At 67.7% G+C, this 57,671-nt stretch carries 42 protein-coding genes and 2 pseudogenes (1 of these 44 running past the window's edge); 23 read left to right on the top strand and 21 right to left on the bottom strand.

All coding sequences use genetic code 11. From position 1 onward, the window contains the following. The 4 genes in view from X946_RS33235 to X946_RS05525 are tightly spaced (at most 55 nt apart) and all read left to right on the top strand, a layout consistent with a single transcriptional unit that may run on beyond the window. Positions 1-219, top strand: partial view of a hypothetical protein gene (locus X946_RS33235; protein WP_152611633.1) — the 3' portion only. The gene continues 117 nt to the left of window position 1, outside the view; 219 of the gene's 336 nt are visible here — the last part of the coding sequence; its start codon lies off the left edge, out of view; it ends in the stop codon at positions 217-219. 55 nt (positions 220-274) lie between these two features. Further along, on the top strand, positions 275-2,551 hold the full coding sequence (locus X946_RS05530; protein ID WP_038744781.1) for an FUSC family protein: 2,277 nt from the start codon (positions 275-277) through the stop codon (positions 2,549-2,551). Continuing rightward, positions 2,548-2,739 carry a rod shape-determining protein MreB gene (locus tag X946_RS30280; RefSeq protein ID WP_081989369.1) on the top strand — a complete coding sequence of 64 codons (192 nt, stop codon included), beginning with the start codon at positions 2,548-2,550 and terminating at the stop codon, positions 2,737-2,739. The genes X946_RS05530 and X946_RS30280 overlap by 4 nt, the downstream gene beginning before the upstream one ends. After that, entirely contained in the window at positions 2,736-4,100 is a 1,365-nt protein-coding gene (locus X946_RS05525) for an amino acid permease (protein ID WP_038744780.1), read from the top strand. Before X946_RS30280 ends, X946_RS05525 begins: the two co-directional genes overlap by 4 nt. Before the next feature lie 130 nt (positions 4,101-4,230). Here X946_RS05525 and X946_RS35615 read toward each other — a convergent pair whose 3' ends face one another. Further along, positions 4,231-4,407: a hypothetical protein gene (locus X946_RS35615; protein ID WP_038744779.1), complete on the bottom strand. Its 177-nt coding sequence runs from the start codon at positions 4,405-4,407 to the stop codon at positions 4,231-4,233. A 240-nt stretch (positions 4,408-4,647) separates the two neighbouring features. Here X946_RS35615 and X946_RS05515 point away from each other — a divergent pair, with 240 nt between their 5' ends. From X946_RS05515 to X946_RS05505, 3 genes are read left to right on the top strand one after another with little or no spacing between them, the layout of a single operon-like run. After that, positions 4,648-5,688, top strand: a complete 1,041-nt coding sequence (locus X946_RS05515) for a Fe(3+) ABC transporter substrate-binding protein (protein ID WP_038744778.1) — start codon at positions 4,648-4,650, stop codon at positions 5,686-5,688. Next, on the top strand, positions 5,678-7,390 hold the full coding sequence (locus tag X946_RS05510; protein ID WP_038744777.1) for an ABC transporter permease: 1,713 nt from the start codon (positions 5,678-5,680) through the stop codon (positions 7,388-7,390). Before X946_RS05515 ends, X946_RS05510 begins: the two co-directional genes overlap by 11 nt. A 10-nt stretch (positions 7,391-7,400) precedes the next feature. After that, positions 7,401-8,171 carry an ABC transporter ATP-binding protein gene (locus X946_RS05505; protein ID WP_038744776.1) on the top strand — a complete coding sequence of 257 codons (771 nt, stop codon included), beginning with the start codon at positions 7,401-7,403 and terminating at the stop codon, positions 8,169-8,171. 208 nt (positions 8,172-8,379) lie between these two features. Here the strand turns inward: X946_RS05505 and X946_RS05500 are convergent, their stop codons facing one another. Beyond that, positions 8,380-8,847: an Lrp/AsnC family transcriptional regulator gene (locus tag X946_RS05500; RefSeq protein WP_038744775.1), complete on the bottom strand. Its 468-nt coding sequence runs from the start codon at positions 8,845-8,847 to the stop codon at positions 8,380-8,382. 146 nt (positions 8,848-8,993) lie between these two features. Between X946_RS05500 and X946_RS05495 the strand changes: the two genes are divergently transcribed. Then, positions 8,994-9,614 (top strand): cysteine dioxygenase family protein, encoded by a 621-nt coding sequence (locus X946_RS05495; protein WP_038744774.1) that lies wholly within the window; start codon positions 8,994-8,996, stop codon positions 9,612-9,614. Positions 9,615-10,031: 417 nt separating this feature from the next. Here the strand turns inward: X946_RS05495 and X946_RS05490 are convergent, their stop codons facing one another. The 4 genes from X946_RS05490 to X946_RS05475 form a co-directional block, all read right to left on the bottom strand. After that, a complete protein-coding gene (locus tag X946_RS05490) occupies positions 10,032-12,596 on the bottom strand; it encodes a mechanosensitive ion channel family protein (RefSeq protein WP_060821949.1) in 2,565 nt (854 codons plus the stop codon). 435 nt (positions 12,597-13,031) lie between these two features. Next, positions 13,032-13,673: an NAD(P)-dependent oxidoreductase gene (locus X946_RS05485; protein ID WP_038744773.1), complete on the bottom strand. Its 642-nt coding sequence runs from the start codon at positions 13,671-13,673 to the stop codon at positions 13,032-13,034. Positions 13,674-13,995: 322 nt separating this feature from the next. Beyond that, on the bottom strand, positions 13,996-14,457 hold the full coding sequence (locus X946_RS05480; RefSeq protein ID WP_038744772.1) for an Rrf2 family transcriptional regulator: 462 nt from the start codon (positions 14,455-14,457) through the stop codon (positions 13,996-13,998). Positions 14,458-14,547: 90 nt separating this feature from the next. Beyond that, positions 14,548-15,021, bottom strand: a complete 474-nt coding sequence (locus X946_RS05475; RefSeq protein WP_038744771.1) for a hypothetical protein — start codon at positions 15,019-15,021, stop codon at positions 14,548-14,550. Positions 15,022-15,327: 306 nt separating this feature from the next. On the opposite strand from X946_RS05475, the gene X946_RS05470 reads away from it, so the two are divergent. The 6 genes from X946_RS05470 to X946_RS05440 all read left to right on the top strand — a co-directional run bounded on the left by X946_RS05470 (position 15,328) and on the right by X946_RS05440 (position 28,187). After that, positions 15,328-17,289, top strand: coding sequence for a PhoX family protein (locus X946_RS05470; RefSeq protein WP_038744770.1), 1,962 nt, complete (start codon positions 15,328-15,330; stop codon positions 17,287-17,289). Positions 17,290-17,841: 552 nt separating this feature from the next. After that, the gene (locus tag X946_RS05465; RefSeq protein WP_038744769.1) at positions 17,842-18,669 is read left to right on the top strand and encodes an IclR family transcriptional regulator; all 828 of its coding nucleotides are present in this window, start codon (positions 17,842-17,844) and stop codon (positions 18,667-18,669) included. Between the two features lie 520 nt (positions 18,670-19,189). Continuing rightward, complete coding sequence (locus tag X946_RS05455) at positions 19,190-20,518, top strand: MdtA/MuxA family multidrug efflux RND transporter periplasmic adaptor subunit (RefSeq protein ID WP_038744767.1); 1,329 nt, start codon at positions 19,190-19,192, stop codon at positions 20,516-20,518. A 13-nt stretch (positions 20,519-20,531) separates the two neighbouring features. After that, positions 20,532-23,642: an MdtB/MuxB family multidrug efflux RND transporter permease subunit gene (locus X946_RS05450; protein ID WP_038744766.1), complete on the top strand. Its 3,111-nt coding sequence runs from the start codon at positions 20,532-20,534 to the stop codon at positions 23,640-23,642. Continuing rightward, entirely contained in the window at positions 23,643-26,945 is a 3,303-nt protein-coding gene (locus X946_RS05445; protein WP_038744765.1) for an efflux RND transporter permease subunit, read from the top strand. 612 nt (positions 26,946-27,557) lie between these two features. Further along, positions 27,558-28,187, top strand: coding sequence for an SDR family oxidoreductase (locus X946_RS05440; protein ID WP_038744764.1), 630 nt, complete (start codon positions 27,558-27,560; stop codon positions 28,185-28,187). Positions 28,188-28,396: 209 nt separating this feature from the next. Here X946_RS05440 and X946_RS05435 read toward each other — a convergent pair whose 3' ends face one another. Continuing rightward, on the bottom strand, positions 28,397-28,945 hold the full coding sequence (locus tag X946_RS05435; RefSeq protein ID WP_038744762.1) for a peroxiredoxin: 549 nt from the start codon (positions 28,943-28,945) through the stop codon (positions 28,397-28,399). Between the two features lie 290 nt (positions 28,946-29,235). On the opposite strand from X946_RS05435, the gene cdpA reads away from it, so the two are divergent. Then, positions 29,236-30,978, top strand: a complete 1,743-nt coding sequence (gene cdpA / locus X946_RS05430) for a cyclic di-GMP phosphodiesterase CdpA (RefSeq protein WP_081989375.1) — start codon at positions 29,236-29,238, stop codon at positions 30,976-30,978. A gap of 34 nt (positions 30,979-31,012) precedes the next feature. Continuing rightward, positions 31,013-32,470, top strand: coding sequence for an HDOD domain-containing protein (locus X946_RS05425; RefSeq protein WP_038744760.1), 1,458 nt, complete (start codon positions 31,013-31,015; stop codon positions 32,468-32,470). A gap of 471 nt (positions 32,471-32,941) precedes the next feature. Here X946_RS05425 and X946_RS05420 read toward each other — a convergent pair whose 3' ends face one another. The 7 genes from X946_RS05420 to X946_RS05390 all read right to left on the bottom strand — a co-directional run bounded on the left by X946_RS05420 (position 32,942) and on the right by X946_RS05390 (position 39,756). Further along, the gene (locus X946_RS05420; RefSeq protein WP_038744758.1) at positions 32,942-33,730 is read right to left on the bottom strand and encodes a c-type cytochrome; all 789 of its coding nucleotides are present in this window, start codon (positions 33,728-33,730) and stop codon (positions 32,942-32,944) included. Then, complete coding sequence (locus X946_RS05415; protein WP_038744757.1) at positions 33,727-35,352, bottom strand: b(o/a)3-type cytochrome-c oxidase subunit 1; 1,626 nt, start codon at positions 35,350-35,352, stop codon at positions 33,727-33,729. The genes X946_RS05420 and X946_RS05415 overlap by 4 nt, the downstream gene beginning before the upstream one ends. Continuing rightward, on the bottom strand, positions 35,339-35,896 hold the full coding sequence (locus tag X946_RS05410; RefSeq protein ID WP_038744756.1) for a cytochrome c oxidase subunit II: 558 nt from the start codon (positions 35,894-35,896) through the stop codon (positions 35,339-35,341). Before X946_RS05410 ends, X946_RS05415 begins: the two co-directional genes overlap by 14 nt. A 25-nt stretch (positions 35,897-35,921) precedes the next feature. Continuing rightward, entirely contained in the window at positions 35,922-36,104 is a 183-nt protein-coding gene (locus tag X946_RS05405) for a hypothetical protein (RefSeq protein ID WP_004534842.1), read from the bottom strand. Positions 36,105-36,111: 7 nt separating this feature from the next. Beyond that, a complete protein-coding gene (locus X946_RS05400; RefSeq protein WP_038744755.1) occupies positions 36,112-37,404 on the bottom strand; it encodes a c-type cytochrome in 1,293 nt (430 codons plus the stop codon). Then, positions 37,404-38,120, bottom strand: coding sequence for a c-type cytochrome (locus X946_RS05395; RefSeq protein WP_052145011.1), 717 nt, complete (start codon positions 38,118-38,120; stop codon positions 37,404-37,406). The genes X946_RS05400 and X946_RS05395 overlap by 1 nt, the downstream gene beginning before the upstream one ends. Before the next feature lie 394 nt (positions 38,121-38,514). Further along, on the bottom strand, positions 38,515-39,756 hold the full coding sequence (locus X946_RS05390) for an aspartyl protease family protein (protein WP_038744754.1): 1,242 nt from the start codon (positions 39,754-39,756) through the stop codon (positions 38,515-38,517). 443 nt (positions 39,757-40,199) lie between these two features. On the opposite strand from X946_RS05390, the gene X946_RS05385 reads away from it, so the two are divergent. From X946_RS05385 to arsC, 3 genes are read left to right on the top strand one after another with little or no spacing between them, the layout of a single operon-like run. Next, positions 40,200-40,532, top strand: a complete 333-nt coding sequence (locus tag X946_RS05385) for an ArsR/SmtB family transcription factor (protein WP_038744752.1) — start codon at positions 40,200-40,202, stop codon at positions 40,530-40,532. After that, positions 40,529-41,605: an ACR3 family arsenite efflux transporter gene (gene arsB, locus X946_RS05380; RefSeq protein WP_038744751.1), complete on the top strand. Its 1,077-nt coding sequence runs from the start codon at positions 40,529-40,531 to the stop codon at positions 41,603-41,605. The genes X946_RS05385 and arsB overlap by 4 nt, the downstream gene beginning before the upstream one ends. Positions 41,606-41,627: 22 nt before the next feature. After that, a complete protein-coding gene (arsC, locus tag X946_RS05375) occupies positions 41,628-42,053 on the top strand; it encodes an arsenate reductase (glutaredoxin) (RefSeq protein ID WP_038744834.1) in 426 nt (141 codons plus the stop codon). Positions 42,054-42,123: 70 nt separating this feature from the next. Here the strand turns inward: arsC and X946_RS05370 are convergent, their stop codons facing one another. Continuing rightward, on the bottom strand, positions 42,124-43,851 hold the full coding sequence (locus tag X946_RS05370; RefSeq protein WP_038744749.1) for a sensor histidine kinase: 1,728 nt from the start codon (positions 43,849-43,851) through the stop codon (positions 42,124-42,126). 781 nt (positions 43,852-44,632) lie between these two features. Between X946_RS05370 and X946_RS05365 the strand changes: the two genes are divergently transcribed. Next, positions 44,633-45,661 (top strand): sulfonate ABC transporter substrate-binding protein, encoded by a 1,029-nt coding sequence (locus tag X946_RS05365; protein ID WP_038744747.1) that lies wholly within the window; start codon positions 44,633-44,635, stop codon positions 45,659-45,661. A 368-nt stretch (positions 45,662-46,029) separates the two neighbouring features. Here the strand turns inward: X946_RS05365 and X946_RS05360 are convergent, their stop codons facing one another. From X946_RS05360 to X946_RS05350, 3 genes are all read right to left on the bottom strand, one after another. After that, entirely contained in the window at positions 46,030-46,488 is a 459-nt protein-coding gene (locus tag X946_RS05360) for a transposase (RefSeq protein ID WP_038744746.1), read from the bottom strand. Between the two features lie 557 nt (positions 46,489-47,045). Further along, positions 47,046-48,251, bottom strand: coding sequence for a phosphoglycerate dehydrogenase (serA, locus tag X946_RS05355; protein WP_231752875.1), 1,206 nt, complete (start codon positions 48,249-48,251; stop codon positions 47,046-47,048). A gap of 366 nt (positions 48,252-48,617) precedes the next feature. After that, positions 48,618-49,655 carry an AraC family transcriptional regulator gene (locus X946_RS05350; RefSeq protein ID WP_038744742.1) on the bottom strand — a complete coding sequence of 346 codons (1,038 nt, stop codon included), beginning with the start codon at positions 49,653-49,655 and terminating at the stop codon, positions 48,618-48,620. A gap of 186 nt (positions 49,656-49,841) precedes the next feature. On the opposite strand from X946_RS05350, the gene X946_RS05345 reads away from it, so the two are divergent. After that, positions 49,842-50,921 (top strand): fatty acid desaturase, encoded by a 1,080-nt coding sequence (locus X946_RS05345; RefSeq protein WP_038744741.1) that lies wholly within the window; start codon positions 49,842-49,844, stop codon positions 50,919-50,921. A gap of 147 nt (positions 50,922-51,068) precedes the next feature. On the opposite strand, the gene X946_RS05340 is transcribed toward X946_RS05345, so the two are convergent. From X946_RS05340 to X946_RS05335, 3 genes are all read right to left on the bottom strand, one after another. Next, positions 51,069-52,919 carry a M24 family metallopeptidase gene (locus X946_RS05340; protein ID WP_038744740.1) on the bottom strand — a complete coding sequence of 617 codons (1,851 nt, stop codon included), beginning with the start codon at positions 52,917-52,919 and terminating at the stop codon, positions 51,069-51,071. Positions 52,920-53,252: 333 nt separating this feature from the next. Continuing rightward, on the bottom strand, positions 53,253-53,750 hold the full coding sequence (locus X946_RS33225) for a hypothetical protein (RefSeq protein WP_161788639.1): 498 nt from the start codon (positions 53,748-53,750) through the stop codon (positions 53,253-53,255). Between the two features lie 335 nt (positions 53,751-54,085). After that, the gene (locus X946_RS05335; RefSeq protein ID WP_326929473.1) at positions 54,086-55,372 is read right to left on the bottom strand and encodes a M24 family metallopeptidase; all 1,287 of its coding nucleotides are present in this window, start codon (positions 55,370-55,372) and stop codon (positions 54,086-54,088) included. A 679-nt stretch (positions 55,373-56,051) separates the two neighbouring features. Between X946_RS05335 and X946_RS35860 the strand changes: the two are divergent. Together X946_RS35860 and X946_RS35855 are read left to right on the top strand one after the other, a co-directional pair. Beyond that, a pseudogene (locus X946_RS35860) lies at positions 56,052-56,765 on the top strand (IS3 family transposase); the annotation flags it as partial. Continuing rightward, positions 56,766-57,488: pseudogene (locus X946_RS35855) on the top strand (IS3 family transposase); the annotation flags it as partial. Positions 57,489-57,671 lie beyond the last annotated feature (183 nt).

Genomic DNA, 57,671 nt, shown 5'->3' with positions numbered 1-57,671 from the left:
ATCCGCGCCTCGATCCCGCGCCGTTGCCGCATCGGCAAGCGCGACGCGCGCGGCCCGGCCGAATCCCGGCCCGTGTCCGCGCGCCGTCGCGGCCCGACGCGCCGGCGACGCGCCGGCGACGCGCCGAACCTGCGGCCCGCCCGGCGGTCTGAGCCCGAACGCGCGAACATCAGGCGCCCGGCCCCGAAACGCGGCTTTCGCGACGCGGAAATACGATAGACTCGTCGCCAACCAGAACACCCCGACGCCCCGTCGCCAGCTCACTCGCCCATCGATGCGCTATTCGGTCGAAATCAGAAAGTTTTTCTACAGCCAGTATTTCTTCGGCGGCCTACGGATCGCGCTCGGCGTCTCGCTGCCCGCGGTGCTGAGCCTCATCGTGCTGCACGACCGCGAGCTCGGCTTCACGATCGCGACGGGCGCGCTCGGCGCATGCGTCGTCGACATGCCGGGCCCGCTCAAGTACAAGCACAACGAAATGCTCGCGTGCAGCGTGATCGGCTTCTTCTCCGCGCTCGCCACGGGGCTCGCGACGCCGAACATCTTCGCGCTGTGGCTCACGATCGTGCCGCTCACGTTCATGCTGTCGCTCATCGTCGTCTACGGCAACCGCTGGCCGCAGATCAGCTTCGCGACGCTGTTCATGATGGTGATGACGCTGGAGGAAAAGTTCACGCCGCTGCAGGCGCTCGTCAACGCGTCGTGGATTCTCGCGGGCGGGCTCTGGTACACGTACTGGGCGACGCTCGTGTCGCGCTGGCAGGCGCGCCGCATCGAGCAGCAGGCGCTCGCCGAGAGCCTCTTCGCATGCGCGTCGTACCTGCTCGCGCGCGCGGATTTCTACGATCTCGACGCCGACCTGGACGAGTGCTACCGCAATCTCGTCGCCAAGCAGATCACCGCGGTCGAGACGCAGGAAACCGCGCGCGACATCGTGCTGCGCAACCTGCCGAAGCTGCGCCGCGGCAAGCTCGATCCGGGCCGCACGATGATGTTCAACCTGTTCATCAACAGCGTCGACCTGCACGAGATGTTCGTCGGCGCGCACACCGATTACCCGCTCGTGCGCAGCACCTTCGGCGGCTCGGATCTGATGATCTTCTACCGCGACCTGATCCGCAAGGCGGCCGCCGATCTGGAAGAGATCGGCTTCGCGGTGCTCGAGAACCGGCTGCCGCATTCGCGGATCAGCGTGAAGGCCGAGCTGCGCGCGATCGAATACGAGATCGAGCTGATGCGCAAGAAGCAGTTCGCGGCGACCAACCCGGAAGCGTACGCGGCCGTGCTCGCGACCTTCCGCCGAATCTGGAGCGCGACGCGCCTGATCGACAAGATGCGCCGCAACCTGTCGGGCAGCGCCGACGCGCAGCGCACCGAGCTGAAGATCGACAAGGCGCTCACGCGCTTCCTGCAGAAGCGCCGGATGTCGCCGCTGCTCATCTTCTCGAACCTGAACATGGGCTCGCCGAGCTTCCGGCATGCGCTGCGCGTGACGATCGCGGTCGCGGTCGGCTTCTGGCTCGGGCGGCTCCTGCCGCTCACGAACGCGTACTGGATCGTGATGACGAGCATCATCATCCTGAAGCCGGGCTACTCGCTGACGAAGCAGCGCAACGTGCAGCGTATCGTCGGCACGCTGATCGGCTGCACGGCGAGTCTCGCGCTCATCTACACGGTCCACGAGCCGCACGTGCTGATCGCGTTCATGTTCGCGTCGATGGTGATGAGCTACAGCCTGCTGCTCTTCAACTACGCGGCGAGCGTCGTGTTCACGTCGTCGTACGTGCTGCTCCTCTTCCACCTGCTCGCGCCCGGCAACATGCGGATCATCGGCGAGCGCGCGATCGACACCGTCGTCGGCTGCATGATCGCGATCGCCGCGAGCCGGCTGTTCCCGTACTGGGAATACCGCGCGATCGGCAAGCTCGTCGCCGACACGCTCACGACCACCCGCAAGTACTTCGAAGCGACGTGGCGCGCGGGCCGCGGCAAGACGGCGGCCGCCGTGCCCGCGGCCGACGGCGCGGCGGCCGTGCCAGCGGTCGCGGCCGTCGTCGATGCCGCGGCGCCCGGCCTCGACGGCGACTACCCGTACCGGCTCGCGCGCAAGAACGTGCACATCGCGTTCGCGAACCTCGGCCAGGCGTTCCAGCGGATGATGCTCGAGCCGAAGGCGCACCAGAGGTTCGTGCCGGAGCTGAACGACCTGCTCGTGCAGACCCACGTGCTCGGCGCGCAGATCACCGCGGCCGCGCCGCTGCTGCGCCACGCGTGCGAGCAAGGCAACCCGCCCGCGCTCGAGCGCGGGATGGCCGCCGTGCGCGAGCATCTCGAGCAGGCGGAGGCCGGCGCGCCGCCGCCGTCGAACCAGGCCGAGACGAGCAAGCAGTTGGCGCGCGAGCTCGATTCGATGGTCGTCGACGCCGAGCGCTCGGACGCGAGCGCCGATCTCGCGCACGACCTGAAGGTGCTCGCGCATCAGTGCAAGCAGATGCTCGCGTCGTCGCTGCTGATCCGCAAGGACGCGAGCGTGATCCGCCTGCCCGAGTGAGTCGCCCGCGTCCCCCTTTCCCCTGCACCGTTTCGCGCCGCGCACGCACTCAGGGATTCCCTGACTACTGCGCACGCGCGCCGATTGGTATGATCTTTCCCGCGCCAAGTTGTCTATACAACTTCACGGGCGCGAGCGCCGGGCCGCTTCGTCCGGCCGACGACACCAATCATTCGGAGACACGATGAAGAACTTGCAGCGCCATCTGAGCGCGCGGCACATCCGCTTTCTCGCGCTCGGCTCGGCGATCGGCACGGGCCTCTTCTACGGCTCGGCGTCCGCGATCCAGCTGGCGGGCCCCGCCGTCATCCTCGCGTACATCCTCGGCGGCGCGGCCGTCTACATGGTGATGCGCGCGCTCGGCGAAATGGCCGTGCGCGAGCCCGTGCCCGGCTCGTTCGGCCACTACGCGACCGAGAACCTCGGGCCGTTCGCGGGCTTCGTCACCGGCTGGACCTACACGCTCGAGATGGTGATCGTCGCGATCGCCGACATCACCGCGTTCGGCATCTACATGGGCTTCTGGTTTCCGGACGTCCCGCAGTGGATCTGGGTGCTCGCGATCGTCGCGATCATCTGCGGGCTCAATCTGTGCCACGTGAAGGTGTTCGGCGAGCTGGAATTCTGGCTGTCGATCATCAAGGTGGGCGCGATCGTCGCGATGATCGGCGGCGGCGCCGCCATCCTCTTCACCGGGATGAAGCTCGGCAGCGGCGGCGCGCCGTCGGTCGCGAACCTGTGGTCGCACGGCGGCTTCCTGCCCAACGGCGTGGGCGGGCTCGTCGCGTCGCTGTCGGTGGTGATCTTCGCGTACGGCGGCATCGAGGTGATCGGGATGAGCGCCGGCGAGGCGAAGGAGCCCGAGCGCGTGATTCCGCGCGCGATCAACGCCGTGCCGGTGCGCATCCTGCTCTTCTACGTGCTGACGATGGTCGTGCTGATGTCTATCTTCCCGTGGACGGGCGTCGGCTCGAGCGGCAGCCCGTTCGTGCAGATCTTCTCGGCGCTCGGCGTGCGCTCCGCGGCCGAGATCCTGAACCTCGTCGTGATCAGCGCGGCGATTTCCGCGATCAACAGCGACATCTTCGGCGCGGGCCGGATGATGTTCGGGATGGCGCTGCAGGGCCAGGCGCCGCGCGCGCTCGCCGCGACGTCCGCGCGCGGCGTGCCGTGGGTCACGGTGCTCGTGATGGCGGGCGCCCTCCTCGTCGGCGTCGTGCTCAATTACCTGATGCCGAAGGACGTGTTCCTGATGGTCGCCGCGATCGCGACGTTCGCGACGGTCTGGGTCTGGCTGATGATCCTGCTGTCGCAGGTCGCGATGCGCCGCCGGCTCAGCGCGGCCGAGACCGCCGCGCTCAAGTTCAAGGTGCCGTTCTGGCCGCTCGGCCCGGCGCTCACGATCGCGTTCATGGCGTTCGTGATCGCGATGCTCGGCTATTTCGACGACACGCGCGTCGCGCTCTTCGTCGGCGGCGCGTGGCTCGCGATCCTCGCGCTCGTGTTCTACACGCGCATCCGGCCGCGGCTCGCGGCCGTCGCGCGCTGACGCGACATCCGAACGCCCGCGCGCGGCCGAACGCCGGCGCACGGCGTGCGCCCGCCGGCGCTCAGACGCTCAGACGCTCAAGCGCTCGGGCGCACGCAGGCGCGGGCGCGCCGCCTCCGCCCGCCGGCGCTCAGCCGTGCGCGGACGCCGCGCTCGGCGCCGACGACGTTTGCGGATGCGCTTCGTCGTATTCGCGTTTCTGCGAAATCGCGTTGTACAGGACCGTGCCGATCACGAGCCCGATGACCACGACGATCAGGATCGCCACGCCGAAAACCGGATTCTTCTTGCTGCGCGGGTCGTTCATCGCCTGCTGCGCTCCGTCAAAAAATCGTCAAGCCGGCATTCTACGCGCAACCGCGTGCGCATCGCGGCCGGCCGCGCGCCGCCCGATTCGTCAGTTTTTTGCAAACGGCTCGCATTTGTGAATCATTCCCGTTTCGCATTACAATCAAAATCTTTCAATTTGTAATGTTTGCTCCGCGAAGGCCGCATGCCCCGCCTGCCGGAGCGTTCGTCCATCGCACGTCTTTCGCCGGAGCCCTCCATGTTCCTGAAGCCAGTCCGTCCGCCGCTGCGCGCGCTCGCACTCGCGTTTGCGCTCGCCGCCGCGCCCGCCGCGCACGCCGCGAACGAAGTCAACCTGTACACGACCCGCGAGCCGAAGCTGATCCAGCCGCTCGTCGACGCGTTCGCGAAGCAGAGCGGCATCGCCGTCAACACGGTGTTCGTCAAGGACGGCCTGCTCGAGCGTGTGAAGGCGGAAGGCGCGCGCTCGCCGGCCGACGTGCTGATGACGGTCGACATCGGCAACCTGCTCGACCTCGTCGACGGCGGGCTCACTCAAGCGGTGCGCTCGCGCTCGCTCGACGACGCGATTCCCGCGAACCTGCGCGGCGCGGGCGGCGACTGGTACGCGCTGTCGCTGCGCGACCGCGTGCTGTACGTCGACAAGAACATGAAGCTCGACGCGATCACGTACGAATCGCTCGCCGATCCGACCTGGAAAGGCAAGGTCTGCATCCGCTCGGGCCAGCATCCGTACAACACCGCGCTCGTCGCCGCGATGATCGCGCACGACGGCGAGGCCGCGACCGAAAAGTGGCTGCGCGGCGTGAAGGCGAATCTCGCGCGCAAGGCGACCGGGGGCGACCGCGACGTCGCGCGCGACATCCTCGGCGGCATCTGCGACGTCGGGCTCGCGAACGCGTACTACGTCGGCCACATGAAGCACGCGGAGCCCGGCACCGACGCGCGCAAGTGGGGCGACGCGATCAAGGTCGTGCGCCCGACGTTCGCGAACGCGAAGAGCGGCGGCACGCACGTCAACGTGAGCGGCGCGGCCGTCGCGAAGCACGCGCCGAACAGGGACAACGCGGTGAAGCTGCTCGAATACCTCGCGTCGCCGCCCGCGCAGGCGCTGTACGCGCAGGCGAATTACGAATACCCGGTGCGCGCGGGCGTCGCGCTCGATCCGGTGATCGCCGGCTTCGGGCCGCTCAAGGTCGATCCGCTGCCGCTCGTCGAGATCGCGAAGTACCGCAAGCGCGCGAGCCAGCTCGTCGACAAGGTCGGCTTTGACAACTGACGTCGACGCCTTCGCCGCGCGCCGCTCGCGTTCGCGTTCGCGCGTGGACGCGCGCATTCGCGCGTTCGTCCGCGGTATCGCTGCGCGCGGCTGGCTCGCCGCCGCGGCAGCGATCGCGGCGCTCGTCGCGACGCCGCTCGTCGCGCTCGCGTGCGCGGCGCTCGGCGCCGATCTGTCGCACTGGCGGCACCTCGCCGAATTCGTGCTGCCGCAAGCCGCGGCGAACACGCTCGCGCTGCTCGCGGGCGTGGGCGCGATCGTCACGTGCGTCGGCACGGGCGCCGCGTGGCTCGTCACCGCGTACGACTTCCCCGGGCGTCGCACGCTCGCGTGGGCGCTGCTGTTGCCGCTCGCGGTGCCGTCGTACATCGTCGCGTTCGCGTATCTCGACCTGCTCCACCCGATCGGCCCCGTGCAGAGCGCGCTGCGCTGGGCGCTCGGCTTCGACGGCCCGCGCGAGTTCCGCCTGCCCGACCTGCGTTCGCTGCCGGGCGCGATCGGCGTGCTCGGCTTCGTGCTGTATCCGTATGTCTATCTGTGCACGCGCGCGATGTTCGTCACGCAATCGGCGAGCCTCGTCGAAGCCGCGCGCACGCTCGGCGCGGGCCGCATCGAAACCTTCTTTCGCGTCGTGCTGCCGCTCGCGCGGCCGGCGATCGCGGTCGGCGCGAGCCTCGCGCTCCTCGAGACGCTGAACGACGTCGGCGCCTCCGAATTCCTCGGCGTGCAGACGCTCACGGTTTCCGTCTACACGACGTGGGTCACGCGCTCCGATCTCGCGAGCGCCGCGCAGATCGCGCTCGCGATGCTCGCGATCGTGCTCGGCGCGCTCGCGCTCGAACGCTACGGCCGCCGCCGCGAGCGCTACGCGCACGGCAGGCGGATGCGCGCGATCGAGCCGCAGCGGCTGCGCGGCGCGGCCGCCGTCGGCGCGGCCGCGGCGGGCTGGCTGCCCGTCGTCGTCGGCTTCGGCGCGCCCGCCGCGTATCTGGTTCACGAAACCGCGAAGCGCCTGCATCTCGTCGGCGGCGTGTCGAGCCAGCTGCTCGCGAGCCTCGCGAACACGCTCGCCGTCGCGCTCGCCGCGACCGTCGTCACGCTCGCGGGCGGGATCGTCGTCGCGTGGGCGACGCGACGCGCGCGCGACAGCGCCCGCTTCCAGCCGGGCCGCATCTGCGCGCGGCTCGCGAGCGTCGGCTACGCGGTGCCGGGCACGGTGCTCGCGATCGGCCTCCTCGCACCGCTCGCGCTCGCCGATCGCGCGATCGCCGCCGCGTTCGGCCGCGACGCGCTCGTGCTGATGGGCTCGGCCGCCGCGCTCGTGATCGCGTACGCGATCCGCTTCCTCGCGATTCCGGCGGGCGGCATCGAGGCCGGCCTCGCGCGGATTCCGGCGTCGCTCGAGCAAGCATCGCGCACGCTCGGCGAATCGGCGGGCATGACGCTCTGGCGCGTGCATCTGCCGCTGCTGCGCCCGGCGCTCGGCGCGAGCGCGCTCCTCGTGTTCGTCGACGCGATGAAGGAGCTGCCCGCGACGCTGCTCCTGCGCCCGCTGAACTTCGACACGCTCGCGACCTGGCTCTACGCGGAAGCCGCGCGCGGCACCTACGAGGAAGGCGCGGTCGCGGCGCTCGCGATCGTCGCGGCGGGCCTCGCGCCCGTGATCGTGCTCGCGCGCACCCAACTGAAATCCGGACCCTGAAAGGCACACCATGCTGCTCGAACTGAACGCCGTCACGCTCGCCTACGACACGCCGCGCGGCTGGCGCACGGTCGTCGACCGCCTGAATCTCGCGCTCGAGCGCGGCGCGATCGGCTGCCTGCTCGGCGCGTCCGGCTGCGGCAAGACGACGGTGCTGCGCGCGATCGCCGGCTTCGAGCCGGTGCGCGCGGGCGAAATCGTGCTCGCGGGCGCCCCGCTCGCGAGCCGCGACGCAGACGTGCCGCCCGAAAAGCGCCGCGTCGGCATGATGTTCCAGGATTACGCGCTGTTCCCGCACCTGTGCGCGCAGCAGAACGTCGAGTTCGGGCTGCGCCGCACGCCGAAGGCGCAGCGCCGCGCGCGCGCCGCGCAGATGCTCGAGCTCGTCGGCTTGGCCGATGCGGCGAACGCGTATCCGCACGAGCTGTCGGGCGGCCAGCAGCAGCGGATCGCGCTCGCCCGCGCGCTCGCGCCGTCGCCGGAGCTGCTGCTGCTCGACGAGCCCTTTTCGAATCTCGACGTCGACACCCGCGAGCGGCTCGCGTTCGAAGTGCGCGACATCCTGAAGGCGGCGGGCCACACGGCGCTCTTCGTCACGCACAATCAGGCGGAAGCGTTCGCGCTCGCGGACCGCATCGGCGTGATCGCCGACGGCCGGCTCGCACAGTGGGACGCGCCGTACAACCTCTATCACCATCCGGCGAGCGGGTTCGTCGCGGATTTCGTGCGGCGCGACGCGCTTGCCGACGAGCGCCGGCGCGCGCTCGAGCGGGGGCGTTGAGCGCGAGCGACGCGCGGCGCCGTTCGGCACGCGCATCGGGCACGCGTGTCGGGCGCAGACGGTCGGCGGGACATCGCGCCGCCGCGTCCGGCATTCGGGGCATCGCGCACGGCCGCCGGCTCGCCGCCCCGTCAACTGTCGATCGTCAACCGTCAACCGTCAGCAGTCAGCAGTCAGCAGTCAGCAGTCGGCAAGCGGCAAGCGGCAGTCAGCGCGCGTCGCCGTCGCGCACGGGCAGCGCGGTCGAGTACTTGATCTGCTCCATCGCGAACGACGAGCTCACGTCGAAGAGCGGCACCGAGCGGATCAGCTTCTTGTAGATGCGGTCGTAGTCGTCGATGTCGGCGACGACTACGCGCAGCAGATAGTCCGTCTCCCCGCTCATCCGGTAGACCTCGACGACTTCCGGCATGTCGCGCACGACCTGCGTGAAGCGCGCCGCCCACTCCTCGGTGTGCTGGTTCGTGCGCACCGCGACGAACACCGTCGTGCCGACGCCGAGCTTGCGCGGATCGCACAGCGCGACCTGCGCGCGAATCGCGCCCGCCTCCTTGAGCCGCTGAATCCGCTTCCAGCACGGCGTCTGCGACAGATTCACGCGCTGCGCGAGTTCCGCGATCGGCAGCGTCGCGTCCTCCTGCAGCAGCTCGAGCAACTTACGATCGATCGCGTCCATTTCCCCAGTCCGTAGCGAATAGAAAATTATTCTATTCATTGTTCGCATGAGGGAACAATATGGAATCCCTTTCTCCAAGTCGACCGGTATAAATACGTACCGGACCCGCGCAACCTCGCCGCGGGACATGAACGACCGAGCCAACGATGAATCACGCCGCCTCTTTTCTCCCGCACGCGCCGGATGCGCATCCGAAACCGCGCGAGCGCGCGCCGTCGGCGATCGAGCGTTTCTGCGCGCGGCTCGACGCGGCGTTCGACTCGCTCGCCCGAGAGTCCGCGCCCTCCCGCCATCCGGCGTTCGCGCGCGAGTTGCGCATCGCGCTCGCGCAAGCCGCCGCGACGCCCGACTTCCTCACGCCCGCGCAACGCGAGAGCGGCGCGGCGGGCTATCGGCGCCATTTGCTTGCCGCCGATCCGGGCGGCCGCTATGCGGTCGTGTCGCTCGTCTGGGAGCCGGGCCAATGGAGCCCGGTGCACGGCCATCATGCGTGGTGCGGCTATGCGGTGCTGGAAGGCAAGCTGACCGAGATCGTCTACCGCTGGAACGATGCGGCCTGCTGCGCGGTCGACGCGCGCAGGCACGCGCGGCCGACGGGCGCGGTGTCGTACGTCCGCGCGGGGCGCGAGGCCATTCACCGGCTCGGGCACGCGGGCGCGCCGGCCGACGCGCCCGCGATCTCGCTGCACGTGTACGGCGTGGCGGGCGAACGGGTGGCGACGCACGTAAACGACGTCGTCGCGGTCGGCGCCGGCGCGCATGCCTGAGGGCGTGATCGCCCGTGCCCACGCGGACGACGCGGCGAAGCCGCGATTCGACGCCCCGGCGTTCGCGGCCGAGCATGCGGGGTTGCTTGGGCGCGACCATGTCGCGCCGTGAAACGGAGGTGACGGGGGCGCGGCGGCGTGATCGAGCCGTTTGAGTTTGAGCGCCGTTTGAGCGCCGTTTGAGCCGTTTGAGCCGTTTGAGCCGTTTGAGCCGTTTGAGCCGTTGGAGCCGTTGGAGCCGTTGGAGCCGTTGGAGCCGTTGGAGCCGTTGGAGCCGTTGGAGCCGTTGGAGCCGTTAGAGCCGTACGCGCCATCCGAACCCGCCCGGCACCGGCCGTCATGAGCATCGTCCCCCGCAACTCATCGCACCAGCCGATACCTGCGGCACGCCCGGCAGGACACGCCCCTCACACACCGTCACACACCTTTCGCGCCCCGCTCGCCCGCTGCCGCTGCCCGGGCATCGGTGCGCTTCCCGCCGCTGCCTTCGGCGCCAGCGGCCCGCCCTTCGCCGCCGCGCCCCATATCGTCGCGCGCGTCGCGCGCCGGATCGCGCGCATCTTCGCGCGTCGCGTCCTCGGCCGCGGCGCCGCCCGCCGTCGTCGAATACACGTGCATCTGCGGCAGCGGAATCTCGATGCCGGCGTCGTCCATCCGCCGCTTGATGCGCGCGTTGAACGCGCGCATCACGGTCGACTGCTGCTGCGGCCGCGTGCGGATCTGCCCTTTGACGATCATCCAGTTCGGCTCGAAGCGGTCGAGCCCCCACACTTCGACCGCGCCGAGCATCAGCCGGCGCACCGCGCCGTCGCTCCACAGATCCGCGCCCGCGTCGCGAATCAGCCGCGTCACCTGGTCGAGATCCGCCGAGAACGGCGCGCGCACTTCGAACACCGCGCAGCCGTAGTCGCGCGACAGGTTCTTGACGATCTTGATCTGCGAGAACGGAATCGAATGCAGCGCGCCCTGCCCGTCGCGCAGCCGCACCGTGCGGATCGTCAGATGCTCGACGGTGCCCGCGTGGCCGCCGTCCACGTCGATCCAGTCCCCGACCGAAATCGTGTCCTCGACGATGATGAAAAGCCCGGTGATGAGATCCGACACGAGCGACTGCGCGCCGAAGCCGACCGCGAGGCCGATCACGCCCGCGCCGGCGAGGAGCGGCGTCACGTTGATGCCAAGGTTCGCCGCCGTGACGATCGCGGCGACGGTGACGATCGTCACGAATGCGACGTTGCGCACGAGCGGCAGCATCGTGCGCGCGCGCACGCTCGGATTGCGGGCCTTGCCGCGCGAAGTCGCCGAGCTGAGCGCCTCGAGGATCGCGGTGTCGACGACGATCCACGCGAGCCACGCGACGAACAGCGTGACGACGATCGCCGTCACCGCCTGCGCGATCCCGCGCGCGGCGACGCTGTGCTCGACGATCCGCGCGAGCGAGATGCCCCACAGACGCGACGTGAGCTCGACGTAGCCGAGCCAGATGAAGAGCGTCGCGAGCGAGCCCGCGAAGCGCACGAGCCGCGCGACGTACACGGAGCGGTGGCGCCGCTTGCGGTGGACCGGATTCGGGCGCGTGACGCGCAGCACGACGGCCGACAGGAAGAACGCGAGCACGAGCAGCAGCGCGCTCACGATCGAGGTGCGCAGCAGATCGGACGACGAACGGCTGACGAGCAGAGTGCCGGCGACCGCCGCGAACGCGAGCACCAGCACGGGCGCGGGCCAGAGCGCGGCCGCGAAGTCGGCCATCTCCGTCGTCGCGCGATGCCCCGTGCGCTGCGCATGGCTGCGGTTGCGGATCAGGTGCGCGACGGGCCGCCGGTATGCGACCGCGAAGCACGCGCAGAGCACGGCGGCCGTCATGCTCGACGCGGTCGACACGAGGCTCGACAGGTCGAGGCCGAGCTGCCACGCGACGTCGCGGTTGAGCGCCGCGTCGCCGAGCGCGCCGAACGCGCCGATCAGGCGCAGCAGCCGCCACGAGCGCGCGATCAGCACGCGCCCCGCCGCGCGGCGGTGGCCCGAGCTGAACAGCGCGAACATGATGAGGCACAGCGACGCGAACACCGAGCCCGACACGATCGCGTACGCGGCGACGAGCGCGAGCGTGCGGCCGAGCGAATCGGGCAGCCCGCGCGCGATCGCGAGCACGGCGACGAACGACACGATCCACGGCCCGACGCGCCGCAACGCGAAGATCAGCATCTCCTTCGCGCTCGGATTCGGATCGAGCTTGACCGTGACGCCGTGGCGCGCCCAGAAACCGTGCTGCGCCCAGATCAACAGCGCCGCGCACGCGAGCCAGCCGGCCAGCATCAGCACGAGATCGAGCAGGATTCGCGTGCTCGGCTGCGGGCCCGCGCCGCTCGCGAGCCCGTAGAGCTCGCGGCCCGCCGCGCGAAAGCGCGCGGACCAGTAGCGCAGCGGCGTGTCGCGCTCGCGCAGGCTCGCCTCGACGGACGCCATCCCCGACGCGATCGCGCCGAGAAGCCCCGCGCCCGCCGCGCCGGACGCCGCCGCCGGTGCCGATGCGGCCTGCCCGGCCTGCGCGACGAGCGCCACGCTGCGCAATTGCTTGAGCTGCGCGACGAGCTGCGTACGCTGCCGGTCGTTGTCGAGCATGCGGATCACCGAGTCGAACGAGCGCGCGATCTCGGCGGCGCTCGCCGGCGACGGCGCGGCCGCCGACGCGCTCGCCGCGGCTGAGGCGCCCGATGCCGGCGCGGCGGCGTCCGACGCGGCGGCGGGCGCGATCAGCTTCTGGAAGGTGGCGAGGCCCGGATTGGTCGCCGCTCGCGCGGCGAACGGCGCGACGGCGAGCGCGAAGCCGACGGCGGCGAGCGCGAGCGCGGCAGCGCGTGCGCTCGACGGGGTCGATCGCCGCCCGCTCGGCCGCGATGCGATCGACGGGCAAGCGGCGAGCGCGGCGAGAACGACGGCGGCGCCGCGCGCGAAGAGCGAGCGAGGCGAAATCGGCATGCGATCGTAGGAGTGGTGACGACGATCGCCAGTGTAGCCCCAACGCGCGCATGCGCCGCCCGCTTCGCGGGTAGCGCGCCCTGAACGACGGCGCGCGCGTCGCGCCGGCGCGAACCGGCGCGACGCGCGTGCGGAAGAACGCCTCGGCTGACGCGCTCGGTCGACATGCCTGGCCGAATGCTCCCGCCTGGCGCTTCGGCATGCCCCTTCGCCACGACCCTTCGGCGTGCCACTTTCGGGCTAGCGCTTCGGGCTAGCGCTTCGAACTCGGGCTAGCGCTTTGGACTGCCCATTCGGCGTGACGCTCCCGGCCCGACACTTCCGGCCGGCCCCTTCGGCGATGTCGCCCGGCCGGACCACCCGGCCGAACGCCATCGCCCGGCCGCTCCGCTCCGAGCGAACGCCGCGCGCGTCGCGCCGGCGTCCGCGCCGCGATCAGTACGCGACCGTCGCGGCCTGGCGCACGAAGCGGCTCTGCTCGATCTCGTCGACGAACGCGACCGCGTAGTCTTCGACCGAGATCTTGCTGTTGCCGTCGGCGTCGACGATCAGCTTGCCCTCGCCCGTGCGGAACTGGCCGGTGCGCTCGCCGGGCGCGATCAGCGCGGCGGGCGAGAAGAACGTCCAGTCGAGGTCCTGCACGCTCGCCAGGTAGTCGTACGCGTCGCGGTGCGCGAGCGCGACGGCCTTGTACGCGTCCGGGAAGCCCTCGGCATCGACAAGCTGCTTGCCGGGCGCGATTTCCAGCGTACCCGCGCCGCCCACCACGACGACGCGCTTCACGCCCGCCTTGCGCGCGCCCTCGACGAGCGCCCGCGCGGCGGCGGCGACCTTCGACGCGTCCTCCTGCTTCGGGCCGTAGGCGCTCGCGACGACGTCCTGCCCCGCGAGCGCGGCGGCGATGCTCGCCGGATCGAACAGGTCGGCCGCCTTCACGGTGACGTTCTGCGCGCCCGCCGCCGGGTTGCGCGACAGCGCCGTCACCTGGTGGCCGCGTCGCGCCGCCTCGGCCGCGATTCGCGAGCCGATCATGCCGGTTGCGCCGAACAAAGCGATTTTCAAAGTACGTTGCGTCATGTCGATTCTCCTGGTTGGCGAATATGTAACTATATCAATTACATATTCAATCGAAAAAAGAGGGACCCACGATCCCCATCATAGTCAATTCATCCGCCCGTCGTGACCGCCGGGCGGCATTTCATCGGGCAGCAAAGCCCTTGGCGTTCATCCTGCGCCCGCCCACAACGGGCCGACGGCGAATCCCGATACGGCTCGCAGCCGCAGCGCGCCCGACATCGCGCGCTTTGCCGCTTTGCCTTTCGCCGCATCGCCGCTTCGCCGCATCGCACCCGTCCACGCGAACCTTCAAGCGGCCGAGCACGCTCCGCCGCGCAATCGCTCACGCGCTCGTCTGCCGCGCCCCGCCCGGCTGCCCGGACGCCTCCGAGCGCAGCACGTCGGCCGACACGTCGGCGAGCGTGCGCGTCGCGAGCGAGGCCTCCATCGCCCGCTGCGCGTCGCCGATGTAGCCCGTCAGCGCGCCCTGGATGTGCCGCCCGACGAGGCAGGCCGGATTCGGCGCCTCGCGGTGCAGCGCGAAGAGCTGCGCATCGTCGACCGCCCGGTAGACGTCGAGCAGCGTGATGCCCGACGGCTCGCGCGCCAGCAGCGCGCCGCCGCCCGCGCCGAGTTGCGACGTCGTGAGCCCCGCCGCCGCCAGCATCGACAGCAGGCGGCGAATCAACGCCGGATTCGTGTTCACGCTGCCCGCAATCACGTCAGACGACAGCGGCACGCCTTCCTGCATCGACAACAGCGCGAGCACGTGAACGGCAAACGCGAACCGGCTGCTCGTATTCATGATTCACCTGAAACGGCGCGCTCGCGCACCCCGTTCCGACGACAATGTGTAACCATAATAATTACATTTAATCCGCGATGCAAGCGAAATTCAGCGGCTCGCCGCCGAGCCGCTCGCGGCCGACGCGCCCGATACGCCCAGCGCGGCCGTCTGGCTCCATTGCTGCAGCTTCCGGCCGGCCGTTTCGAGACTCGTGCCGGCCGCGGCGGCGGCCTGCCCGAGCACGGCGGACGCGGCGCCCTGCGCGGCGGCCTGCGCCGAGCTCGCGGTGACGGGCGGCACGGCGGACGCCGCCGACGCGACGCCCCGCTTCGCCGCGTCGATCTGCTGATTGACGAAGCTCGCGACCTGGTCGAGCTGCTGCGTCGTCTGCTGGGCGGCATGCGCGGCGGCGCTCGCCGCGTTGTCGGGCGGCGCGCTCGCTTGGTCGGGCTTCTTGCATCCGGCCAGCGCAGCGACGGCGACCGCCGCGAGCGCGGCGGCGCGAAGCCGGCTGCGGCCGGCGCGGGAAATGGGTGCGATGGCGTGAACGTGTGCGGTTGCGTCGGCGATCTCGATCGTCATGGCGAATGGCGCGGCAAAGCGGCTCCGTGTGGCGAAAAAGCGATGATACGACGCACCGGCGCGCGCCCAACGGCTTGCGCTTCTTTTTTACATGTCGTTGCCGCATCGGCGGCGCCCCGCCCGACGGGCCGGCGCCCGCGCACGCCGCATCGGCGCGTCCCTCGCGAGACGCCCGTCCATTCATACAAATTCAATTCAAAAAACTTTCATTTTCAAAAAATACACTTCCATGCGGTTCTCACCGCCGTTCGCCGCGCCCGCGCCGGCCACCGGCGGCTCCCGTCGCCCACAACAACTGGATTCCCCATGCCCGCGTTGCCCAATCCCTCCCGCCGCCATGCCTTGAAGATCCTCGCCGGCGCGCCGATGCTGCCGCTTTCCGGCGTCGCGCTCCCCGCCCTGCTCACCGGCTGCGGCGGCGACGAAGACGTCGCCGCCGCGCCGCCCGCCGCGAGCTTCGCGGCGGCCGCGTTCGCGTCGATGGCCGCGCCGACGCTCGCCAGCCCGGCCGCGATGGCGACGACGACGGTCGGCTCGACGCTGTCCGTCTCGTTCACCGACGGCACGTCGCGCGACTACAAGCTCGCGTACCGGCCGTTCTTCGTGACGGGCGACCAGGTGCCCGACGGCAAAGGCGGCACGACCCTCGCGGGCGGCTACTACGACATCGACAACCGGCCGATCGTCGATCGCTCGGCGCCGGGCCAGGCGCGCCAGTTCTACTCCGACTGCCCGGACGGCAGCTCGCTGCTCACGCTCAAGAACGCGAGCGTGCCGGGCGTGAAAGGCAACGCGGTGTTCGCCGTCGTGCAGTTCGAATACACGACGCGCGACCTGGCGAGCGCGTCGCAATACGGCCGGCTGCCGTCGCCGATCGCCGTGCTGACGCTCGACCAGGACCCGGCCACGGGCGCGCTCAAGCTCGTCAAGTATCACAACGTCGACACGTCGGCCGCGCACGGCCTGTGGATCACGTGCGGCGCGAGCCTGTCGCCGTGGAACACGCATCTGTCGAGCGAGGAATACGAGCCGGACGCGACGAAGGCCGCGACCGACGCGCAGTTCAAGGCGTTCAGCAAGAACACGTTCGGCAGCGAGACGGCCGCGAACCCGTACCACTACGGCCACCTGCCCGAGATCACGGTGAACCCGGACGGCACGGGCTCGGTGCGCAAGCACTATTGCCTCGGTCGAATCTCGCACGAGCTCGTGCAGGTGATGCCGGACCAACGCACGGTGCTGATGGGCGACGACGCGACGAACGGCGGCCTCTTCATGTTCATCACCGACAGCGCGGCCGATCTCTCGGCGGGCACGCTGTACGTCGCGAAGTGGACGCAGACCTCGTCGATTGGCCCGGGCTCGGCGACGCTCACGTGGATCAATCTCGGCCACGCGACGAGCGCGGAGATCGAGGCGCTCGCGAACCGGCTGACGGCGACCGACATCATGGACGTCGCGACGAAGGACCCGGGCGACGCGTCGTTTTCGAAGATCAACTTCAGCGGCACGTTCAACTGGGTCCGCATCAAGCCCGGCATGACGAAGGCCGCGGCGTTCCTCGAAACGCACCGCTTCGCCGCGTACGCGGGCGGCAGCATGGGCTTCACGAAGCTCGAAGGCACGACGGTCAACGCGAAGGACAAGGTGCTCTATACGGCGATGTCGTACATCCAGAAATCGATGGTTCGCGGCAACGCGGCCGCCGGGCCGGACATCGCGCTCGACCGCGCGATCAACGCGGGCGCCGTCTACGCGCTCAACATGCGCGGCGGGCAACGCGACACGTCGGGCGCGACGATCGCGAGCGAATGGGTGCCCGTCGACATGAGCGCGCCCGCGGCGCTCGTCGGCGAGGATCTCGCCGCGGCCGACGCGCTCGGCAACCTCGCGAATCCGGACAAGATCGCGAATCCGGACAACCTGAAGTACTCGGAGAAGCTGCGCACGCTCTTTGTCGGCGAGGACTCGGGGATGCACGTGAACAACTTCCTGTGGGCGTACAACGTCGACACGAAGCAACTCTCGCGCGTGCTGTCGTGCCCGGCGGGCGCCGAATCGACGGGCCTGCACGCGGTCGACGAGATCAACGGCTGGACGTACATCATGAGCAACCTGCAGCACGCGGGCGATTGGGAATCGCCGCTGCACGACAAGGTGAAGGGCGTGCTCGATCCGCTCGTGCGCGCGAACTACAAGGACCGCTTCGGCGCGAGCGTCGGCTATCTGACGGCCGAGCCCGCCGCGATCCAGCTCAAGAAGGCGTGACCCCGGATTCTCTTCGCCGTCACGGCTGATTCGCCGGCGCTCGATGCCGGGTTGGCGCGATGCCCTCGTGGCACCGCGCCTTTTTTTATGTGCGCTCGCCGCGTGCGGCGGCGCAGCTCGGCGCGAGAACGGCAAGGGAAGGCCGCGTCGGCATTGCTCGGCGTAATCCCAATATTTGGGATGTCCACCTGGACAGTGAACAGGCAAAAAAAAAGCGCCACGGAGACCGTGGCGCTAAAAAAGTTCTAGCCATTCCGAGGGCCGTGCTAGAACCTGAGAGACTGCATCGAACGTCGTTCCCGACTAAACTAACGAAACAACGTTTCGAAATTGGGAGACATTTTTTCCGTTTCCGGGCGACAAGTCAAGCGAAAAATACATGCCGCCCACGCATTTTCGACTGTGCGCGACCCGACATTTCCCTAATAAACTCAGGGTAAGTGAGTAAGTATTGCGCATCGTGAAAGATTATCGCAAAACGCGCGCACTTTCCGGCATTCGTCTTACAATTGATAAAAATCTGAAATCAAGTTTCGAAAAAGAGAGATTTCCGTGACGACACGCTCCAACGCTCAGGCCATTTCCCGTGAACGGGAAGCCACTTCCGACGAAATCACGGCCCTCGCGCGCGGTTTGGCCGTTCTGCGCCGCATCGCCACCTCCGACGCCCCGGTCAGCAACCGGGAACTGGCAGAATTGACAGGCATCCCCAAGCCAACCGTATCGCGGATCACGGCGACGCTCGTGAACGCGGGCTTCCTGTTCCAGTTGCCCGACAGCGAGCGCTTCGTGCTGACCGCGTCGGTGCTCGAGCTCAGCAACGGCTTCCTGCGCAACTTCGACATCCGCGCGCGCTCGCGGCCGTTCCTCGTCGAGCTCGCCGAAAAGACCTCGCTGTCCGTTCACCTCGCCGTGCGCGACCGCCTCGACATGGTCGCGATCGACGTGATCCGTCCGCGCTCGGCCGTGCTCGTCACGCGGCTCGAGACGGGCTCGCGGATGGACATCGCGCGCACGGCGGTCGGCCGCGCGTATCTCGCGGCGCTCGAGGACGACGCGCGCCGCGAGCTGATCGGCGCGCTGCAGGCCGCGGCGGGCGACGACTGGCCGTTCGTCGTGTCGAGGCTCAATTCCGCGCTCGCCGACATCGCGCAAAACGGCTACGCGATCGCGATCGGCGAATGGCGCGAGGAGCTGAATGCGATCGCGGCGGGCTTCGTCGCGCCGACCGGCCAGCGCTACGCGGTCAACTGCGGCGGCTCCGCGCACCAGTGCACGCCCGATTTCCTGCGCTCGGTCGCGGTGCCGGCGCTGCGCGAGTGCATTGCGAGGATCACGCGCGAGATCGGCGGCTCCGCGTGGCCGAACCGCGCGCCCTGACGCGCGGCCCTTGGCGCGCGTCCTTGCATGCCCTGACACGCCCTGCCCGCCCTTGCTCGCGCGCGCGGTGTGCGCCGGCGGCGCATACCGCGTCCGATGCGGCGAACGGCCGCCTTCGCCTTCGCCTTCGCCTTCGCCTTCGCCTTCGCCTTCGCCTTCGCCTTCGCCTTCGCCTTCGCCCTTCGCCCTTCGCCCTTCGCCCTTCGCCGGCCGCCCGCAGCCCGCAGCCCGATCCGCCCCGACAACACCCCGCCCCGCCCGATCTGCAACCGCAGCATCTTGCGCGTCATCGCGACACCGTCATCATCCGTTCATCTGTAACGACCGTAATTCGCTGAAAGATAGGGCGCTGGACTGTAACCGTCATGGGGACGTAGCATCATGCAACCCCGCGCCCAAACGGCGCGCCCCGCTCTTTTGCGTCGCGACCGGGCCGCAGTCGGCCCGCGCCGCGCCGCCCGCGAACGCGGCCCGCCCGCGCCTGCCGTAAGCGCTGCACGCCGACTTCCAGATCGAACCGATGGACAATCAAGAAAAGCCCACGCCCCGCTCTCCCGCCCACCCGCCGTCGGGCCCCGAAGCCCCCCGCCCGCGCCGCAAGCTGATCGCGTTCTGCGCGATCGCGGCCGTCGTGGCCGGCGGCCTGCTGTGGTGGCATCCGTGGAAGAGCGGCGGCGACTCGACCGCCGCGAGCCAGCAAAGCGGCGCGCGCAAGCGCGGCGGGCCGGCCGCGCTCGCGAACCTGCCGCAGCCCGTCCAGGTCGCGACCGCGGCGCGCGGCGAGATGCCGATCGTCCTCAATTCGCTCGGCACCGTCACGCCGCTCGCGAACGTGACCGTGCGGACCCAGCTGTCCGGCTACCTGCAGTCGGTGTCGTTCCAGGAAGGCCAGATCGTCAAGAAAGGCGACGTGCTCGCGCAAGTCGATCCGCGCCCGTACGAGATCTCGCTCGCGAACGCGCAGGGCGCGCTCGCGCGCGACGAGGCGCTCCTCGCGACCGCGCGCCTCGACCTGAAGCGCTACCAGACGCTCGTCGCTCAAGACTCGATCGCGAAGCAGACGGCCGACACGCAGGCGTCGCTCGTCAAGCAATACGAAGGCACCGTGCAGATCGACCGCGCGGCGATCGATTCCGCGAAGCTCAACCTCACGTACGCGCGGATCACGGCGCCCGTGTCGGGCCGCGTCGGCCTGCGCCAGGTCGATCCGGGCAACTACGTGACGCCGTCGGACACGAACGGCATCGTCGTCATCACGCAGCTGCAGCCGATGAGCGTCATCTTCACGACCTCGGAAGACAACCTGCCCGCGATCCTCAAGCAGGTGAGCGCCGGCAACAAGCTGTCGATCACCGCGTACAACCGCAACAACACGTCGCCGCTCGAAACCGGCATGCTCGACACGCTCGACAACCAGATCGACACGACCACCGGCACCGTGAAGCTGCGTGCGTCGTTCGAGAACAAGAACAACCTGCTGTTCCCGAATCAGTTCGTCAACACGCGCCTTCTCGTCGACACGATGCGCGACGCGACGATCGTGCCGACGTCGGCCGTGCTCACCGGCTCGATCGGCCAGTTCGTCTATGTCGTGAAGCCGGACAACACCGTGACCGTGCGCAAGGTGAAGCCCGGCCCCGTCGACGGCGAGCGCACGAGCATCGTCGACGGGCTCGCGGCCGGCGAGCGCGTCGTGACGGACGGCTCCGACCGGCTGCGCGAGGGCTCGGCGATCACGGTCCCGGCCGAGCAGCCGAAGCAGGCGTCGGGCGCGAAAGGCGCATCGGCCGCGTCCGGCGCGCACGGCGGGCATCGCCGCCGCGGCGCGTCGCAGGCACAATCGCAATGACGCCGGCTGACCGATGAACCCGTCCCGCGTCTTCATTCTTCGCCCGGTCGGCACCGCGCTGCTGATGGCGGCGATCATGCTCGCCGGTCTCGTCGCGCTGCGCTTCCTGCCGCTCGCGGCGCTCCCCGAGGTCGACTATCCGACGATCCAGGTCCAGACCTTCTATCCGGGCGCGAGCCCCGAGGTGATGACCTCGTCCGTCACCGCGCCGCTCGAGCGGCAGTTCGGGCAGATGCCGTCGCTCAACCAGATGTCGTCGCAAAGCTCGGCGGGCGCGTCGGTGATCACGCTGCAGTTCAGCCTCGACCTGCCGCTCGACATCGCCGAGCAGGAAGTGCAGGCCGCCATCAACGCGGCCGGCAACCTGTTGCCGTCGGACCTGCCCGCGCCGCCCATCTACGCGAAGGTCAATCCGGCCGACGCGCCCGTCATCACGCTCGCCGTCACGTCGAAGACGCTGCCGCTCACGCAGGTGCAGGATCTCGCCGACACGCGGCTCGCGATGAAGATCTCGCAGGTGTCGGGCGTCGGCCTCGTCAGCCTGTCGGGCGGCAACCGGCCGGCCGTGCGGATTCAGGCGAACCCGCTCGCGCTCGCGTCGTACGGCCTGAACCTCGACGACCTGCGCACGACCATCTCGAACCTGAACGTCAACACGCCGAAGGGCAACTTCGACGGCCCGACGCGCGCGTACACGATCAACGCGAACGACCAGCTGACGAGCGCCGACCAGTACAACGACGCCGTCGTCGCGTACAAGAACGGCCGGCCCGTGATGCTGACCGACGTCGCGAAAGTCGTCGCCGGCTCGGAGAACACGAAGCTCGGCGCGTGGGTCGATTCCGAGCCCGCGATCATCCTGAACGTGCAGCGGCAGCCGGGCGCGAACGTGATCCAGACGGTCGACAACATCAAGGCGATCCTGCCGAAGCTGCAGGAATCGCTGCCCGCCGCGCTCGACGTGCAGATCGTCACCGACCGCACGACGATGATCCGCGCCGCCGTGCGCGACGTGCAGTTCGAGCTCGCGCTCGCGGTCGTGCTCGTCGTGCTGGTGATGTACCTGTTCCTCGCGAACGTCTACGCGACGATCATCCCGAGCCTGTCGGTGCCGCTGTCGCTGATCGGCACGCTCGCGGTGATGTACCTGTCGGGCTTCTCGCTGAACAACCTGTCGCTGATGGCGCTCACGATCGCCACGGGCTTCGTCGTCGACGACGCGATCGTGATGATCGAGAACATCGCGCGCTACGTCGAGGAAGGCGATTCGGCGCTCGAAGCGGCGCTGAAGGGCTCGAAGCAGATCGGCTTCACGATCATCTCGCTGACGGTGTCGCTCATCGCCGTGCTGATTCCGCTGCTCTTCATGGGCGACGTCGTCGGGCGCCTCTTTCACGAGTTCGCGATCACGCTCGCGGTGACGATCGTGATCTCGGCCGTCGTGTCGCTCACGCTCGTGCCGATGATGTGCGCGAAGCTCCTGCGCCACACGCCGCCGCCCGAGAGCCACCGCTTCGAGGCGAAGGTGCACGCGCTGATCGACCGCGTGATCGCGCGCTACGGCGTCGCGCTGCAGTGGGTGCTGAACCGGCAGCGCTCCACGCTCGTCGTCGCGGTGCTGACGCTCGCGCTCACCGCCCTCCTCTACGTCGTGATTCCGAAGGGCTTCTTCCCGACGCAGGACACGGGCGTGATCCAGGCGATCACGCAGGCGCCGCAGGCGGTGTCGTACGGCGCGATGGCCGAGCGCCAGCAGGCGCTCGCCGCCGAGATCCTGAAGAACCCGGACGTCGTGAGCCTCACGTCGTTCATCGGCGTCGACGGCTCGAACATCACGCTCAACAGCGGCCGCATGCTGATCAACCTGAAGCCGCGCGACGAGCGCAGCGAATCGGCGAGCGACGTGATCCGCTCGCTGCAGCAGCAGGTGGCGAACGTCACGGGCATTTCGCTCTACATGCAGCCGGTGCAGGATCTGACGATCGATTCGACGGTGAGCCCGACGCAGTATCAGTTCATGCTGACGAGCCCGAATGCGGAAGAGTTCGCGACCTGGGTGCCGAAGCTCGTCGAGCGGCTGAAGAAGGAGCCGTCGCTCGCCGACGTCGCGACCGATCTGCAAAACAGCGGCAAATCGGTCTACATCGAGATCGACCGCGCGAACGCCGCGCGCTTCGGGATCACGCCCGCGACCGTCGACAACGCGCTCTACGACGCGTACGGCCAGCGGATCGTGTCGACGATCTTCACGCAGTCGAACCAGTACCGCGTGATCCTCGAATCCGAGCCGCAGATGCAGCACTACGCCGATTCGCTCAACGGCATCTACCTGCCGTCGGCGGGCGGCGGGCAGGTGCCGCTCGCTTCGATCGCGACGTTCCACGAGCGGCCGGCGCCGCTTCTCGTGTCGCACCTGTCGCAGTTCCCGGCGACGACGATCTCGTTCAACCTCGCTCAGGGCGCGTCGCTCGGCGAGGCGGTCAAGGCGATCGAGGCGGCCGAGCGCGAGCTCGGGCTGCCCGCGTCGTTCCAGACGCGCTTCCAGGGCGCGGCGCTCGCGTTCCAGGCGTCGCTGTCGAACCAGCTGTTCCTGATCCTCGCCGCGATCATCACGATGTACATCGTGCTCGGCGTGCTGTACGAGAGCTACATCCATCCGATCACGATCCTGTCGACGCTGCCGTCGGCGGGCGTCGGCGCGCTGCTCGCGCTGATGATCACCGGCCACGACCTCGACATCATCGGGATCATCGGCATCGTGCTCTTGATCGGCATCGTGAAGAAGAACGCGATCATGATGATCGACTTCGCGCTCGAGGCGGAGCGCGTCGAGGGCAAGCCGCCGCGCGAGGCGATCTACCAGGCGTGCCTGTTGCGCTTTCGGCCGATCCTGATGACCACGCTCGCGGCGCTTCTCGGCGCGGTGCCGCTCATCGTCGGCTCCGGCGCGGGCTCCGAGCTGCGCCAGCCGCTCGGGATCGCGATCGCGGGCGGGCTCATCGTGTCGCAAGTGCTCACGCTCTTCACGACGCCCGTGATCTACCTCGGCTTCGACGCGCTCGCGCGCCGCATCCGCGGCTTCTTCGATCGCTCCGGCCCGGCGGCCGCGCATCCGGACGCGTAAATGAACCTGTCGCGCCCGTTCATCACCCGCCCCGTCGCGACGACGCTGCTCGCGCTCGGGATCGCGCTCGCCGGCCTGTTCGCGTTCGTCAAGCTGCCCGTCTCGCCGCTGCCGCAAGTCGATTTCCCGACGATCATGGTGCAGGCGTCGCTGCCCGGCGCGAGCCCCGAGACCGTCGCGACGAGCGTGACAAGCCCGCTCGAGCGGCACCTGGGCTCGATCGCCGACGTCTCCGAGATGACGTCGATGAGCTCGGTCGGCAACGCGCGGATCGTGCTGCAGTTCAACCTGAACCGCGACATCGACGGCGCCGCGCGCGACGTGCAGGCGGCCATCAACGCCGCGCGCGCCGATCTGCCGGCGAGCCTGAAGAGCAACCCGACGTACCGCAAGGTCAATCCGGCCGATTCGCCGATCATGGTCGTGTCGCTCACGTCGAAGACGGCCTCGCCCGCGAAGCTGTACGACGCCGCGTCGACGGTGCTCCAGCAATCGCTGTCGCAGATCGACGGCATCGGCCAGGTGAGCTTGAGCGGCTCGGCGAACCCGGCCGTGCGCGTCGAGCTCGAGCCGCACGCGCTCTTTCACTACGGGATCGGCCTCGAGGACGTGCGCGCCGCGCTCGCGTCGGCGAACGCGAACAGCCCGAAAGGCGCGATCGAATTCGGCCCGAACCACTACCAGCTGTACACGAACGACCAGGCGTCTCAGGCGTCGCAGTACAAGGATCTCGTGATCGCGTACCGCAACAACGCGGCCGTGAGCCTCTCGGACGTGTCGAGCGTCGTCGACTCGGTCGAGGACCTGCGCAACCTCGGCCTCGCGAACGGCGAGCGCGCGGTGCTCGTGATTCTCTACCGGTCGCCCGGCGCGAACATCATCGAGACGATCGACCGCGTGAAGGCGGCGCTGCCGCAGCTCACGGCCGCGCTGCCCGCCGACATCAAGGTGGCGCCGGTGCTCGACCGCTCGCGCACGATCCGCGCGTCGCTCGCCGACACCGAGCACACGCTGCTCATCGCGGTGAGCCTCGTCGTGATGGTCGTGTTCCTGTTCCTGCGCAACTGGCGCGCGACGCTGATCCCGAGCGTCGCCGTGCCGATCTCGATCGTCGGCACGTTCGGCGCGATGTACCTGCTCGGGTTCTCGCTGAACAACCTGTCGCTGATGGCGCTCATCGTCGCGACGGGCTTCGTCGTCGACGACGCGATCGTCGTGCTCGAAAACATCTCGCGCCACATCGAGAACGGCACGCCGCGCCTGCAGGCCGCGTTCGACGGCGCGCGCGAGGTCGGCTTCACGGTGCTGTCGATCAGCCTGTCGCTCGTCGCGGTGTTCCTGCCGATCCTGCTGATGGGCGGCATCGTCGGGCGGCTGTTCCGCGAGTTCGCGCTCACGCTGTCGCTCGCGATCGCCGTGTCGCTCGTCGTGTCGCTCACGCTCACGCCGATGATGTGCGCGCGCCTTCTGCCCGAGCCGCACGATCCGCGGGACGAGAGCCGCTTCGCGCGCTGGCTCGAGCGCGGCTTCGAGCGGATGCAGCGCGGCTACGAGCGCACGCTGTCGTGGGCGCTGCGTCATCCGCGCACGATCCTGATGACGCTCGCCGCGACGATCGCGCTCAACGTGTTCCTCTACGTCGTCGTGCCGAAGGGCTTCTTCCCGCAGCAGGACACGGGGCTCATGATCGGCGGCATCCAGGCCGACCAGACGACGTCGTTCCAGGCGATGAAGCTCAAGTTCACCGAGATGATGCGCATCGTGAGCGCGAATCCGAACGTCGCCAACGTCGCGGGCTTCACGGGCGGCACGCAGACCAACTCGGGCTTCATGTTCGTCGCGCTGAAGGACAAGCCGCAGCGCAAGCTGTCGGCCGACCAGGTGATTCAGCAGCTGCGCGAGCCGCTGTCGCACGTCGCGGGCGCGCGCACGTTCCTGCAGGCGGCGCAGGACATCCGGATGGGCGGCCGGCAGAGCAACGCGCAGTATCAGTTCACGCTGCTCGGCGATTCGTCGGCCGATCTGTACAAATGGGGGCCGATCCTGACGGAGGCGCTGCAGAAACGCCCCGAACTCGCCGACGTGAATTCCGACCAGCAGCAAGGCGGCCTCGAGTCGATGGTGACGATCGACCGCGCGACGGCCGCGCGCCTCGGCATCAAGCCCGCGCAGATCGACAACACGCTGTACGATGCGTTCGGCCAGCGCCAGGTGTCGACGATCTACAACGCGCTCAACCAGTACCACGTCGTGATGGAAGTCGCGCCGCAATACTGGCAGAGCCCGGAGATGCTGAACCAGGTGTACGTGAGCACGTCGGGCGGCAGCGCGAGCGGCGCGCAGACGACGAACGCGGCGGCGGGCACCTACGTCGCGACGTCGACGCGCGCGTCGACGGCCGGCACGGCCGCGCAGAGCGCCGCCGCGATCGCCGCCGATTCGGCGCGCAACCAGGCGCTCAACTCGATCTCGTCGAGCGGCAAGTCGAGCGCGTCGTCGGGCGCGTCGGTGTCGACGTCTAAGTCGACGATGGTGCCGCTCTCCGCGATCGCGCGCTTCGGGCCGAGCACGACGCCCTTGTCGGTCAACCACCAGGGCCTGTTCGTCGCGACGACGATCTCGTTCAACCTGCCGCCCGGCGTGTCGCTGTCGAAGGCGACGCAGGTGATCTACCAGACGATGGCGCAGATCGGCGTGCCGCCGACGATCCAGGGCAGCTTCCAGGGCACCGCGCAAGCGTTCCAGCAGTCGCTGAAGGATCAGCCGGTCCTGATCCTCGCCGCGCTCGCGGCCGTCTACATCGTGCTCGGCATCCTGTACGAGAGCTACATCCACCCGGTGACGATCCTGTCGACGCTGCCGTCGGCGGGCGTGGGCGCGCTGCTCGGCCTGCTGCTCTTCAAGACCGAGTTCAGCATCATCGCGCTGATCGGCGTGATTCTCCTCATCGGCATCGTGAAGAAGAACGCGATCATGATGGTCGATTTCGCGATCGATGCGTCGCGGCAAGGCAAGTCGTCGTTCGACGCGATCCACGAGGCATGCCTGCTGCGCTTTCGGCCGATCATGATGACGACGATGGCGGCGCTCCTCGGCGCACTGCCGCTCGCGTTCGGGCGCGGCGACGGCGCCGAGCTGCGCGCGCCGCTCGGGATCGCGATCGCGGGCGGCCTCATCGTGTCGCAGATGCTGACGCTCTATACGACGCCCGTCGTCTACCTGTACATGGACCGGCTGCGCGTGTGGGCGGAAAAGCGCCGGAACCGCGGGACGTCGGGCAACGCGGCCATCGTGGGCGATTGACGCGCCGGGCGCGCGCGATGCGAGCCGCGCCGGTCGGCCGGCTTCGGCTGCGCGTCGCACGCATGTCGCACGCATGTCGCACGCATGTCGCACGCATGTCGCACGCATGTCGCACGCGGACGGCGCGCGCCGGGCGCGCGGGCCGTCCGCGTCGCCGCCACTCGCAAACTGGGCGATCCCGGACGGGCCGTCCCGGACGGGAGTCCCGAACGGGCCGCCCCATTCTGGCCGTCTCGCCCGGCCCGAACCGCACCGGGCGCGCCGCCCGCCGGCGCATCGCCCGATGCGCGATCGCAGGCGACGCCGCGATGTCACAAATGCTTACGCCTGATACGAAGCCCTTCGCCTATTCATAAATGAGCGGGCCCCGCGCGCGGCGGCAGCACCATCGCGCCGGCGCGCCGCCCGCGCACGCCGCCCGCAGTCGAGATCGGCCGGACCGGAGCGCGCGCGCCGCCATGTGCGCCAGCCCGCCGTCGCACGTCGGCGCTTGATCCGAATCTCGTTTCGGCGCCACCGATCGGACGCGAATTCGGCATACACTTGTACGTTCGTCGTCAGTCCCTCGTTCAGAGGGCGCCATTGACGCAACGCCATGCAAGGAGTGGTTTCATGTCGATGAAGGTACTGCTGATTGGCGCGTCCGGCCGCACGGGCCGCGCGCTCGCGGACCTGCTGCTCAAGCAGCAGGATTTCGAGGTCACGGCGCTGGTGCGCCGGCCGGATTTCGCGCTGCCGGGCGCGAAAGTCGTCGTCGCCGATCTGACGGCGGACTTCTCGTCCGCATTCAACGGAATCACGCACGCGATCTACGCGGCGGGCTCCGCCGAATCCGAAGGCGCGGCCGAAGAGGAGCAGGTCGACCGCGACGCGGTTGCGCGCGCGGCCGAATACGCGAAGGCGCACAACGTGCAGAAGCTCGTCGTGATCAGCTCGCTCTCCGCATACTGGCCGGAGCGCAGCCCCGAGTTCCTGCGCCACTATTCGCAGATGAAGCGCGAAGGCGACGACCGCGTGATCGCATCGGGCATCGACTACGTGATCCTGCGGCCGGGTCCGCTGTCCGACGATCCGGGCGTCGGCAAGATCGCGCTCACCGAGGATCGCCTCGACGACTCAGCGCCCGTCGCGCGACAGGACGTCGCATGGGCGGCGATCGAGGCGATCAAGCTCGGCATCTCGAAGAAGACGATCGGCTTCGTCGGCGGCGGCGTGCCGATCGAGCAGGCGCTGCGCGCCTGAACGAACGAGCCGGGGCGCGCAGCGCGCCGGCCGGCCTCCGCTGCCGGCCTCAGTTGCCGGCACCCGCTGCCGGCCCCAACTGCCGGCCTCAACTGCCGGCCTCAACTGCCGGCATCGCGCCCGGCATGCTTCGCGCTCCGCGCGATGGGCAGCCCTCCTGACACGGCGCCGCCCCCGCCTTGGCCCGCCTCACGCGGCCGCCGCCCGCGTCACGGCTGCTTGTGCGACGCCGCCCACGCCTTCACCGCGTTCAGCGTGTTCTCGACGTGCTTGTCGGGCGACAGGCTCGTGTACTCGTAGAGGATCTTCCCTTCCGGCGAAATCACGTACGACACGCGGTTCGCCTTCGAAATCGCCGGCAGCTTCGCGTCGTACTCGCGGATGATCTTCGCATCCGGATCGGCGGCGACCGGGAACTTGCTGCGGCACTCGCTGACCGAAAACTTCGTCAGCGTCTCGATGTCGTCCGCCGAGACGCCGATCACCGTCGCGCCATACTGTTTGTAAGCATCGACCGCGTCGGCGAACGCGTGCGCCTCGATCGTGCAGCCGGTCGTGAACGCGGCCGGATAGAAGTACAGCACGACGGGGCCCTTCTTCAGCGCGTCGGCGAGCGAGTACGTGTAAGTCTTGCCGCCGAGCGACGCCTGCGCGCTGAAGTCGGGCGCCGCATCGCCGACCTTCAGCACCGCATGGGCCGCGACCGTGTACAGCGCGAAGAGCGCGGCCGCCGCGCCCGATGCCAGTTTTCGATTCATCTGAGTCCTCGTCTTCGAATGTCCATACGTTCAACAGGGTCCGGCACCCGGCAAGCCGTCCAGTCGCGTTCGCATGCCGAACTGCCGCACATGACGAAATGCTCTAGATCCTTTCTTCCCTGACGCTAAAGAATCGGCACAATGCGCCGTTATTGCGTCCGGACACCGGTTCCAGCCCCTTCACGCCAGCGAGATACATGGAAGCCATCAGGAACAAGACGCCCCGCAAAGGCTCCTGGCGCGCCGCATTTCACAAGCTCCGCCGCTTCGCCTGGTCGGGCGGCGCGCTGATGCCCGCGCGCGCCGGCACGCCGCGCGCCGACGATACGGTCCGAAGCTGGCTGGAGCAAACCGTCGGTGCGGTCGATTTCCTCGCTCACGTCGACCGCGATCTGCGCTTCCTGTACGTGTCCGACGCGGGCCTGCGCTTCATCGGCTACCACCGCGAATATCTGCACACGCTCACGCTGCGCGACCTGATCCCCGAGCAGGATACCGCGACGCTCGACGGCCTGCTCGCCCGCGCGTCCGCGTCGGGCGACGTCGAGAAGGCGACGCTCTGTCTCGTCAAGTCGCTGACCTACCCGCTCGACGTCGAGGTGCGCGCGGTGCGCAGCCGCCACCACGGCGTCGACGGCTTCGCGATCGCGGCGTTCGACGTGTCGTCGTGGCGGGCGATCGAGGCGCGGCTCACCTACGAGCTGCACCACGACCCGATGACGGGGCTCGACAACCTGTCCGCGCTGCTGCCCGCGCTGATGCGCGCGCAAAAGACGGCCGACGAAGGCGGCGGCTGCACCGCGCTTTTGCTGCTCGATCTCGACGACTACCAGCGAATCAACCGCGCGCTCGGCTACGACGCGGGCGACGCGCTGCTGCGCGACACCGCCCAGCGGCTGCAGCGGCTCGCGACCCGCGGCGAACGGCTCGCGCGCGTCGCGAGCGACAAGTTCGCGGTGATGCTGAACGCGCCCACGCGCATCGACGCGATCGACGCGGCCGAGGCGCTCGCCCGACAGCTGCAGACGGCCGTGCAGCGGCCGTACGCGTACGACGGGCAGGCCGTGCACCTGTCGGCGAGCGTCGGCATCGCGATCTATCCGGACGCGCGCGCCGCGTCGAAGCACGCGCAGCACCACAGTCCGCTGCTGCGGCGCGCGGACCGCGCGCTCTCGCGGGCGAAGGCGGCGGGCGGCAACGCGCTCGCGTTCCACCAGCCGACCGACGATCCGGCCGACGCCGAGCGCCTGAAGCTCGAGGCCGATCTCTACAACGGCGTGCGCAACGGCGAGTTCTCGCTGCACTTCCAGCCGATCACGAAGAGCCACACGGGCGCCGTCGTCGGCGTCGAGGCGCTGATCCGCTGGCATCACCCGGTGCACGGGCTCGTCGCGCCGGCAACGTTCATTCCGCTCGCGGAGTCGATCGGCCTCATCAACTATCTCGGCAACTGGGTGCTGAAGGCCGCGTGCATGCAGCTCGTGTCGTGGGACCGGCAAGGCATCGCGCTGCAATACGTGGCCGTCAACGTGTCGCCGCAGCAGTTCCGCGATCCGCGCTTCACGCAGAGCGTGCGCGACGCGATCAAGCTGACGGGCATCGATCCGTGCCGGATCGTTCTCGAGATCACCGAAAGCCTTCTGATGCACGATCCGCATCACGCGAAGACGCTGCTCGAGGAAGTGACCGAGCTCGGCATCCGGTTCGCGGTCGACGATTTCGGCACCGGCTATTCGAGCCTTGCGTACCTGCAGAGCTTCCCGCTCGCGAAGTTGAAGATCGACAGAAGTTTCGTCGAAAATCTGTTGACGTCGAGAAACGACCGCGCGATCGTGTCGGCGGTCGTCGGCCTTGCGCAGACGCTCGAGCTCGAGCTCGTCGCCGAGGGCGTCGAGACCGAGGCGCAGCGCACGCTGCTGACGGAGATGGGCTGCAACCACATCCAGGGCTGGCTCGTCTGCCGCGCGCTGCCGTCGGACGAGCTCGCGCAGCGCTTCGAGGCGCAGGAGCTTTATCTGCACGAAGCCGCATGACGCCCGCCGCCGGCTTCATCAATCACTGATTCGTATGCCAATCACCGCACAACTGCCGCGAACGGCGCTGCTCGACAAGCTCTGGGCCCGGATGAACGAGCGCGGCGATTTTCCGCTGCTGTCGGACGCGCTGCGCGCGACGATGGCCGCGATGAAGAACGACGATCTCGACTTCACGGCGCTCGTGCGCGTCGTGCTGTCGGATTTCGCGCTGACGCAAAAAGTGCTGCGGCTCGCGAACTCGGCGATGTACATGGCGTTCGGCGGCAACATCACGACCGTCACGCGTGCGCTGATGGTGCTCGGCATGGACGCCGTCGGCCATCTCGTCGTCGGGCTCAAGCTCGTCGACCATTTCCATCACAGCGCGCCGCGCCGCATCGACGCGAAGCTCGAACTGAACCGCGCGCTGCTGTCGGGCTGCGTCGCGCGCAAGCTGACCGAGCATGTCGATCTGCGCGCGGGCGAGGAAGCGGTTGTCTGCACGTTGATGCGCCAGGTCGGCAAGCTGCTCGTCGTCTGCTATCTCGACGCCGAGTGGGAAGCGATCCGCCGGCGCGCGGCCGAGCATGACGACGACGACGAAGCCGCGTGCCGCACGGTGCTCGGCGTCGGCTTCGACGAGATCGGCCTCGAGGCGGCGTCGCGCTGGCGGCTGCCGGAGCTGATCCGCGCGGGCATGGCGCGCTTCGACGCGAACGACGGCGCGCCGCACGACGTCCAGTGGCTGCGCGCGGTGAGCCACTGCTCGACCGACGTCGCGACCGCGCTCACGTCGTTGCACGCGCAGCAGCGCGACGCACGGATCGCGGCGCTCGCGCACCGCTTTCACGGCGCGCTCGGCACCGGCGCGGACGAGCTCGCCGAGATCGCGGCGTCGCTGTCGCGCGAAGAGACGAGCGACACGGTGATGCGCGAGATCGTCGAGCTGCGCGCGAACGCGGACAAGATCGCGCGCGGCGCGTCGACGCCGCAGGCGTGCCTCGAAGCGGGCCTCGCGGATCTGCGCGCGCTGCCGTCCGAGCACGTGCTCGGCCCGGTGCTCGCGCTCGCGTCCGAAAGCGTGCTCGCGGGCCTCGCGTTCACGCGCACCGTGATGTTCGTGCGGCGCGACGACGGCATGTTCGCCGCGCGGCTCGGCTTCGGGCCGAACGTCGACGCCACGCTTGAACAGTTGCGCTTTCACGAGGCGTTCCAGCCCGACGTGTTCCATCTCGCGATCACGAACTCGGTCGGCATCTTCATCGAGAACGCGCATGATCCGAAGATGGTCAAGCGGCTGCCCGCGTGGTATCGGGACGCGTTTGACGACGCGCGCGCGTTCGTGCTGCTGCCCGTGACCGCGGAGCAAAACGCGGTCGCGCTGCTGTACGGCGACTGGTCGGCCGGCCAGCCGGCGCGCAAGATCACGCAGCAGGAAATGGGCGTGCTCAACGAGCTCGCGACCGAGCTCGGGCGCTTCTTTCACGACGCGCAGGCCGACGACAAATAGTGCGCGCGGCAGCCGCGCGCAACGCGGCCGCACACGCGATGCGGCGACGCATGCGGCACGCGGCGACGGACGGTTCGATGCGCTCGCACTCGCCCCCACCCGCTCGCCGCGCAGCGCGAAGCGCCGCGGCTCGCGCGCCTGACGCAACGCGGCCGCCGCGCCCCGCCTGCCCTTTCGAGCACCGTTGGCGCTTCCGGGCATCGTCGGCCCCGGCGAACATCGTCAGCCGCCGCGCGATGGCGAGCCGCCAACGCACGCCGAAGCCCTCCGCCACGGAACCGCGATATCCCGCCCGGTGCGCATCGCACTACGCGCCCGCCTTCCTTCATCGACCGTCATCAACAAGAAGCGGCAAACGGGCCCGCCCCGTTTGCCGCTTCTTTCAATGCGGCGTTGCCTGCGACGCAGCGTTCGCGCGCGCCCGCCACCTTCGCGGCTCGCGCCGGAGCGCGGCCGCAACCGCGCCGCCCGTCAGGGCCGGCCCGCGTAATACCGCGCGGCGGCCGCGATCTCGCCGGGCGTCATCTGTCGCGCGACGTTGCGCATCTGCTCGCTGATGTCGTTGTGCCGCGCGCCCGACGCGAACGCCTGCAACTGCGCGTTGATGTAGACCTCCGGCTCGCCTTCGAGCCGCGGCCCGCCGACCTTGTTGTCCATCCCGCCGTGGCACGACGCGCACGGCGCGATGTTGCGCATCGGCGCGCCGCTCGCGACGATCTTCGGCGGCGCGGCGGCGAGCTGCGTCGAGGTGTGCGGCAGATACGAGTAGAACGCCGCGAGATCGCGCATGTCCTGGTCGGTGAGGTTCGCGACCATCGGCGCCATCACCGCGTTCGTGCGCGCGCCCGTCTGGAAGTCCTTCAACTGCTTGTAGATGACGGCCGCGTACTGGCCCGCGAGGTTCGGCGAATTCGCATCGCTCATCCCGCGCGCGCCGTGACACATCGTGCAGCGCATCGCGAGCGTCGCGCCGCGGCCGATCGACAGGCTGTCCGCGCCCGCCATCATCTGCGGCGTGACGACGACCGTGCTCGTCTTGACGGCCGAAGGCGCCGGCTCCGGCTGCGACGCGAGCCATGCGCGCGGCACGCCGGCCGCGCTGCAGATCGCGTTCCAGATGCCCTGGAACTGCGCGTCCTTCTGCACCGACGGCAGCCAGACGAAGCCGATCAGCACCGACGCGACCACCGCGAACAGCGTGAGACCGACACTGACCGTGAACCAGCGGTTGCGAATCGAAAACAGACGTTCCGTGCTCATCGCTGCGCCCCCATGTAGATCGCCGGCACCGACGGTTGCTTGAGCGCCATCAGCTGCGCGATCGGATAGCCGTAGTTGACGGCCGTGAGGCCGATCATCAGCGCGACCCACAGCGCGAAGCTGTTGAGCGCGACGGGCAGCGTCTTCGGCTCGTGGACGGCCGAGCTGAACGTGAACTCGGCGGGCTTCACCTTCGCGCCGCAATGGCTGCGTATCAGCACGACGAAGAACAGCACGGCCGACGCGACGAGGATCAGCGCGCCGACGACGGACATGATCACCCACGCCACCTGCGGCGCGAGCGCGGGGTCGCTGTAGTCGTAATAGGCCATCCGGCGCGGCATGCCGAGGATGCCGACGTAGTGCCACGGGAACGTCGTGACGATCATCCCGATGAACCACAGCCACAGCTGCGTCTTGACGAGGCGCAGGCTGCCGAGCGCGCGGCCCGTCAGATGCGGCCACAGCTCGTAGGCGATCGCGAAGTACATGATGACGACAGCGCCGCCGAAGATCAGGTGGAAGTGGCCCGTGATCCACTGCGTGTTGTGGATCGTCGAATCGAGCTGGTAGCTCATGTTGATGAGCCCGCCCGCGCCGCCGAAGCCGAGCATCACGAACGAGAACGCGACGGCGAGCATCATCGGCTCGTGCCACGGCAGCGCGCGCAGCCAGCCGAACGCGCCCTTGCCGCCGCGCAGGCGCGCCGCGATCTCGACCGACGCGCACACCGTGAACACCGTGAGGAGTGTCGGCACCGCGACGAGCGCCGTGAACACCGATTGCAGGAACTTGAAGCCGGAGCCCACCTGCGGATCGGCGAACAGGTGGTGAATGCCGATCGGCATCGCGCCGACGAGGAACAGGATGAACGAGATGCGCGCCATCCCGTCGCTGTACAGCTTGCCGCCGATCGCGCGCGGCACGAGCGTGTAGTACGCGATGTACGCGGGGATCAGCCAGAAGTAGACGATCGCATGCAGCGTCCACGAGAAGAACACGCGCGCGAGGCCCGCGTCGATCGTCGACTTGAGCCCGACCGCGACGGGCAGGATCTGGAACAGGATCTCGATCGCGGCGCCGACCGCGGTCCAGCCCCACAGATACGCGCCCGCGACGTTCGCGAACATCGCGAGCGGGATCGGCTTGCCGCGATTGCCCTTCTTCCACGCATACAGGTTCACCGACATCAGCGCGACCCAGATCCACGAGCCGACGACGACGAGCACGACACCGAGGTAGTAGAACGGGCTGCCGATCATCGGCGGATAGAACGTGTACAGCACCGACGACAGGCCGAGCGACACGGGCGTCATCGCGACGACCGAGCCGAGCGCGATCAGCCAGAAGCCCGTCCACGCCCAGCGGCGGCCGACGAGCGGCATCTTGAGCGCGAGCTCGCTGATCGCGTAGCCGAAGCCCATCGCGATCAGCGTCGGGAACACGTAGCCCATCACGGAGCCGTGCGCCGTCACCGAACGATAGTAGAGCTCGGGATTGCCGAGCCAAGGATGCAGCGGGCTGCGCGCGAGCATCTGCCACGCGCCGAGCAGCAGCGCGACGCCGAACACCGCGAACGCGAGCCAGAAGTGGGCGAGCACCAGTCGATTATTCTTTAACACAGCTCAGTCTCCGCACGCCGGACGCCAGTTTGTCGAATTCCGCACGGTCAATGACCTTGACGTGCGCCCACATCCCCTCGTGCCCCGTGCCGCAATACTCGTGGCACGGCATCAGGTGGTCCCTCGGCTTGTCGAAGGTCGTCCGGAACGTCGCGACGTAGCCGGGCTCGAGCATCGAGTTGATGTTGGTGTCGGTGATGAGGAAGCCGTGCACGACGTCCGCGCTCGTCGCGCGGAACGTGACGGGCGTGTTCGCCGGCACGAGGATGCACTGCGGCGTGAACGAATACTGCTGGCCGATCACGCGCACCGTGACCGAGCCGTCCGGCTCGCGCGCGGTGCCGAGGTTGCTCTCGACGAATTCGCCGGAGACGTGCAGCGTCGTCGGATCGATCGTTTCGACGCGCGACGGCGGCATCATCGCCCAATGCAGGCCGGTGAACACCATCATGGCGACGAGGACGACCATCAGGCCGACGGCCAGGATCGCCCACCTGCGCTCGATCCGGGCCGCGAGCTGCGCGCCGTCGAGACGGTCTGGCATAGGTTGTTTGGACATGGGAGCCGTTTTATTGGATCACGCCGCGAGGCAGGAAGACGAGAAAGTAAAAGGCGAACCACAGCGCGATCACGATCGCGGTCGCGGTGCCGGCAAGCGCGAGCGCGCCGCGCGGCCCCGCGCGGACGATCTCGTCGACCGCGTCGTCGTGCGGTTCGGGGTCGCCCCCGTGTCGTTGGGAAGTGTCGCTCATGATGTCCTCAATAGAGCGGAGCGGAACGCAGCGCGTTGGCTTCCTTCGCGGAAACCGGCGTGCCGCGGTTGCCCCAGGCGGTGCGGATGAACGTCGTCACGGCGGCCACTTCGTCGTCCGACAGCGACTGGGCGAACGGCGGCATGCCGTAGGGCTCGGGATTCTTCGCGGTGCCGGGCGCATAGCCGCCGTTCAGCACCATGCGGATCGGGTTCACCGCGGAGGTCATCTGGATCGACTGGTTGCCCGCGAGCGGCGGGAACGCGGGCGTCTTGCCGCGCCCCGTCTTGCCGTGGCAGCTCGCGCACTGCGCGTCGTAGATCTTCGCGCCGAGCTTGTGGAGGCGCGCCTGCTCCGATGCGGGCATCGTCGTCTTCAGCGCGGCCTCGGCCTCGCCGCCGCGCTGCGGCAGCGACTTCAGATACACGGCCATCGCGCGCACGTCGTCATCGGACAGGTGCTGCAGGCTGTCGTAGACGACTTCGGCCATCGGCCCGTACACCGCGCCGCGATGCGATGCGCCCGCCTGCAGGAGCCCCGTGATGTCGGCGATGCTCCAGTCGCCGAGCCCCGCTTCCCGGTTCGACGTGAGCGAAGGCGCGTACCACGCCTGCATCGGAATCAGTCCGCCCTCGAACGCGTTCGATTCGGAGCTGCCGCCGAGCGCGTTGATCGCGGTGTGGCACATCGAGCAATGGCCGAGCCCCTGCACGAGATACGCGCCGCGATTCCATTCCGCCGACTTCGAGTTGTCCGGCTGATACTCGCCCTCCTTGAAGAACAGCGTGCGCCAGCCGATCAGCAGCTGCCGGTTGTTGTACGGAAAGCGCATGTCGTGCGGCCGGTTCGCGAGCTTCACGGGCGGCACCGAGCGCAGGTACGCGAAGATCGCGTCCGAATCCGCGCGCGTGACCTTCGTGTACGCGGCGAACGGCATCGCCGGGTACAGCAGCGAGCCGTCGCGCGAACGCCCGGTGTGCATCATCGTGTAGAACTCGTCGGCCGTCCATTTGCCGATGCCCGCCTCGTTGTCGGGCGTGATGTTCGGCGAATACAGCGTGCCGAACGGCGTCGGCATCGCGCGGCCGCCCGCGAAGAGCTTCTCGCCCGGCACCGTATGGCACGCGATGCAGTCACCCGCGCGCGCCAGATATTCGCCGCGCTTGACGCTCGCCGCGTCGGCGGCGGGCTGCGCGTGCGCGGCGGATGCGGCGAACGCCGCCGCGAGCAGCGCGAACGCGGCATTCGCGAGCGCACCGCGGAATTTGACGATCAAATGCTTGTGCACCGAGGCCTCCATTAACGCGGTTCGCTACCGCATGCGAGCGGCATGTCGAGCGAGCCCGCGGGGGCGGGCGACGGGTTCGCGGGCGCGGGCTGCGTAGCGAGCCACGCGGAGATGGCGGTCACGTCCGTGTCGGTGAGGCGGGATGCGACCTGTTGCATGCAGTCGGGCGCGATCGACGTGCGGGTGCCGTAACGCCACGCGCCGAGCTGCGCGCTCAGGTATTCGGCGTGCAGTCCGAGCAGGCCCGGCACGGCGGGCTCCATGCCCGTCAGCGCCGCGCCGTGGCACGACGCGCACGCGGGAATCTTGCGCGACGGGTCGCCCGATTTCACGAGCTGCCGGCCGCTCTCGAGCGCCGCGGGCGCGACGGCGGGCGCCGCGATCGCCGGGAACGGCGGCCGCTGGCTCGCGAAGTGGTCGGCGATCCGGTGCAGGTACGCGTCCGGCAGGTACGCGAGCAGATAGTTCATCGGCGGGTACTTGCGCCGGCCGTCGCGAAACGCGACGAGCTGGTTGTACAGATAGCCGGCGGGCTTGCCGGACAGGCGCGGGAAGTAGTCGTTCGACGTCCCCTCGCCTCGCCGGCCGTGGCATGCGGCGCATGCGAGCACGCGCGCCTCCATCGTGTCGGGCGCGCGCTCCGTCTGGGGTTCCTGGGATAGCGCCGTCTGGCTCAGCAAGCCGCACAGCACGGCAAGTACAGCGGTGGGTCTCGAGGTCACTGTCATCCTCTCCGGCAAGGCATGCAGTTCCCGCCATCGACGCGAGCCGCCCCTGCGGCTCGTGAGGCAAGCGGGTCCGTCGCGCGCACCATCGCTTTCATTGGTCTCATGGGAACTTGTTGTTCAAATTTTCAATGACGCGAAAATCTCATGAGCGCCGTTGATTTGCGTTGATTCATGTCAATCGAGTACTTCTTTATATTGATAGTCGATTGGCCGCTCGATCGCAAATCTCATGCTTTTTGAATTTCGTCGCTCGCCCGCCAAGCGCAATGCCCCGCGACGCCTCGCTCGGCGTCGCGATCTTTTTCCTTATTCGGCAATGCGTTACGCGCGGCTGGTCCGCGCAGGCCGACGCGGCCGCGGCGCGTGACGCGCGCGGCCGGACGAACGCCGTGCGTCAAATCCGCACGCGGCGGCGCTCGCCGCCGCGTTCGACCTCGATTTCGAGCGATCCCGAAGGCGCGGTGCTCAGTCGGTCGCGCGCGTCGTCGATCGCCGAAGGATCGACGCGCTTGCCGTCGATCTCGACGAGCACGTCGCCGTTCTCGAGGCCGTAGCGCGCGAGATCGTCCGGACGATTGTGGAACAGCTCGACATGGCCGTCGACGAAGCGGATCGCGATCGTGCGCAGCGGCCGCGGATCGTCCCGCGTGAAGCGGCTCGCGTCGTAGCAAAACTCCATCGTGCTCGGCACGAACATGTAGCGATCGAGGCGCGCGAGGAAGTTCATCCCGAGCATGTCGCCGCCGCCTTCGGCGATGCGCAGGCTGCCGATCGGCTTGCCGTCGAACGACAGCCCTTTCGCGAAGTAATCGCGCGACTGGCCGACGCCGTTCGCCGACACGCTCGGCACCGTGCCGCCGAGCGGCTTGGCGGCCTGACGGCCGGCGAGGAACGCGAGCGTCGGCGCCGACACGATCGAATGGCGCGCGCCCGTATCGAAGCGGAACATCGCCCATTGATCGCCGAAATCGACGCTCACGGCGGGCGACTGGCCGAAGCTGTCCTGATACGGGACGCAATGCTGAAAGCGCTGCCCGGCCGGCGGATTGCGCCACGCCGTCAGCGTGCCGCTGCGATTGTCGGCGATCCAGCTCAGCTGGCGAAAGATCTCGATGCCGACGACGCCGTCGATCCGCGTGCCGAACACCTGCGACAGCAACGACAGATCGAGGCCGAGCCACGGATAGAAGCTCGGCACTTCGTAGCTGCCGAGCGCGATCGGCAGCGGCTGCCACAGGCGCACGCGCTCCTGCGGCAGCACGCCATCCGAGGTCGTCAGGCCTTTTTCGAGCATCGTCCGGTACGCGATCGGAATCTGTTCGTCGGTCGACGGCTGCGTGATCGACTGCGCGAGCCGATTGTCGATCACCGTGTGGCTCGCGCCCGTGTCGACGAGAAAGTGATACGTCTTGCCCGCGATCGCGACGGGCACGACGAAGCCGCTCGTCGGCTTGAACGATGCGCTCAGCACCGGCATGACGCCGCGCGGCGGCTCGTCGCGCTCGCGGCAGCCGGCCGCGAGAAGCGCGGCGGCGCACACGAGCGCGACGATCGGCAACGCGCGCGGCGCGCGGCGGAGGAAGGCGGATGCGGCGCGCGTCGGCGACGGCGTCGAGGCGATTGCGTGTTGAACCATGAACGGCGGGAAGCGCGAGGCGAAGTGAGGATGGGCGGACCATCGCGGGAAGCGGCGAATCGCGGCGCATGCCGCGTCCGATGCCGCGTCGTAAGCCGCGCGGACGGCGCGCGCCCGCTCGACGAAAACACGATGTAAGGATCGGCGATTCTATCGAAACGCGCTGCGGCGTGCTGTCGACTTTTGTTCGCGCCTTTTCGAAGAATGCGCTCTGGCGCCGCTCCGCCGCTCGTTCGCGCAACGCCGCGCGCCGCGCCCGCCGAGCCGGCAGCGCGCCGGTTGCCGCCGCCGGCTCGCGAGGGCCGGGACGGCATGGGCGGAAGGCCGGACAACGTGAACGGGACAAAGCGAAGCAGGCCGGCACGAGCAACGGCCGCCTGCTCCGCCGCCGCATTATTTCAATATTTCTTGAAATAATGAATCGATGCGGCTATCCTCCGCGCATGGACTCATCCATCGTCATCCGCGCGCTCGGCGCGCTCGCTCATGAATCCCGGCTCGCGATCTACCGCCTGCTCGTCGTCGCCGGCGCGGACGGCATGCCGGCCGGCGATCTCGCCCAAGCGCTCGACATCGCGCCATCGCGCCTGTCGTTCCATTTGAAGGACCTCGCGCACGCGTCGCTCGTGCACGCGCGCCAGGACGGCCGCTACGTGATCTACTCCGCCAACTTCGGCGCGATGAACGAGCTGATCGGCTTTCTGACCGACAACTGCTGCGCGGGCGCGCCTTGCGGCATCGCGCGCGGCGCCGTCTGCAAGGAGGCCGGGCAATGACGCAATCGGCCCGCATCGGCCTGCCGCCCCGCCCGGCGATCGGCTTCTTCGAGCGCTATCTGAGCGCGTGGGTCGCGCTTTGCATCGTCGCCGGCATCGCGCTCGGCAAGCTGCTGCCCGGCTTCTTCCATGCGCTCGCGCGGCTCGAGATCGCGCACGTGAACGTCCCCGTCGGCCTGCTGATCTGGGTGATGATCGTGCCGATGCTGCTGAAGATCGACTTCGCGTCGCTCTCGCAAGTCGGGCGACACTGGCGCGGGATCGGCGTCACGCTCGCCGTCAATTGGCTCGTCAAGCCGTTCTCGATGGCGCTTCTCGGCTGGCTGTTCGTGCGCCACCTGTTCGCGCATTGGCTGCCCGCGAGCGAGCTCGACAGCTACGTCGCCGGCCTGATCCTGCTCGCCGCGGCGCCGTGCACCGCGATGGTGTTCGTGTGGTCGCAGCTCTGCGACGGCGATCCGTATTTCACGCTGTCGCAGGTCGCGCTGAACGACGCGGTGATGGTCGTCGCATTCGCGCCGCTCGTCGCGCTGCTGCTCGGCCTGTCGGCGATCGTCGTGCCCTGGGACACGCTGCTCGTGTCGGTCGGCCTTTACATCGTCGCGCCCGTCGCCTTCGCGCAGTGCTTGCGCCGCGTGCTGCTCGCGCGCGGCGAGAACCGCCTGCAACGCACGATCGCCGCGCTCGGCCCGTGGTCGATCGCCGCGCTCCTCGCGACGCTCGTGCTGCTGTTCGCGTTCCAGGGCCAGGCGATCGTCGACGCGCCGCTCGTCATCGCGCTCCTCGCCGTGCCGATCACGCTGCAAGTGCTCTTCAACTCGGGGCTCGCGTATCTCGTCAACCGGCGCCTGCGCGTCGCGCACTGCGTCGCCGGGCCGTCGAGCCTCATCGCGGCGAGCAATTTCTTCGAGCTCGCGGTCGCGACCGCGATCAGCCTGTTCGGCGTGCGCTCGGGCGCCGCGCTCGCCACGGTGGTCGGCGTGCTGATCGAAGTGCCCGTCATGCTGTTCGTCGTCGGCGTCGTCAACCGGTCGCGCCGCTGGTATGCGTCGGCGCTCGAGCGCGACGCCTGACCGAAATCCAGCGAGGTCCATGATGTCCGTCACGATCTATCACAACCCCGACTGCGGCACGTCGCGCAACACGCTCGCCATGATCCGCCACGCCGGCATCGAGCCGCGCATCGTCGAATATCTGAACGCGCCGCCCGAACGCGCGACGCTCGTCAGGCTGATCGCCGACGCGGGTCTCGCGGTGCGCGACGCGCTGCGCGAGAAGGGCACGCCGTATGCGGAGCTCGGCCTCGCCGACGCGACGCTCACCGACGCGCAACTGATCGACGCGATGCTCGCGCATCCGATCCTGATCAACCGGCCGTTCGTCGTCACGCCGCTCGGCGTGCGGCTCTGCCGGCCGTCCGAGCGCGTGCTGGAGATCCTGCCGTCGCCGCTGCGCGGCCCGTTCACGAAGGAAGACGGCGAAGTCGTGATCGACCCGCGCAGCCCGGGCGCCGGCCGCTGACGCGCGCGGCGGCTTCGCCGCACCACATCACACCACATCGCACCTCACCGCGCCACACCGCACCGCCGCGTCACTCGCGCAGCTCGCCGCTTTGCAGGACAGTCACGCCGTGCGACTGCACGAGCGGAATATGGACCTCGATTGCCGTACCCTGCCCCGGCGCCGTCTCCACCGACAGCGTGCCCTGCACCAGGTACGCGCGCTCGCGCAGGCCGACGAGCCCGAACGAATTCGGCTTGCGCGGATTCGCGGTGTCGAAGCCGACGCCGTCGTCGCGGATGCACAGCATCACCTCGCGATCGTCGGCGATGAGCCGGATGTCGACGTGCGATGCGCGCGCGTGACGCCCGACGTTCGTCAGCGATTCCTGCAGGATGCGGAACGTCGTGCTCGCCTGCGGCTCGCCGAGATCGAGCTCGGGCGGCTCGACGATCAGCGAGCAATCGATTCCATGCCGCTGCTGGAACGCCTGCACGAGCCACTGGATCGCCGGGACGAGCCCGAGATCGTCGAGCATCAGCGGCCGCAGATCGGACGCGATCCGGCGCGTCGCCGCCACCGCGCCGTCGAGCAGCCCGCGCATCTCCGAGAAGCGTCCCGCGAGCTCATTGCCCGCCGTCGACACGCGTTCGAGATCGAGCCGCAGCATCGCGAGCGTCTGCGCGAGCTCGTCGTGCAACTCGCGCGCGATGCGGCCGCGCTCCTGCTCGCGCGCGGTCGAACTGATCGCGGCGATCTCGCGCAGCTCTTCGCGCGAGCGCGCGAGCGCCTCCTCCGCGCGCTCGCGCTCGGCGATCTCGCGCCGCAGCTCGCTGTTCGCGGCGAGCAGCTCGCGCGTGCGCTCGGCGACGCGCTGCTCGAGCAGCTCGTTCGCTTCGTTCAACTGCACGGTTTTCTCCTGCACGCGCCGGTGCTCGACCCGCTCGCCCTGCAGCGCATGAACCGTGCGCGCGTACAGCTTGCCGTTCTCGAGCAACAGCGCGAGCAGCACGAAGCTCGACGCGACGAGGCCGTAGATGCGCCCCGCGTAGAAGCCGAGATCGAAGCGCCCGTGATTGAGGACGGCCGACAGCGCAATGTCGAGGAGCCACGCGCACAGCACGACGACGAGCCACAGATCGAGCACCGAATGCGGCCGACGCGACGCGAGCAGGATCAGCGCGCCGAGCGTCGTCAGCCAGACCGTCGTGACGACGCCGCGCATGAGCGGCGTGTAGTGCTGATTCTGCATGATCGCGGGCAGCAGTTCGCGGCCGCTCGTCGCGAGCGCGGCGAACGCGCCCGTCGCGACGAGCGCCGTGCCGACGCAGGCGATCACGGGCAGCGCGAGCCGCCCGGTGTAGAGCGGCTGCCCGCGCTCGCGGCGGCTGACGAACGTATAGGCGATGACGCAAAGCGGAAAGCCGCCGTGCCAGAACATGTAGAGCCATGCGGTCGTCTGCGGGCCCGCGTCGAGCAGTCCGCTCGGCAGGAAGAGGCCGGGGAACGTGAGCATGTGCACGCTCGCCATGCAGGCCGTGAACAAATAGCCGCCGGCGAGCACGACGAGCGACGTGGTGCGCAGGATGCCGAACTGGCCGAGCAGCAGGCCCGCCGTGATCAGATCGCAGATCACGATCGCCGACTGATAGATCGGAATGAACGCCCAGACCTGCGGCATCTGGATGCGCACGAACGGCGCGAGCGTGGCGAACAGGACCACGGACAGCACCACCGCCGTCATCGCGAGCCTGCGCTCGCGGCGCTCCGGCTGTAGCGTCGACAGGAAAATTCTCGATTCGTCCGCCAACTCGCCCATTCTGGTTCCCCCCATCGGCAAGCTTGCTCGCTGCTCGGGCATGTCGCGCGATCCCGCGGCGCGCCTATTATGAAATCGATCTTGACTCATGAAAAGCAGGGGCGCACCGGGCGGGATCGGCGGCGGGCGTGGGCGCTGCGACGCAGCAATCGTGGTTTCGCGGAGATGGATCGGTTCCGCCCAGGCGGGCTGCGGGGCTCGGGATTCGCACGCCTGGCGCTCGGGTGCCGTGCGCCGGGCCGCTCGATGATGTTGGAGCGCGAATCCTCGAGCGTCGAACCGGGCGATGGTCGTCGAGTTCCTCCGTGCGACAACGCTCATCGGATGCTCAGGGCCCGGCTCGGTCGCCCGCTTCCCGCTCCCGAAATCGCACCGTCAAGCCTGTGCACTGCGCCACCCGATAATCGCCGCGCATCGAGCATGGCGGTCCGAGCCGGGCGCGATGTGGCGCGCCACGAATGCTCGACGCGCCGACATGCGCTCGACCAATGCGCCACGCGCGCACGGCAGGCATTCATCGGCGATGCTCCGTGCTCCGTGTTCCGTGTTCCGTGCCCTGTGTTCTGCGCCCTCGCACACACGCACGCCAAGCCGAGCCACGCCACGCTCACAAATTCTTTCACGCGAAATCGATAGCAGAACAAAGTCGAAGCCGGCCATTGACCCGCTTCGCGCGCGCCGACGATGATGACGACGGATTCGCGACGCGGCCGCGCGGCCGCGAATCGTGCAAGCGGCGCGATCGCATCGCGCGCAAGAACCGCATCGACCGAAAAGCCACATGACCGATCACGATACGCCTCGCACCACCACCGCTCTCCCCCGCGCCCACGACGACACGCGACGCACGCTGCTCAAAGCGGCGGGCGCGGCCGCGTTCGCCGCCCCGCTGTTGGGCGGCCTCGCCGCGTTGTCGGCAAGCGGCGCCGCGCACGCGCAGCGCAACGCGAAAACGCTGCGGATCGGCTATCAGAAATACGGCAACTTCGTCGTCCTGAAAGCGCGCGGCTCGCTCGAGAAGCGGCTCGCGGATCAGCACGTCGCGATCCAGTGGGTCGAGTTTCCCGGCGGGCCGCAACTGCTCGAAGGCCTGAACGCCGGCGCGATCGACGTCGGCACCGTCGGCGAGACGCCGCCCGTGTTCGCGCTCGCGGGCGGCGTCGATTTCGTCTACGTCGGCAGCGAGCCGCCCGCGCCGCAGGGCGAAGCGATCGTCGTGCCGCACGATTCGCCGATTCGCGCGCTCGCCGATCTGCGCGGCAAAAGGATCGCGCTCAACAAAGGCTCGAACGTTCACTTTCTGCTCGTCAAGGCGCTGCAGCGCGCGAAGATCGACTACCGCGACATCACGCCCGTCTATCTCGCGCCCGCCGACGCACGCGCGGCGTTCGCGCAACGCGGCGTCGACGCCTGGGTGATCTGGGACCCCTATCTCGCCGCGGTCGAGCGGCAAGCGAACGCGCGCGTGATCGCGAACGGAGAGGGGCTCGTGAACAACACGCAGTACTACCTCGCGAGCCGGAAGTTCGCCGACGCCGAGCCGCAACTCGTGCGCGCGCTGCTCGACGAAGTCGGCGCGGTCGATCGCTGGGCGCGCGAGAACGTGGCCGCCGTCGCGGCGCAATTGTCACCGCTCGTCGGCCTCGACACGGCGACGCTCGAACGCGCGTTGAAGCGCGCAAGCTACGGCGTGCAGCCGATCGACGCCTCGGCGCTCGCATATCAGCAGCAAATCGCCGATACGTTTGCGAGCCTCAAGCTGATTCCGCGCAAGATCGACGTCGCGGCCGCGCGCTGGCAAGCGGCGTAGGTCCTCGCCTGTCGCACTTGTCGCGAGCGAAACGCCGAGCGCGGCTCGCTTGCGACGGACGATGCGCCGACATCCGTTCGCCGCTCGCATGGGATACGGCGCGATTGCTCGTCGCATCGGCCAAATCAGGCAATCGCGCATTGCACGGGGATCGAATGGGCGGGCATGCTCGAACGCGTCGATGGATGCGTCGAGCGACACACGCTCGCGCGGCCGTTTGCATCACGCCCAGCCACGACATCGAACGCGCGCGGCATACTACGGGCCATTCGCAACCGGTCGATTGCTCGTCGACCGCCGAGCGTCACCGGGCCGCGACGACGAATTCCACAGCCCGCAACGCGAAGCATCGCACGCACCGCCGTCCGTCAGCCCGCGCCGCCCTCTCCGCATTCCGGCGCGCGGCCGTCCCTGCCCGCATCGGCCGCGCCGCCGCCGGCGGCCGGCGCGCACCAGGATTCAGGGCTGCTCCAGAGCGCGTTGTGCCGGAACCGGCGGCGCGCCCGCGCGTGCGGCTTCGCATCGGCCGAGCCGATCCGATCGAGCAATTCCACCTGCCGCCCGGACGAACGCAATCGCTCGACGAACGCGGCAAGCGTGCCGTCCGCGGACCATTCGTCGAAACGACGGCGGCAAGTCGGCGACGACGGATAGCGACGCGGCAGCGCGGCCCAGCACTCGCCCGTCGTCAACACCCACAACACGGCGTTCGCGACCGCCCGCGCCTGCGCGCGCGGCCGGCCGCAGCGTGTGTTCCTCACCGGCTGCGCCGCCAGCAATCCCTCGATACGCGCCCATTCGTCATCGCTCAACTCTTCGAACTGCATCGTCAGCCCTCTTCGAGAAATCGGCGCGAACGCACTCGCACATGTCGTGCACGACGCCGATGAAACGCCTGTCAGCCGCGGCAGACCCAAGCGCGAACCGCCGCGCGGGCTTCGTGCAATCGTTCGGGATGCAAGCGTGCGCGCACGACGCCGCCGAAGCGGTGTCATAAGGACGCCGGATGGAACACCGACAGCGTGCGGATCGAAAGCCGCACGATACACGAACCCCCTTCCCCAGATAAATTCGTTATTGTTCTATGTAAATCTCAGGATCTCGATTCGACTCCATCGAGCGTGCATCGCGTCTCGGCGATGTGATTCGTCGCGGCCAATTCCGGCTCTGCCGTGTAACGCGAATGGGCGAGCCTGTCGCTCGTGCGCTCCGGATTCGGTGATCCGTTCGAGCGCCGTCGTCGCGCGACGATTCGATTGGAGCGCAATATTACACGCGGGGCGCGAGAAATCCAACGCTGTCAAAATCGACAGGGCTGCGGCAGTGCATCAAAGATGCATGCCGCATGACGCCCGGTCCCTTGCCATTACGCCCGCGCGCCGCCTCATGCGCTGCGAAGCAGCCGGCTGCGCGTGAATGCGCGATCGCGGTTCAGTTTGTCGAGAAATGCATCCGACGGCACCCGGTCGAGATCGGTCACCACATAGCCGATGTCGCCGCGCGTCTGCAAATGCTGCGCGACGACATTCGCGCCTTCCTGCGCGAGCAGCGTGTTCAGCACCGCAAGCACGCCCGGCGTGTTGCCGTGCACGTTCAGGAGCCGCGCGGCCGACGTGCATTCGCCGGGGCTCACTTGCGGAAAATTGACCGCGCCCGCGGTATCGCCTCGCGTCAGGAACGCGACGAGCTTCGACGACACTTCCGCGCCGATGCTCTCCTGCGCTTCCTGCGTGCTGCCGCCGATGTGCGGCGTCAGGATCACGTTCGGCAATCCTTGCAGCACGGATTCGAAGCGATCCGCGTTGCTCTTCGGCTCGTGCGGAAACACGTCGATCGCGGCGCCGCTCAGGTGCTTTTGCGCGAGCGCGTCGCGCAGCGCATCGATATCGACGACGGTGCCGCGCGACGCATTGATCAGGATTGCATTCGATTTGAATTGCGCGAGCACGGCAGCATCGATCATGTTGCGCGTCGACGCGTTCGCCGGCACGTGCAGCGTGACGACGTCCGCCTGCGCGATCGCCTCACCGAGCGAACGCGCGGGCTGCGCGGAACCGAGCGACAGCTTCGCCTGCACGTCGAAATAGACGACCTTCATGCCGAGCGCCTCGGCCAGCACGCCCACCTGCGCGCCGATGTTGCCGTAGCCGACGATCGCGATCGTCTTGCCGCGCGTCTCGAACGATCCGCCCGCGCCCTTCGCCCATTCGCCCGCGTGCGCGAGCGCGCTTTTCTCCGGCACGCGCCGCAGCAGCAGGATCGCCTCCGCGATCACGAGCTCCGCGACCGATCGCGTATTCGAGAACGGCGCGTTGAACACCGGAATGCCGTGGTGCGCGGCGGCCGACAAATCGACCTGCGACGTGCCGATGCAAAAGCAACCGATCGCGAGCAGATGCCGCGCGGCGTCGATCTCGTCGCGCATCAGATGCGTCGCCGAGCGAATGCCGATCAGTTGATGAGGCTGCAGCGCGCGCTTGAGCTCGTCGCCGGCGAGCGCGCCCTTGCGCCGCTCGATTTCGACGTTCGCGTCGATGAAATACCGGGATGCGCTGTCGTGAATGTTTTCGAGAAGAAGAACGGAAGTCATGTTGCGGAGCGTGTTGAACGAGTCGTGACGAAAGCCGGGAATCCCGACGCGGCATGCGCACGCACACGAGCCGTTCGCACCGATCTCGCACTACGCCGCGCATCTCGCGCCGCCGTCCAAAAATCGTATGCCTTGAGCCAGCGCAACACAAGCTTGCCGGCATATCCTATTTTGCGTGGGGAATTGCGGCTTGAGATCGCCGAAGCAATGCGTACGCGATGTCGCGAAAACGCATCGACGCGAACGCGAACGTCCCTGCTCGCGACAGGTGTATCCGAAATGCGCGTTGCGCGCACTTCAGGCATGCATCGGCCTCGTCTCTCCGGGACGAGGCGCGTCGCGCAATCGCGGGGCCGCGCGTCGCGCTCAGCGCCGGCTGCTCGGCGACGTGCCCGTCCAGCGCCGGAACGCGCGGCTGAAGTTCGCCCGATCCGTGTAACCGACGCGCACCGCGATCTCGTCGACCGTCAGCAGCGTGCCTTCGAGCAGGCGCAGCGCGTCGCGCAGCCGGATTTCGTCGAGCAGCGCCGAATACGTCGCGCCGTAGTCGCTCAGCTTGCGCTTGAGCGTGCGCTCGGACAGATGCAGCTCGCGCGCGAGTTCGTCGAGCGACGGGTAGCCATCGCTGCCGCGGATCAGCAGATTGCGCACGCGCTCGACGATGCTCTCCGCATAGCCGAGCCGCGCGAGCTCCGCTTCGCACTGCTGGACGATCATCTGAGCGGTCTGCGCGTTCGCGGTCTTGATCGGCTCGTCGAGCAGCGCGGCTTCGCAGCGGATCTGATTGGCGGGCGCATCGAAATGACAGCGCGGCAGGCGATCGCGGTAACGCGCGAAATAAGGCGGCTCGGGCCACTCGAAGCACAGCTCGGCGTTCGCCTTCATCGTCTTGTCATGCGACGGCGTGAGCAACGAGTTGAACAGGATCGCCGTCTCGACCATGAAGTTCTCGACGGCGAATTGCCGCAGCCTGCCGAGCGGAAACGCTTCGAGGATGTCGATCTGCACGGTGTGCTCGAATTCCGTGAGACGCACGGAAAAGAACGGCACGCGCGTCGGCAGATAGCGGATGCCGAGCTGGATCGCCTCGCCGAGCGTCGCGCAACTCATCAGGCCGAAGCCGATCAGCCCCGACTTCGTCAGACTGCTGCGCAAGCCGATCTCGATCGCGATCGACGGATCGTTCGTTTTCCCGAGCAAATTGAACACGATCGCCGCCTGCTGCAGCGGCGTGATGCGCGCGTCCGGCTCTTCGAGCTTCGCGCGCGTGACGCCCGTGTTCGCGAGAATGTCCGCATCGGCAATGCCGCGCTCCTCGGCCAGCATCAGCATGAAGAGTGCATACGCCGACGACACGGTCGCCTTGTTCAATTGCCTCGTAGGGTCCGGAATGGACGTGGCCATGCATCGACTCCGAGCGTTGACCGGCCGATTATAGCGACGGATGGCCTCAGATGACACATCGCAGTGCCGCAAATTGGCCTCAAATGACTCGCCCTTTGGCACGACCGGCTCTCACGCGTGATGCGCCGGCGGCTCTAAGATGGTGTCATCGGCACACCGCCGATTTCAGGGATACGGATTCGAACAATGAACAAGTCCAAGACTTTGCGCTTCAAGAACGACGCGGAAAAGGTCGCGTACGTTCGCAACGAGGTCAACGCCGCGAGCGACGCCGTGCGCGCGAAATACCCGCTGCTCGACAATCAGAATCTCGTCGGCGCGACGGTGATGGCGCTGTGTGTCGCGACGCTGCTCGGCAGCGCATATCTGTATGCGGCGGGCGTGATCGCGTGGTACGTCGCGCTCCCCGTCGCGACGCTCGCGACGTCGCTGATCCACGAACTCGAGCACGACCTGATCCACTTGATGTACTTCAAGAAGACGCCGTGGGCCTATCATCTGATGATGACGCTCTGCTGGCTCACCCGCCCCGGCACGATCAACCCGTGGACGCGTCGCCGCATGCATCTGCACCATCACAAGGTGTCGGGCGGCGAATCCGATCTCGAGGAATACGGAATCACCAACGGCGAGCGCTGGGGCTTGAAGCGCCTGCTGATGCTCGCCGACGGCATGCTCGCCGTCGCGCTGCGGCCGCTCGGCATGCGCCGCAAGGTGCTGCAGTACGTCGCGGCGCAGCCTGCCCAGCAGCGCGGCGATCGCGTGCGGCTGCGCGTCGAGCAACTGATGTCGTACATGCCGATCGGCCACGTCTACTTCGTGCTCTGGCATGCGTTCATCGCATACCACGTCGGGCTTTTCGCGCTGCATGCGCTCGGCTATCAGCCGGACGTGCCGACGTTCGTCCAGCAGGCGATGCATGTCGTCGACTTTCTCGCGGTGACCTGGCTCGGGCCGAATTTCGTGCGCAGCTTCTGCATCAACTTCATCAGCTCGAACATGCACTACTTCGGCGACATCGATTCGCGCAACGTCATCCAGCAAACGCAAGTGCTCAATCCGTGGTGGCTGATTCCGGTGCAGTTGTTCTGCTTCAACTTCGGCAGCACGCATGCGATTCACCACTTCGTCGTGCGCGATCCGTTCTACATCCGCCAGCTGACCGCGAAGCGGGCGCACGCGGCGATGCGCGCGGTCGGCGTGCGCTTCAACGACATCGGCACCTTCCGTCGCGCGAACCGCTGGAGCGAAACGCGCGTCGCGTGACGCGCGCGGCGGGCGGCGCGCGACGCTCGGTCGCGCCGCAGTCGGCACATTCACCGAGCGCTCGCAAAAAAACGCCGCCGGGCGATCATCCGGCGGCGTTTTTTCTTTTCACGTCCGGCGCGCGTCCGGCGCACCGCACGTCTCTCTCTACAGCAGCGGGCAATGCGTGACGTTCGTGCCGCGCTCGACGCACAACCGCTCGTAATCACGCAGATAGGCGCGCTCGTCATCGGCGAGCAGATCGAGATCGATCAGATCCCAGTCGTAGCCGACCGTCACGAGGTTTTCGAACTCCATCGCATTCGGCTCTTGATCGCTCGGATGAATGACGACGATGTTCTCGATGCGCACGCCGCCCTTGCCCGGCAAATAAATGCCCGGCTCGACCGAAATCACCGCGTTCGGCACGAGGCCGTACTTCGAGCCCATGTTGAATCGCACGCCGCCTTCATGCACGTGAATGCCGATTCCGTGCCCCGTGCCGTGGTTGTAGTCGTAGCCGTGCGCGCGGCAGACATCGCGCACGGCTGCGTCGACGTCCGCACCCGTCGCGTCCTTCGAGAAGCGCGTGACGAGCCCCTTGATGCACGCCTTCAGCGCGACCGTGTAGATCTCGCGTTGCCACGGCTGCGGCTGCGTATCGGCGCGGGTCCGACGCAGCACGACGCGTGTGCAATCGGTCGCGAAGCCGCCGCCGAAATACGCGCCGCTGTCGAGCAGCACGAGTTCGCCTTCCGTCAGCTCGACGTCGGGGCTCACCGCCGTGTAGTGCGCGGATGCGCTGTTCGCGCCGTTCGCCGCCACCGTCGTGAAGCTGAGCGCCACGGCCGAGCGCGCGGCGTATGCCTCGCTGATCACGCGCGCGAGATCGAATTCCGAATGCCGCTTGCCCGGCTCGCCCGTCTTCGCCCAGCGCATCGCCTCGGCAATCGCCTCGGAGCCGCGCGTGAACGCATCGCGGAACTGGTCCAGCACCTGCGGCGTCTTGCTCGCGCGCATCGCTTCGACCGGATTGTGATCGACGTGACGGGCGCCGGGCCACACGCGGCGCACCGTATCGGGCAGCGCGCAGTTGACCGCTTCGAAGCCGTAGTACACGTGCTCGACGTCGAATTGCGCGAGGAAGCGCTCGAGCTCGGCGACGTCGTTGCGGATCACGCGCAGCGCCGGATACGATTCGATCCGCACCGCGCAGCGATCGAAACCGTCCGGCAGAAACAGCGCGACGGCCTCGCCGACGACGAACAGAAAGCCGACGTGAGACGACGCGTACGGCAGATGGTAGCCGCGGCTGTTCAGCAAATAGCTCAGATCGTCCGCCGCGCAAGAAAGAAACGCGGCCTTCGCGTGCGAATCGCCGAGATGCTCGCCGATGCGCCTGTTCAGCGTCGCGATGTTCTCCGCGATATCGACGCCCGTCACCGATCGCGGCAACTCGAAGATCGGCCGCTCGACGCTCCAGCCCGGCAATTCGATCGCCTTACCGATCTCGCCGCCTACAAGACCCGCCCATTGCAATCCGGCGTTCGCGGTGTGCGCGAACAAGCGCTCGCGCTGCGCGACGCTCAATCGCGGCGCATCGTAGCCGACGCGCTTGATTTCGGCCGCGTGCGCGGCGAGCCAGTCGGCAATCGCCGGCCACATCGCAACGTTGAGCCCTAGTTTCTCGACCTGCACGAGCGCGGGATCGCACTGCCTTTCCGCCTGCAAGTGATAGCGGCCGTCGACGAACAGCACGAATTGCGGCGCGCCGATGCGTTTCGCCGCGGCGGCGCTCAGGAATATGCCCGAGCCCACCGAACCGTCGAATCCGGACAACGCGTAGCGCGGGTTATTGCAGCGCGGCAGCCACTCGGAGATGTATTCGTCCTGGGACGTGACCACGAGCGCGTCGAGCTGTAGCGTGTCGATCAGACGAGACAGCCCTGCATGCGTGTCGACGATCGATGCGCAGTAGGATGTGAGGTCGGGAAAACTGTATTTCAGTCGGTCGATCATCGGCTGTCCCAATTGATGTCAGTAAGCGCGCAGCCGCTATCGCCGCGGCCGATAGGCAAAAAAATTACCTTTCGGGCGAAATTGCGTCAAGCTTAAATTTTCGTCCAGCTTAAACGAACGCAACCTTCCGGCAAAGGAGAAAGGTCTGCCGCGCAGGCATGCCGCACCGGCATGCCCGAAGATGAATCGCGCCACGCGACGATTTGGATGCTGCCTGCTCGAAAGAAACGACCGACATCGCACGGCCGGCGAGCGATCTGGCCAGCACCGCGCCAGCGAGTTCGGGCAGGCTCGCAGGCCGATACGCAACAAGCCCTGCCCGGCGTGAACAGACTATACACAAGATACACAAGACATCAGCATCGATTTTCCAAGCAGCGAGCGGCGAAATGTATACCCGTTGCGAACGATCGGTATGCGTTGGCGCGTGCCTGCAATCCGACAATCGATGCCGGCGAATAGCAGTACCGAAGATGTGTGCATCGTACGTCGCAATCCTGCGTCCATCACACCGTTAGTCGACGCGATCGACTGCGGCCGTGAGCGAATTGCATCAATGCGCAGCACGCGTCGCCCCAAAAGCGACAGACGGATGTCGCACATGTCGAAGTGCGCCGATTGCGCGCGCAGTTGCGCTCCCGAAATTGGCGTCACGCTGAAACGCTGCTTGTGACGTTTCGAACCGAGCCGTCGCAACAGCGATATCGTGAGCGAACGCATCCCGATCTTCGCGATCGGGTATGCAGCCGAGGTTGTTGACGCATCCGCAATGCGATGCCTGCGGCACCGTCCGAATCGATGCAAGGTACTCTGGATGTCCAAGATGATCATCCGCGTCGCCCTGCAGTCGACGTCCGCACCGCGGCTGCAATGTTCGTCAAACCTCGGATACGGCTTGCATGCCGCGTTGGCCTCATTGCTTTTTCAGAGCGGAACCGGCGCGTGATCGGCGATGGTCAGACGTTTTTGGGACGCAGCGATCACCGGCAAAAATCCGGCCGCTCGGCGCGATACGTACAGGACACAACGCACGCTCCGCCGACTCGCTCGTCATGCCGATGTCGACGCCGACCGCCGACATGCCTTCGCTGCCGGCCGTGTAACAACGAGGTGCCGACACTATCGATAGCGTCGACCACCGACACCCCCGACAACGGCTTGGATGCTCAACCCAATCCGAACGGATCATCGATGCTTCTTGCCGGCTGAGTGAACCATCGCGGGCCATCGGCGGTGATGTAGACGTGATCCTCGTGACGAACCCCGAATTCGTTCGGAACGCAAAGCATCGGCTCGATGCTGAAGCACATGCCTACGTCGAGCTCGGTTCGATCGCCGCCGACAAGATAGGGCCATTCGTGGATGTCCAGACCGATTCCGTGTCCTGTTCGATGCGGCAGACCCGGCAACGTATACCCCGGACCATAGCCGATCGATTGCAGATACGTGCGGACCGCACGATCGCCCTCTTCCGCCGAGACACCCGCCTTCACGCGCTCGAACGCGATCCGTTGGGCGTGCTTCTCGTGCTCCCAGACTTCGCGCTGACGCGCGTCAGCACTGCCGAACACGTATGTACGCGTGATGTCGGAGTGGTAGTCGTATAGTTGGCAGCCCGTATCGATGAGCACCATGTCGTTGTACTCGAGGCGCTTCGGACGCTTGACGCCGTGCGGGTAAGCCGTGTCCGGTCCGAACAGCACGATGCAGAATGTCGACCCGCGCCGCGCGCCCACCGCGCGATGTGCGTCGTCGATGAAGTCGAGCACTTCATCGGTAGCGATGCCTTCTCTCAAGATCGCCGCCGCGGCCTGGTGAACGCGCAGCGTCATGTCGTTCGCTCGCTGCATCAGCGCGAGTTCGGTCGCCGATTTGCGAATCCGGCACGCACGCGTGACGTCCGCTGCGCTGCGAATGCGCAATGCCGGTGCTCGTTCGCGAATGCCCTCATACATAAAATACGGCGCGGATTCGTCGAATCCGAGCGTACCGGCGCCGATTCCACGGCGTTCGACGACATCCGCGAGCAGTTGATACGGATTCTCGTCCTCGTCCCAACAGTGGATGTCGCCGGAAATCTGCATCATGCCGATGAACGTGCCGCGCTCGAACGCCGGCACGACATATTGCACCGGCCCCGACGCCGGAATCAGCGCGCCCGTCAGGCGTTCGCTGCGGCGCCATGCGACACCCGTGAAGTAGAGCAGGTTCGTCCCCGATTCGACATAGATCGCATCGAGGCCATACTGCGTCATCAGCGCCTGTGCGCGCTCGATTCGCGCGGCATACTCTGCGGGCTGGATCGGCGCGATGCCGCTCGTCATGTCGCCGAGTTTCGCCAGTTCCGTCGCTGCACTCGATCCGCCGATGCCGATTGCCATGGTTCGTTTCCCGATCGTTTCAAGAATTTCAAGATAACTCGTGCGTGGCACGTCCGATCGGCGCGCCGGCATGTCTGACTGCGCATTGCAGCACGAACGTCCCGCGCGTTAGACAAGGACACCACTCGACACAACACGCGCCGAGTACACTGCCCGCCCCTTCCCCGCCGGCAGCACGGCAATGTCTTGCTGCGAATGCCGATCGCAACACGGAATGCATCCGTTCCGGAATCAGAGGCGTTGAACCAACTGTTTAATTCTCCGAAGTAAATCTGCAATGAATAGCAGACATGCGCGTGCACTCATTCGACGACGTCACCATGCCGCCTTGCGATCGGCTGGCTTGCCGAATTCGCTCTGAATCGATGGCGGTGCCGAAACGTTCAACAGTAGTCGATCCGATACACCAGCAGCGCCCTATCTCATCGACATCGAAAGACAGTCTGCCTGATTCACTTTCAATCGGCGGCGTGCTAATAAAGCTGCCAACGGCGGCGCCTGAGTCTGCTCCACGTCGATTCGCGGAAGTACTCATACCCGCAAGGTCGACCCATTCAGTACCCGATTGGATCGAGGCATCCGCTTTATTCCCCACCTCATTCCTTGTTACCGAAATGAATCTAGATTACGTCATAATTTTGGTCAAGCTTAAATTTAAGCCGCGCAAAAATTGTATCTCGACTTGCGCCTTGACCTATCCCCCGCGTTTAGTACGGTGACGCTGTAGAGTCCGTTCCAGAGAGGAACGGCAATGAAGAAGCGATTTAACGAAGAACAAATCATCGGCATCTTGAAAGGAGCCGAGGCTGGCCTGAAGCCGGCGGAGCTGTGCTGCAAGTACGGCATCTCGGAAGCGACCTACTACAACTGGAAAACGAAGTTCGGCGGGATGACGGTCTCCGAAGCGCAGTGCCTAAAGGAGTTGGGGCAGGAGAACAACAAGCTCAAGCACCTACCGGCCGATTCGATGCTCGACATCCACGCGAACCACAAGCGCGTGCATCGCCTTTACCGCGAAGCGGGACTGGCCGCGCGGCGCCGTCGCCGGCGCCGCGGTGTGATGATTGAACGCGAGCAACTGGCTTTGCCGAATGGGCCCAACGAGGTTTGGTCAATCGACTTCGTGACGGACGCGCTTTCGAACGGGTGGCGTCTGAAGTGCTTGACCATCGTCGACGATTTCACCAAGGAGGCTGTCGATATCGTCGTGGACCACGGCATCTCGGGCTTGTATGTCGCTCGAGAGCTGGATATGGCAACGCGTTTCCGAGGCTATCCCAAAGCGCTGCGAACGGACCAGGGCTCCGAGTTTACGAGCCGTGCGCTCGACCGATGGGCATACGCCAACGGCGTGACGTTGAAATTGATTCAAGCTGGCAAGCCAACGCAGAATGCATACATTGAGTCGTTCAACGGCAAGTTCCGCGATGAATGCCTTAACGAGCACTGGTTCACGACGCTCGCCCAGACTGCATTGCGGCAGCGCATGTGTGAAATCGCGGCTACGCGGGTACGGTATGGATATCGGAAGATACGCGTGCTGCTCCTGCGGGAGGGCTATCAGGTCAGCAAGAATCGGCTGTACCGTCTGTATCGGGAGGAAGGTTTGTCGCTGCGCTACAGACCAAATCGCAAACGACGCGCCCAGATGAGCCGCCCGGCACGCGCGAAGTCGACGGCGGCAAATCAGGTGTGGAGTTTGGACTTTGTTGCCGACCAGCTTTCGAGCGGCCAGAGGTTCCGCGCACTGACCATCATTGATGTCTTCACCCGCGAAGCGCTCGCCATTGACGTTGGCCAGCGATTGGGCGCGTCAGATGTCGTGCGCGTGTTGGGTGAACTGAAGGCCAAACGCGAAGCGCCTCGTACACTGTTGTGTGATAACGGCTCGGAATTTACGAGTCAGGTGATGGACCTGTGGGCTTACCATCAAAAGGTCGAGATTGCCTTCAGTCGGCCCGGCAAGCCAACGGATAACGCATTCGTGGAGTCGTTCAACGGCACGCTGCGCGATGAATGCCTGAACGCGCACTGGTTTACCGATGCCAGGGCGCAGATTGAGCGATGGCGGGTCGAGTACAACGAGAGTCGGCCTCACAGGGCTCTCGGTGAAGTGGCGCCTGCCGAATACGCCCGTCAGTTGGGCCTGCAGGCCCAACTGACGGACCAACAGAAAGCCGAAGACTAACATTGCTGCTGGCACTGAAAGCCGGTACCGCTCATAAAGGGACTTTGCTAGAAGTCCATTGGCCCTATTGAAGGGGGCAGGTCAGGTCGAATCCCAAGAGCGCGTGCGGACGGTCCGAGAGGCCCGCCCGCGCTCGAGCGAGAAGGGAGTCGAGGCGGGAGCTGGAGCGCGAGGCTCCTGCCG

Source organism: Burkholderia sp. ABCPW 111 (assembly GCF_000773065.1).
Lineage (GTDB): Bacteria > Pseudomonadota > Gammaproteobacteria > Burkholderiales > Burkholderiaceae > Burkholderia > Burkholderia savannae.
The sequence above is the reverse complement of the archived record's forward strand: the minus strand, read 5'-3'. Positions and strand labels throughout refer to the sequence as shown.

Coding starts and splice junctions, on each gene's coding strand:
- X946_RS05530 (WP_038744781.1), top strand. CDS start 275: ATGCGCTATTCGGTCGAAATCAGAAAGTTTTTCTACAGCCAGTATTTC.
- X946_RS05525 (WP_038744780.1), top strand. CDS start 2,736: ATGAAGAACTTGCAGCGCCATCTGAGCGCGCGGCACATCCGCTTTCTC.
- X946_RS35615 (WP_038744779.1), bottom strand. CDS start 4,407: ATGAACGACCCGCGCAGCAAGAAGAATCCGGTTTTCGGCGTGGCGATC.
- X946_RS05515 (WP_038744778.1), top strand. CDS start 4,648: ATGTTCCTGAAGCCAGTCCGTCCGCCGCTGCGCGCGCTCGCACTCGCG.
- X946_RS05505 (WP_038744776.1), top strand. CDS start 7,401: ATGCTGCTCGAACTGAACGCCGTCACGCTCGCCTACGACACGCCGCGC.
- X946_RS05500 (WP_038744775.1), bottom strand. CDS start 8,847: ATGGACGCGATCGATCGTAAGTTGCTCGAGCTGCTGCAGGAGGACGCG.
- X946_RS05495 (WP_038744774.1), top strand. CDS start 8,994: ATGAATCACGCCGCCTCTTTTCTCCCGCACGCGCCGGATGCGCATCCG.
- X946_RS05490 (WP_060821949.1), bottom strand. CDS start 12,596: ATGCCGATTTCGCCTCGCTCGCTCTTCGCGCGCGGCGCCGCCGTCGTT.
- X946_RS05485 (WP_038744773.1), bottom strand. CDS start 13,673: ATGACGCAACGTACTTTGAAAATCGCTTTGTTCGGCGCAACCGGCATG.
- X946_RS05480 (WP_038744772.1), bottom strand. CDS start 14,457: ATGAATACGAGCAGCCGGTTCGCGTTTGCCGTTCACGTGCTCGCGCTG.
- X946_RS05475 (WP_038744771.1), bottom strand. CDS start 15,021: ATGACGATCGAGATCGCCGACGCAACCGCACACGTTCACGCCATCGCA.
- X946_RS05470 (WP_038744770.1), top strand. CDS start 15,328: ATGCCCGCGTTGCCCAATCCCTCCCGCCGCCATGCCTTGAAGATCCTC.
- X946_RS05455 (WP_038744767.1), top strand. CDS start 19,190: ATGGACAATCAAGAAAAGCCCACGCCCCGCTCTCCCGCCCACCCGCCG.
- X946_RS05450 (WP_038744766.1), top strand. CDS start 20,532: ATGAACCCGTCCCGCGTCTTCATTCTTCGCCCGGTCGGCACCGCGCTG.
- X946_RS05445 (WP_038744765.1), top strand. CDS start 23,643: ATGAACCTGTCGCGCCCGTTCATCACCCGCCCCGTCGCGACGACGCTG.
- X946_RS05440 (WP_038744764.1), top strand. CDS start 27,558: ATGTCGATGAAGGTACTGCTGATTGGCGCGTCCGGCCGCACGGGCCGC.
- X946_RS05435 (WP_038744762.1), bottom strand. CDS start 28,945: ATGAATCGAAAACTGGCATCGGGCGCGGCGGCCGCGCTCTTCGCGCTG.
- cdpA (WP_081989375.1), top strand. CDS start 29,236: ATGCCCGCGCGCGCCGGCACGCCGCGCGCCGACGATACGGTCCGAAGC.
- X946_RS05425 (WP_038744760.1), top strand. CDS start 31,013: ATGCCAATCACCGCACAACTGCCGCGAACGGCGCTGCTCGACAAGCTC.
- X946_RS05420 (WP_038744758.1), bottom strand. CDS start 33,730: ATGAGCACGGAACGTCTGTTTTCGATTCGCAACCGCTGGTTCACGGTC.
- X946_RS05410 (WP_038744756.1), bottom strand. CDS start 35,896: ATGCCAGACCGTCTCGACGGCGCGCAGCTCGCGGCCCGGATCGAGCGC.
- X946_RS05405 (WP_004534842.1), bottom strand. CDS start 36,104: ATGAGCGACACTTCCCAACGACACGGGGGCGACCCCGAACCGCACGAC.
- X946_RS05400 (WP_038744755.1), bottom strand. CDS start 37,404: ATGGAGGCCTCGGTGCACAAGCATTTGATCGTCAAATTCCGCGGTGCG.
- X946_RS05395 (WP_052145011.1), bottom strand. CDS start 38,120: ATGACAGTGACCTCGAGACCCACCGCTGTACTTGCCGTGCTGTGCGGC.
- X946_RS05390 (WP_038744754.1), bottom strand. CDS start 39,756: ATGGTTCAACACGCAATCGCCTCGACGCCGTCGCCGACGCGCGCCGCA.
- X946_RS05385 (WP_038744752.1), top strand. CDS start 40,200: ATGGACTCATCCATCGTCATCCGCGCGCTCGGCGCGCTCGCTCATGAA.
- arsB (WP_038744751.1), top strand. CDS start 40,529: ATGACGCAATCGGCCCGCATCGGCCTGCCGCCCCGCCCGGCGATCGGC.
- arsC (WP_038744834.1), top strand. CDS start 41,628: ATGTCCGTCACGATCTATCACAACCCCGACTGCGGCACGTCGCGCAAC.
- X946_RS05370 (WP_038744749.1), bottom strand. CDS start 43,851: ATGGGCGAGTTGGCGGACGAATCGAGAATTTTCCTGTCGACGCTACAG.
- X946_RS05365 (WP_038744747.1), top strand. CDS start 44,633: ATGACCGATCACGATACGCCTCGCACCACCACCGCTCTCCCCCGCGCC.
- X946_RS05360 (WP_038744746.1), bottom strand. CDS start 46,488: ATGCAGTTCGAAGAGTTGAGCGATGACGAATGGGCGCGTATCGAGGGA.
- serA (WP_231752875.1), bottom strand. CDS start 48,251: ATGACTTCCGTTCTTCTTCTCGAAAACATTCACGACAGCGCATCCCGG.
- X946_RS05350 (WP_038744742.1), bottom strand. CDS start 49,655: ATGGCCACGTCCATTCCGGACCCTACGAGGCAATTGAACAAGGCGACC.
- X946_RS05345 (WP_038744741.1), top strand. CDS start 49,842: ATGAACAAGTCCAAGACTTTGCGCTTCAAGAACGACGCGGAAAAGGTC.
- X946_RS05340 (WP_038744740.1), bottom strand. CDS start 52,919: ATGATCGACCGACTGAAATACAGTTTTCCCGACCTCACATCCTACTGC.
- X946_RS33225 (WP_161788639.1), bottom strand. CDS start 53,750: ATGATCATCTTGGACATCCAGAGTACCTTGCATCGATTCGGACGGTGC.
- X946_RS05335 (WP_326929473.1), bottom strand. CDS start 55,372: ATGCCGGCGCGCCGATCGGACGTGCCACGCACGAGTTATCTTGAAATT.